Below are 55751 nucleotides of genomic sequence, written 5' to 3' on the forward strand. Positions count from 1 at the left end.
GCGTCATTACTGCCTCAATTTAGCGTCATTGCCCGTCAGGCCCTTGCACTTCATGTCATCGACCTCGTTTAGCCAGTCACTGCGTCGCCTTTGGGCGTTGGACAAGTTCAGTTATAGCGTGCGGGTGTTCATCGCCCTGACCGGCAGCATGGGGCTGTGCTGGTACCTGGACGAGATGGCGCTGCTGATTCCCCTGTTTTTGGGCATCATCGCCAGCGCCCTGGCCGAAACCGACGACAGCTGGCAAGGCCGCCTCAACGCACTCGCGGTGACGCTGGTGTGCTTCAGCGTCGCCGCGCTGTCGGTGGAATTGCTGTTCCCCTACCCCATCCTCTTCATCGTTGCCCTGGCCCTGGCGGCATTCGGCCTGACCATGCTCGGCGCCCTGGGCGAGCGGTATGGCGCCATTGCTTCGGCGACTCTGATCCTGTCGGTCTATACCATGATCGGCGTGGACCAACGCGGTGGCGCGGTCACGGATTTCTGGCATGAACCCTTGCTTCTGGTGGCGGGCGCCGCATGGTACGGCCTGCTCTCGGTGGTGTGGCACGCGCTGTTTTCGAACCAGCCGGTGCAGCAGAGCCTGGCGCGACTTTTCCGTGAACTGGGGCGTTACCTCAAGCTCAAGTCGTCGTTGCTCGAACCGGTCCGACAATTGGACGTCGAGGCACGACGCCTGGAACTGGCCCAGCAGAACGGCCGGGTGGTCGCTGCGCTCAACAGCGCGAAGGAAATCATCCTGCACCGCGTCGGCAATGGCCGGCCGGGCTCGAAAGTCAGCCGCTACCTGAAACTCTATTTCCTCGCCCAGGACATCCACGAACGCGCGAGCTCGTCCCACTACCCCTATAACGCCCTGGCCGAGGCCTTCTTCCACAGCGATGTGCTGTTCCGTTGCCAGCGTCTGCTGCGCCAGCAAGGCAAGGCCTGCCAGGCATTGGCCGAGTCGATCCAGCTACGCCAACCGTTCGTCTACGACGACAGCTTCGCCGAAGCCTTGAATGACCTGCATGCGTCCCTTGAACACCTACGCATCCAGAGCAACCCGGCCTGGCGTGGCTTGCTGCGCTCGCTGCGGGCGCTGTCGGTGAACCTGGGCACGATGGACCGCCTGCTCAGTGATGCGAGCAACCCCGACGCCCTGGCCGATGCCTCCGACAGCAGCCTCCTCGACCGCTCGCCGCGCAACCTCAAGGACGTCTGGCTGCGCCTGCGCACACAGCTCACGCCCACTTCGCTGTTGTTTCGTCACGCCCTGCGCTTGCCCCTGGCCCTGAGCGTCGGCTACGCCATGGTGCATCTGATCCACCCTTCCCAGGGCTACTGGATCATCCTCACCACGTTGTTCGTCTGCCAACCCAATTACGGTGCCACCCGGCGCAAGCTCGGCCAGCGGATCATCGGCACCGCCATCGGCCTGACGGTGGCCTGGGCGCTGTTCGACCTGTTTCCCAACCCGCTGGTGCAATCGTGCTTCGCCATCGTCGCCGGAGTGGTGTTCTTCACCAACCGCACCACCCGCTACACCCTGGCCACCGCCGCCATCACGATCATGGTGCTGTTCTGCTTCAACCAGGTCGGGGACGGCTATGGACTGCTTCTGCCACGGTTGTTCGATACCCTGCTGGGCAGCCTGATCGCCGGGCTGGCGGTTTTCCTGTTCCTGCCCGACTGGCAAGGGCGGCGGCTGAACAAAGTCCTCGCCAACACGCTGACCTGCAACAGCATCTATCTGCGCCAGATCATGCAGCAATACGCGGCCGGCAAGCGCGACGACCTGGCCTATCGCCTGGCCCGACGCAACGCCCATAACGCCGACGCCGCGCTGTCCACGACGCTGGCGAACATGCTGATGGAGCCCGGGCACTTCCGTAAGGAAGCCGATGTCGGGTTCCGCTTCCTGGTGCTCTCCCATACCCTGCTCAGCTACCTGTCGGGCCTGGGCGCACACCGGGGCACGGAGTTGCCCACGGACGTGCGCGAGTACCTGATCGACGGCGCGGGGGTGAAACTGGCCACCAGCATCGACGAAATCGCCCAAGGCCTGGCGAGCAAGCAGCCGATTGCAATCCAGAGCGACGAGGAAGAAACCCTCGCCAGCGAGCTTGAGCAGATGCCCGATGAAATCGACGAAGGCCAGCGCCTGGTGCAGACGCAACTGGCATTGATCTGCCGCCAGTTGGGGCCGTTGCGCACCTTGGCGGCGCATTTGATCAAGGACACCAGTGAGGCTTGAGTGTTGCGGTGGCCAAACCAGCCCCTTCGCGAGCCTGCTCGCGAAGGAGATCAGCCACGCTGCGGTCTCACATCCCGTGCGCCTTCAATAGCCGCTGATAACTCCCATCGGCCTTCATCGCCGCAATCTCGCGATCGAAACCGGCCACGATCCGCTCATGCTCGGGGGTCTTCAGGCTGACCAGGATGTGCAGGCTGTTCTCGCTCAGGGGCTTGGGCAGGAATTCCACGGCATTGCGCACCTTGGGGGATTCTCGAGCCAGGTAGTAACGGGCGACGTATTCGTCTTCCAGGGTCAGCTTCACCCGGTCGGCGGCCACCATGCGCACGGCCATCGCGAAGTTATGCACAGGGACCTTCTGCATCTGCCCGTCCTCGTCGAACGCCTTGGCATAGGCGTAGCCGCGCACCACGGCGACAGGAAAAGCGTAAAGCTGTTGCAGATTGTCGAATTCGATGGCCGCGTCCTTGCGCTTGATGAAGCGCACGCGATTGAGCAGGTATTCGGCCGAAAACTGGCCCACATGGGTGCGCTCTTCGGCATACCAGGCGTTGATCAACACGTCGTAGCGCCCTTCACTGATACCCAGCATCGCCCGGGCCCAGGGCACCTGCTCGAAGTCGCTGGCATAACCGGCCCGTGCCAGTGCAGTGGTGACGATATCGGTGGCCAAGCCGCCATTGATCAACGTCGAATCGGTGAAGGGCGGCCAGGCATCCGCGACCAGGCGCAACTTCTGCGCGCAGGCGTGGTGGCTCAGCAACAGCAGTCCGACCAAAGCAAGAGCTCGATGCAATCGCGGCATGCCAAACATCCTTGACGGGTTCAAAGCCCGGTTTGTTTTTAGCCGAAACTCAAGGGAAGTCCTGAGACATCCGGTCCTAACGTTAGCTCATCGAAACCGCTGCGCAGTGCTCGAATAAAGATTACACAAAGAAGACGGGACCGCGACACATCCATGATGGCATTTTGGCCTTTATCACAGTTTTTTCGTCTGATCGCAGAAGAGACTTCCGACGCAAGGGCGCCTAATATCGGCATCAGGTTCTCAAGGAAATTCAAAAAATGGATATCGACTGGGTCTGCAAACATCACAACGACCTGAACAAGGAACAGCTGTACGCCATCCTAAAATTGCGCGCTGAGGTGTTCGTCGTAGAGCAGAACTGTGCCTATCCGGATGTCGACGGACTGGACCTTGAGGGCGACACGTGCCACCTGATGGCTTGGCGCGACAACCATCTGGTCGCCTACCTGCGCTTGCTCGATCCACATTCGCAAAACAGCGATGTGGTGATTGGTCGGGTGGTCATCGCGCCCGAAGCACGAGGCCAGGGGTTGGGACACGCGCTGATGGAACACGCCCTCAAGCAGGCGGAAAAACACTGGCCAGATACGTCGATTTCATTGTCGGCCCAGGCGCATCTGCAAGGTTATTACGGGCGATATGGGTTTGAGGCGGTGGGCGTGGAGTACCTGGAAGATGGGATTCCACATATCGGTATGCATCGTCCCTGAGGTCCGCTTCGCGAGCAGGCTCGCTTCCACCAAGGTTGCATTCAAATACGGGAGCGAGCTAGCTCCGGGCGGCGGTCCGACGATGGGGCCAGTAAAACTTCAGGGATACCCAAGCACCGCCTTGATCCGCTCGAGGTTCTGCTCGATCCACCGCCGATCAATCGCCCCCCAATCACGAATTCGATACTGCCCGGCATGGTTGCGCGCGCCTTGCTGCTGTTCGAACTCACAGATGATGTCCAGGTCCGCCAATGCCGCGACAGTATCCTGCGCGGTACGCCGTGGCATGCCGGTGGCCTCGGTGAGCGCGGGAATGTTGCTGGCCAGGTCGCTGTCGATCAGGTAAGCCACATACAGGCGACGATAGAAGCTGCTCTTGGTCTTGCTGACGTCCATCCACTCATTCCTTGTCTTGTTGCAGGTCGCGCCAGGTCAGGTACACGCGCAGATCGAATTCCAGCTGGTGGTAGCCCGGCAGCATGTGTTCGCAAAGGTTATAGAACGCCTTGTTGTGGTCCGACTCCTTGAAGTGGGCGAGCTCGTGGACCACGATCATCTTCAGAAACTCAGGCGCCGCGTCCTTGAACAACGAGGCAATGCGGATTTCCTTCTTGGCCTTGAGCTTGCCGCCCTGCACCCGCGAGACCGCCGTGTGCAGGCCGAGCGCGCGGTGGGTCAGGTCGAGACGGTTGTCGAACAGCACCTTGTCGATCGCCGGTGCGTTGCGCAGGTATTGCTGCTTGATTTGCAGCGCATAACCATACAACGCCTTGTCGCTCTGGATCGGATGGCGGCCGGGATAGCGCTGGTGCAGGTAGTCGCCCAGCCGATCCTGGGCAATCAATTGCTGCACCTGGGCTTGCAGGGCGGCGGGGTACGCCTGGAGGTACTTGAGCGTGGTCATCGGCCGGCAACAAATCACAAAAAGGTTGCCAGTGTAGCGAATTCAGGCCTGCACCGCGCTCCAGTCGAAGGGCCGGGCAAAGGCATCGGTATCCTCGGCCATCAAGGGCCGGGCCACCAGGAAACCTTGTACATATTCACAACCGTGATCCCTGAGCCACTGGTACTGCGCCGCGGTTTCAACCCCCTCGGCGATCACCCGCAACCCCAATTGACCGCACAGATCGATCACCGAGGCGGCCAACGCGGCGTCCCGTGGCGAGTCCGGCAAGCGGGCAATCAAATGCCGATCAAGCTTGAGGGTATCGAGCTCAAGATCGCGCAGATGCGCCAGCGAGCAAGGGCCCGAACCGAAATCGTCCAATGCCACCCGCACGCCCAGGTGACGCAGCAGCCGCAACTGCTTATGGGTTTCGTCGGGGTTGCGCATCAACGCATCTTCCGTCACTTCAACCTCCAGTTGCCGGGGCTTCAAGGCATGGCGCTCCAGCACCTGGCGTAATTCGGTGACCAGGTTCGGCATGCCGAACTGCGTACTGCTAAGGCTCACACCCAGCACCAGGTCATCCGCGAACATGCGTTCCCAGACTTTGCGCTGGGCCGCGCTGCGATGATAAATCCAGCTGCCCAGCCGGCTGATCAACCGTACCTCCTCAAGCAACGGCAGGAACAAGCCTGGCGGCACGTCGCCGACGCTCGGATGCTGCCAGCGCAACAGCGCTTCGAAGCCGCGAGTGCGCCCATCGCGAATGCTGACCTGCGGCTGATAGACCATGTTGAAATCACGGTTCTCGATTGCCGAACGCACGCTCTCTTCGAGCATGAGCCGTGAACGGGCTCGACCGTTCATTTCATGGTCGTAGAAACGGTATTGCTGGCGGCCGGCACGCTTGGCTTCGTACATGGCGATGTCGGAGGCGCGCAGCAAACCGTCGAGGTTGGAGCCGCAGTCCGGATAGGTCGCGATACCAATGCTCGCCCCCAGCGTCACGTCCATGCCGTCGATCTGCTGGCAGACCGAGACCCGCTCGATGAGCTTTTCGGCAATCTTCGCCGCCTGCTCAGGCAGTTCCAGATCCAGCAGCGCGGTGAATTCGTCGCCCCCCAGGCGCGCCAGGATGTCGAACGGACGCAGGCACGTCTTCAATTGCTCCGAGACCCAGCGCAGCACCCGGTCACCGGCATCGTGGCCCAGGGAATCGTTGACCCGCTTGAATCCATCCAGATCCAGGTACAGCAACACCCAGTTGCTTTCCAGCCGCTCGCTGCGCATCAGCAGGTTTTCCGCCGTCTGATAGAACCCCCTGCGGTTGAGCAGGCCGGTCAAGGGGTCGGTGACAGCCTGGAATTCGAGTTGCTGATGCAGATGACGAACCACCGACATGTCCTGAAGCGTGACCACCATCGCCCTCTGCTCCGCAGGCAATGGCGCGCAGGACAAGGCTACCGACACCTGCTGGCCAGGCGCGGTACGCAACACGGCATCGTGCAAGCGCCAGGTTTCGCCGCGCATGTAGGCGGTATGGATGTCGGAATCAAGCCATTCGGGAATGTGGGGTTTTTGCAGGAAATCGAGGAACGCCATGCCCTGCAACCGGTCGGCGGTGGCGTTGAGCAAGCGGCAGGTGGAAGGGTTGGCGAACCGAATGCATCCGTTCTCATCCACCACGAGGATTCCCTCGGCGGCGTTGTCCAGCACCGAGGCATTGAAGGCCCGGGCAGCCTCGAGATCCTGGCTCAGACGCTGCAACGCGCGCCGGTTGCGCTGGTGCTCCAGCAAGGCATGCACCTTGGGCTTGAGGATCTGCGGATCGAATGGCTTGAACAAGTAATCCACCGCGCCACTGGCGTATCCCTTGATGACCGCGTCCTGGGATTGCTCATTGGCCGTCAGGAAGATGATGGGCGTAAGCCGCGTGCGCTGGCTGCCACGCATTAGGCGCGCCACTTCGAAGCCGTCCATGTCCGGCATCTGCACATCCAGCAGCACCAGGTCGATGTCGTGTTCCAGGAGCATGTTGAGCGCCTCGACACCAGAGGCGGCGGTCATCACCCGCCAATCCGGACGCTGCAACAACGCTCGCATGCTGAGCAGGTTTTCAGGGTAGTCATCAACGATCAAAAGGACGGAGCTGTCTTCGCCAAACGGGGGTTGCGCGCATTCCATGCTGCTTCTCTTATCGGGGCGCCATGTCCGTCTTATGGAACAAGGCGGACAACATACAGTGATCTCACTCTAGACCGGGATTTTGAAAAGCAGTAGGTGTCATCGCGCCATCATCCAGACAAAGCCCGAAATAGCCGACTAACGGTCACCCTCTCCAGGCACAGAAACTGCAATGACCTACTCGACGAACAATTGACGTCAAACATTCGCCGACCGGTCAACAACAAAAAGCCCCATCCAGCGTTTCGAGACGCTTCAAAGGGCGGTTTAAAGCCTCCCGACACGGCGTGCACCTTTTACATCAGATACGTAGGAACCTGGACATGATCGATCTCGCAACCTGGAACTTGAGCATCCCCGAAGGCAGCCCGGCGATGACCATCGACACCCCTCGCCTGGCCCAAGGGTTCAAGGACCAATATTTCAACGCCGAAACCGGCACCGTATTCTTTTGGGCGCCAGTGACCGGCACCAAAACGGCCAACGCGAGTTACCCGCGCAGCGAGCTGCGGGAAACCTTTCCCGACGGACGATTGCGCAACTGGCTCTACCCTGCGGCAGATAACACCTTACGCGCGACCGTGGCGGTCAACCAGGTGCCCAGCACCGGCAAGATCGTGATCGGCCAGATTCACACAAAGGACAGCAACAGCCCGATGGTGAAGCTGGAATACCAATACAAGACTAAAAGTTCGACCGGCAACATCGTCGCCAAAGTGCGCATGCGCCCGGATGACAAGGAGGGCCAGGTCATCACCGTCGCTACCGGTGTGACGCTCAACCGCAACTTTTCCTACATGATCCACCTGAGCCCCAAGGGCGCGTTGGGCATTTCCGCGGCGGGTTACAACTGGCGCACCACCGTTGACCCAAGCTGGAAAGTCAAACCGCTCTACTTCAAGGCAGGCGCGTACGTGCAAGACAACACCGGTTATGTCACTGAAGGCGGGAAAGTGACGTTCAGCAAGTTGGAAATCAAGCACACCACGCTTTGATCGCCGACCCGCTCCGCCGCCATTGCAGCAGGGACGCTGCGATGGGTTCCCGCCTTCATCCCTCGGTTTCAACAGGCCCATGATGTCTTCACGCAACAAGCGTCAAAAGGCCATCGTGTAATCGTTCCCTCGAAAATCCAATTTCTCGACCAGCGGTCCCTTCTCTCGGGCACAAAACCGCAAAACGCCACTCTGACGGTCTGCTGACGCCAACCCTTCGCCGGACGAACGTGCCAATTTTTCGTCCGCGCCTGCGTCTGGCCTCAGCAAAAGCACGTCTTAGAGCCTCCGGCTGTGGCGTAAATCATTTCTTTTTCTCAGAAAGGATCCGAACATGGTCGATCTTGCAACCTGGAACCTGAGCATTCCCGAAGGCAGCCCGCCGAAAACCATCGAAACGCCGCGCCTGGTGGACGGGTTCAAGGATAAGTATTTCAATTCCCAAGGCAGCACGGTGTATTTCTGGTCGCCGGTGACGGGCTCCAAGACTGAAAATGCGATCTACCCGCGCAGTGAACTGCGCGAAACCTATAAAGACGGAAGGTTGCGCAATTGGGTCTACCCAGACGCCGACAACTTCCTGAGGGCAACGCTCGCCGTCAATCAAGTACCTAGCAGCGGCAAGATCGTCATCGGTCAGATCCATGCCAAGGACAGCAGCAAACCCATGGTCAAGCTGGAATACCAATACAAGGACGACAGCGACACCGGGAACATCGTCGCCAAGGTCCGCATGCGCCCCGATGACAGCGAAGGCAGGGTTATCACCGTCGCCACGGGGGTGAAGCTCAATCGGTCCTTCTCCTACCGGATTCACCTCGATCGTACCGGTGACCTGGGCATCACCGCGGCCGGCAACAGTTGGTACACCACCGTCGGCCGCGCCTGGCGCGACAAGCCGTTGTACTTCAAGGCCGGGGTATATGTGCAGGACAACTCGGGCTACACCAGCGAAGGCGGGAAGGTGACGTTCAGCGTGCTGGATATCGATCACAACACCTGAGTTTTCACGTCCTAAAATCTCGTAGGAATTTACACCATGTGGCGAGGGAGCTTGCTCCCGCTGGGCTGCGAAGCGGCCCCTTCTTTCCGCCAGCCCCATCTCATGCACCGGTTTTGCGGGGGCTGCGCCCCCGAGCGGGAGCAAGCTCCCTCGCCACAGGGGGCCGGTGCGTCCTACAGGGCCGATTTTGGCCTTGGGAATCTGCTCTATAGTTCGGTGGGTCTGCTGGCTTTGGTTGGTGGACAAGGGTTTCGCAGCCCGTGTGAGTTAGAATCACGACCGTCAGAAATCGACATAGGCACTCCTGTCTATGCTCGGCTTTTCATGGCGGCTGTGTGTGGGAGATCTTCGGGTCTGCCGGGTTTCTCTAACTCCTCGGTCTGCGAACCCGCACATGGCTGCCACCAAATTTGTTTCGCAGCGAACGGTGGCAAATACCTATTTGAGTTAGAGGTTTGTCATGAAAGCCGAACAATTGCCCACTCGCTTCACTCCGCTCACCCCGATCGCCACCACCCAGCCCGTCCTGTTCATCGATAAAACCGTCCCACTGACCGAGCTCCACGCCTGCGCCAGCGAACGCTTGCATGCCACGCTCGACTACCTGACGCTCATGGCCTGCGCCACCTTGCGCGACTCGGCTGCTGGCGACTTCAACACCCTAACGAACGTCGCCCGGATCCTCGACCAAGACGTGACGGACGTGTTCGGTGTCATTGAACAGCGCGGCCTCGAAGACCAATAGAGGTCCCCTGTGTGCGAGCCTGTTCGCGAATCGGCAAAGCAGTGATATCCACTGACACACCGCGAGCGCGAGCAAGCTCACCTAATCCGCAGGCAAAGTCATCGGACGATAGGAGGTCATGTGCATATTCTTTTGAGCAGAGTAGGATTAAATCCCATCTTACCCAGGAGGCTCATCATGCGTAGCACTCAACAGTTCAGCATCACGCTGCCTAACCAGATGGCTGACGTAGTGAAAGCCAAGGTGGCTGCCGGTGAGTACGCCACTGAAAGCGAAGTCATTCGGGATGGCCTCCGAGCACTGCTAGCTCGTGATCGTGCGTTGGAAAACTGGCTCGTAGGCCAAGTGGCCCCAGCTTATGACGCGTTGAAAACCGATCCCTCGCGAGCATTGAACGTGGACCAGGTGCGCTCCCGATTGGCGGCAGAGCACGAAAGTTCCACTGTGAAACCGTGAATGGCTTACACCGTCGAGTTTGCACCGGAAGCCCTTGAGCAATTAGCTGCCCTCTACCGCTACATTGCCACAGCGGCTTCGCCGGAAATGGCCCGTCGGTATACCGACGCCATCGTGACCTACTGTGAAGAACTACAGACGTTCCCGCACCGAGGGAACCAAAGGCACGAGATACGCCCGGGTTTGCATATCACAAACTACCGTAAACGGACCGTGATCGCCTTTGCTGTTGAAGCCGAGCTGGTTTCCATTCTGGGCGTGTTTTATGGCGGACAAGACTTTGAGGGCGCTTTGCAGAGTGGACTGGACGATTAAAACCAGCTCACTCTCGAAGCGGCCAACCCAAGCACCGGCTATACACACAAATCCGCCCCATTAAAAAACCCGCATCACTGCGGGTTTTTCTCACAACGTTGAAGCCTCAGTTGACCTTAGCGTTCAACTCACCCTTCAAATACCGCTGATACATGGCTTCCAACGAGATCGGCTTAATCTTCGAAGCATTACCCGCAGTACCAAACGCCTCATAACGCGCGATACACACATCCCGCATAGCGGTCACGGTCGCGCCAAAGAATTTACGCGGGTCGAACTCGCTCGGATTGGTCGCCATCAACCGACGCATGGCACCGGTAGAAGCCAGGCGCAAATCGGTATCGATGTTGACCTTGCGCACGCCGTACTTGATGCCTTCGACGATTTCTTCAACCGGCACGCCGTAGGTTTCCTTGATGTCGCCGCCGTACTGGTTGATGATCGCCAGCCACTCTTGCGGTACCGAGGACGAGCCGTGCATCACCAGGTGGGTGTTGGGGATGCGCTTGTGGATTTCCTTGATGCGGTCGATCGCCAGTACATCGCCGGTAGGCGGCTTGGTGAACTTGTAGGCGCCGTGGCTGGTGCCGATGGCGATGGCCAGGGCATCGACCTGGGTTTTCTTGACGAAGTCCGCGGCTTCTTCCGGGTCGGTCAGCATCTGGCTGTGATCCAGCACGCCTTCGGCGCCGATGCCGTCTTCTTCGCCGGCCATGCCGGTTTCCAGCGAGCCCAGGCAACCCAGTTCGCCTTCCACCGAAACGCCGCAGGCGTGAGCCATGGCGACGGTCTGCTGGGTGACCCGCACGTTGTATTCGTAGTCGGTCGGGGTCTTGCCGTCTTCGCCGAGGGAGCCGTCCATCATCACCGAGCTGAAGCCCAGTTGGATGGAGCGCTGGCAGACGTCAGGGCTGGTGCCGTGGTCCTGGTGCATGCACACCGGGATGTGCGGGAATTCTTCGATCGCTGCCAGGATCAGGTGGCGCAGGAACGGCGCGCCGGCGTATTTGCGGGCACCGGCCGAGGCCTGGACGATTACCGGGGAGTCAGTCTTGTCAGCGGCTTCCATGATGGCGCGCATCTGCTCAAGGTTGTTGACGTTAAAGGCTGGGACGCCGTAGCCGAACTCGGCTGCGTGGTCCAGCATCTGACGCATGCTGATAAGTGCCATTGTGTGTATCTCTCCCGGTCGAGGGTCGTTAATCGTGCCAGCCTGCCGGAGCGGCGGCGGCTATTCAAGTCATTGCGGATCGGGGGTTGACCCGATCTGCGTGTCCAATGAAACAAAATCTCACTACAAACAAGAAACCCTGTGGGAGCGAGCCTGCTCGCGATGAGGGCCTAGCAGTCAACATCTCTGTTGCCTGAGGCATCGCTTTCGCGAGCATCCTCGCTCCCACATTGGGTTTCGGCAGATCAGTCAGCCTTGCAGCCACGCCCAATCAAGTCATTGGTGGCGACCCAATACGCCAGGCCTTCCTCACCCTTGACGTGCAGCGCCAGCATGTCATCGCTGTACAGCGATCCTTCAGCGCCCGGCTCAAGCTTGAGACGGTAGACCTTGTCTGCGCCGCCCAGGCGAACATCCACTTCCTTGCGCGTTGCATCGGTATAACGCCAGAGCACCTTGGCCCCGCTATCACATGTCCAACTCGTCCAGCCTTCTGCAACGGGCTCGGACGATTGTAGAAAACCCAGTTGCGAGCAACCGGCCAACAATGCCAACGCCACAACGGCGACAAAGCCTTTCATCCGTGTTCCTCGGCTGACGGCCGAGCCGCCCGCCATGAGCTAATGAGTCTGACCCGTCAAGGGCAACCATGTTCCTTGACCGGCGCTTGCGTCTCGTATTTATCCAGGCCGTCCGGTCCTGAGCGCTTGTTCAGCACCGGATTGGTCTCGGCCTGCCAGTCAGCCTGGTAACAGCCTTTTTCGGGCGCCGGCACCGTATTATCTGGCGCCGTGCCTTGCGGGCTGCTGGAACAGGCTACCAGCAACGTCGCGGCCATCAGCGCCATGAACGTCTTGACCATCGGAACACTCCTTTGCCTGGTCAACGTCGCCTCAGGCCTTGGCCCGGCTTTCCAGGACTTCCACGGCAGGCAGCACTTTGCCCTCGACGAACTCGAGGAACGCGCCACCGCCGGTAGAAATGTAGGAGATCTGCTCGGCGACGCCATATTTATCGATGGCGGCCAGGGTGTCGCCGCCGCCCGCGATGGAAAACGCAGCGCTTTCGGCAATGGCCTGGGCCAGTACCTTGGTGCCGTTGCCGAACTGATCGAATTCGAATACGCCAACCGGGCCGTTCCACAGGATGGTCTGGGAGGATTTCAGCAGTTCGGCGAAATTGGCTGCGGTTTGCGGGCCAATGTCGAGGATCATGTCGTCTTCGGCCACATCAGCGATCAGCTTCACCGTCGCGGCGGCGCTCTCGGCGAACTCCTTGGCGACCACCACGTCCACCGGCAGCGGCACGCTGACCTTGGCGGCGATTTCACGGGCGGTTTCCAGCAGGTCCGGCTCGTACAGCGACTTGCCGACGGGATGTCCAGCGGCGGCGAGGAAGGTGTTGGCAATGCCGCCACCGACGATCAATTGGTTGCAGACCTGGCTCAGGCTGTTGAGTACATCCAGCTTGGTCGACACCTTGGAGCCAGCAACGATAGCGGCCATCGGTTGAGCTGGAGAGCCCAGGGCCTTGCCCAGCGCATCAAGCTCGGCAGCCAGCAACGGGCCAGCAGCGGCGACCTTGGCGAATTTCGCCACGCCGTGCGTCGAGCCCTCGGCGCGGTGCGCGGTGCCGAAGGCGTCCATCACGAACACGTCGCACAGGGCGGCATATTGCTGGGCCAGCTCATCGGCGTTCTTTTTCTCGCCTTTGTTGAAGCGCACGTTTTCGAACAACACGACGTCGCCAGCCTTGACGTCGACACCACCCAGGTAATCAGCCACCAGGGGCACGTCACGGCCCAGGGCCTTGCTCAGGTAGTCGGCGACAGGCTTGAGGCTGTTTTCCGCCGAGAACTCGCCTTCGGTCGGACGGCCCAGGTGCGAGCAGACCATCACCGCAGCGCCTTTTTCCAGGGCCAGCTTGATGGTCGGCAGCGAGGCCAGGATGCGCGCGTCGCTGGTGACGACACCGTCCTTGACGGGGACGTTGAGGTCTTCGCGGATCAGTACGCGCTTACCTTGCAGATCGAGGTCGGACATCTTCAACACGGTCATGGGTCGCAATTCCTGGGTAACTGTTTAGAGAGCAGGTTTATTGGAAGCTGTTTGCAGGTAGTGCTCGGCAACGTCCAGCATTCGATTGGCAAAACCCCATTCGTTGTCGAACCACGCCAGGATGTTCACAAGCCTCGGCCCGGAAACACGTGTCTGGCTGGCATCGACGATGGCCGAATGCGGGTCGTGGTTAAAATCACAGCTGGCATGAGGCAACTCGGTATAGGCCAGAAGGCCTTTGAGCGGGCCGCGGGTGGCGGCTTCGCGCAGGATCCGGTTGACCTCGGTGGCGTCGGTATCGCTCACGGTCTGCATCGTGATGTCGAGGCAGGACACGTTGACCGTCGGCACCCGCACGGCTTTGGCCTGAATTCGTCCGGCAAGTTCCGGCAACAGCCGTTCGATGCCGCGCGCCAGACCAGTGGACACGGGGATCACCGACTGGAAGGCCGAGCGGGTACGGCGCAGGTCCTCGTGGTGATAGGCGTCGATCACCGGCTGATCGTTCATTGCCGAGTGGATCGTAGTGATGGACACGTATTCCAGGCCAATGGCCTGGTCCAGCAGGCGCAACAGCGGCACGCCGCAGTTGGTGGTGCATGAGGCGTTGGACACCAGCAACTCTTCGCCGGTCAGGCAATCCTGGTTGACGCCAAAGACGATGGTGGCGTCGACGTCCGCCTCGCTGGCCATCGGCTGAGAAAACAGCACCCTTGGCGCGCCCGCAGCGATGAAACGCTGGCCATCGTCGCGAGTGTTGTAGGCGCCGGAGCATTCAAGCACCAGGTCGACACCCAGGGACGCCCAATCGATGCCTTCGGGGGTGGCACTGCGCAGGACCTTCACGCAATCGCCATTGATATGCAGACAGTCGCCCTCGACCCGCACTTCGCCGGGGAACCGGCCATGGGTGGAGTCAAAGCGTGTCAGGTATTCGATGCTGGCCATGTCGGCCAGATCGTTGATGGCCACGATCTCGAACCCAGCCTTCGCTCCTCGCTCGAACAACGCACGCAAGACGCAACGACCAATGCGGCCGTAGCCGTTGAGTGCAACTTTGTAGGGACGAGGTTGGGGCATGGGGGTTCTCTGATCGGGTGAGCCTGTTAAGACTGCATTGCCTGAACCACCGCTTTCGCGAGCAGGCTCGCTCCCACATTAGAAACGCAATCTCATGTGGGAGCGAGCCTGCTCGCGAAAGCGATAGCCCAGGCGACACAATTAGTGGATCAGTCTTCCAGCAGCTCTTCAGCCTGCCCCAGGATATTGTCCAGGGTGAAGCCGAATTCCTCGAACAGCGCCGAGGCAGGCGCCGATTCGCCATAGGTGGTCATGCCGATCACGCGACCTTCCAGGCCCACGTACTTGTACCAGTAATCAGCGTGAGCGGCTTCGATGGCAATCCGCGCGCTGACTTGCAGTGGCAACACCGCTTGCTTGTAGCCGGCGTCCTGGGCATCGAACACGCTGGTGCATGGCATGGAAACCACGCGCACGTTGCGGCCCTGCTCGGTCAGCTTGTCGTAGGCCTGGACGGCCAGGCCAACTTCCGAACCGGTGGCGATCAGGATCAGCTCAGGCTCGCCGATACAGTCCTTGAGCACATAGCCGCCACGGCTGATATCGCCGATCTGGCCGGCATCGCGGACCTGGTGTTGCAGGTTCTGGCGAGAGAAGATCAACGCCGACGGGCCGTCGTTGCGCTCGATGGCGTGTTTCCAGGCCACGGCCGACTCCACGGCGTCGCATGGGCGCCAGGTGTCCAGGTTCGGCGTGCAGCGCAGGCTCGCCAGTTGCTCGATCGGCTGGTGGGTCGGGCCGTCTTCGCCCAGGCCGATGGAGTCGTGGGTGAACACATACAGCACCCGCTTTTTCATCAGTGCCGACATGCGCACGGCGTTGCGAGCGTATTCCATGAACATCAGGAAGGTCGCGCCGTAAGGCACCAGGCCGCCATGCAAGGCAACACCGTTCATGATCGCGCTCATGCCGAATTCACGAACGCCGTAGTACATGTAGTTGCCGCTGGCGTCCTCAGCCGTCACGCCTTTGCAGCCTTTCCACAGGGTCAGGTTGGAACCAGCCAGGTCGGCCGAACCGCCCAGCAACTCCGGCAACAGCGGGCCGAAGGCATTCAGGGTGTTCTGGCTGGCCTTGCGGCTGGCGACGGTTTCGCCCTTGGCCGCGATTTCGGCGATGTACGCCGAAGCTTTTTCGGCGAAATCGGCCGGCAGCTCGCCGCTGAGGCGACGCACCAGTTCGTTGGCGAGTTCAGGGAATTCGGCGGAATAGGCCGCAAAACGCTGGTCCCACTCGGCTTCGGCCGCGCGGCCTTTTTCCTTGGCGTCCCATTCGGCATAGATGTCGGCCGGGATTTCGAACGGGCCGTGTTCCCACTTCAGCGCGGCACGGGTCAAGGCGATTTCCTCGGCCCCCAATGGCGCGCCGTGGCAGTCTTCCTTGCCCTGCTTGTTCGGCGAACCGAAACCGATGGTGGTCTTGCAGCAGATCAGGGTTGGCTGAGCGCTCTTGCGGGCCGTCTCGATGGCGATCTTGATTTCTTCCGGGTCGTGACCGTCGACGTTACGGATCACCAACCAGTTGTAGGCTTCGAAACGCTTGGGCGTGTCATCGGTGAACCAGCCTTCGACTTCGCCGTCGATGGAGATGCCGTTGTCGTCGTAGAAAGCGATCAGCTTGTCCAGGCCGAGAGTGCCGGCCAGGGAAGCGACTTCGTGGGAAATGCCTTCCATCATGCAGCCATCACCCAGGAATACGTAGGTGTGATGGTCGACGACGTTGTGGCCGGGACGGTTGAACTGCGCCGCCAGGACTTTTTCCGCCAGGGCGAAGCCCACGGCGTTGGCCAGGCCTTGGCCCAGTGGACCGGTGGTGGTTTCCACGCCTGGCGTGTAGCCGTATTCCGGGTGGCCCGGGGTGCGGCTGTGCAGTTGGCGGAAGTTCTTCAGGTCATCGATCGACAGGTCATAACCGGTCAGGTGCAGCAACGAGTAAATCAACATCGAGCCGTGGCCGTTGGACAGCACGAAGCGGTCACGGTCAGCGAACGAAGGGTTGCTCGGGCTGTGCTTGAGGTAATCGCGCCAAAGCACCTCGGCGATATCCGCCATACCCATGGGGGCGCCGGGATGGCCGCTGTTGGCTTTTTGCACGGCATCCATGCTGAGGGCACGAATGGCATTGGCACGCTCACGACGGCTGGGCATCGCTGATCTCCTGGGTTTTGAATAACGAAACTGAAAAAGGCGAGCATTTTCCCTCACCCACCCGCCCCGGGGCAATCAGATACTCGTCCAAAGGCGATATTTGCGGCGGATAAAGTCGCATCGGCCAGGTGAAACCTTTCCGCTGATGGTGGGTAGAGTCAAGCACACGCAAGGAAGTGCCATTTATCGAGCAATATCAAAACTTTTTGATATTGGCCTTGCGATGGACCAGGCCCGTCACTAGACTGCCGCCCATGAACTTACGCGTGCCTTCCATTCGCCATGATGACAGCGATGAGCTGGCGGCCCTTTGCAAGGCCGGCGGCGATCCGTTGCGGCTCAATGTATTGCGCGCCCTGGCGAACGACTCGTTCGGTGTATTGGAGCTGGCGCAGATCTTCGGCATTGGCCAGTCCGGCATGAGCCATCACCTCAAGGTCCTGGCCCAGGCCGACCTGGTGGCGACGCGGCGCGAAGGCAATGCGATCTTCTATCGGCGCGCCCTGCCCCACACCGAGCTGCTGGGTGGCAAGCTGCACGCCGCGCTGCTCGAAGAAGTGGACGAGCTGGACCTGCCGATGGAGGTACAGGACCGCATTGCCCAGGTCCATGGGCAACGCGCCGCCGCCAGCCAGGATTTTTTCGCACGAGTAGCAGAGAAATTTCGCGCCCAGCAGGATCTGATCGCCGGGCTGCCGCAATACCGTGACAGCGTCGTGGCACTGCTCGACAAGCTGAGCTTCGGCCCCTGTGCCACGGCGATGGAAGTCGGCCCCGGCGACGGCGCTTTCCTGCCGGAACTGGCGCGTCGCTTCAGCCAGGTGACAGCGTTGGACAACAGCCCGGCGATGCTCGAACTGGCCCGCCAGGTATGTGAGCGCGAGTCCCTGGCTAATGTCAGCCTGCAATTGGCCGATGCCCTGAACGGCGTGAGCCTGCGGGCCGATTGCGTTGTATTGAACATGGTGCTCCACCACTTTGCCGCACCGGCCGACGCGCTCAAGCACATGGCCAACCTGCTGCAACCGGGCGGTAGCCTGTTGGTGACAGAGTTATGCAGCCACAACCAGAGTTGGGCCAAGGAGGCCTGCGGTGATCTCTGGCTGGGGTTTGAACAGGACGATCTGGCCCGTTGGGCCACCGCTGCGGGCCTCGTGCCCGGGGAAAGCCTCTATGTAGGCTTACGTAATGGTTTCCAGATACAGGTCCGCCATTTTCAGCGGCCGGCTGGCGACACTCACCATCGGTAACTTGTAGGAAAACATCGAGATGAGCGAATACTCCCTTTTCACCTCCGAGTCCGTGTCTGAAGGGCATCCGGACAAAATCGCCGACCAGATTTCTGATGCGGTGCTGGACGCCATCATTGCTGAAGACAAGTTCGCCCGCGTGGCGTGCGAGACTCTGGTGAAAACGGGCGTGGCGATCATCGCCGGCGAAGTCACCACCTCGGCCTGGGTCGACCTGGAACAGATCGTTCGCGACGTGATCCTCGGCATTGGCTACAACAGCTCCGACGTCGGCTTCGACGGCGCGACCTGCGGCGTGATGAACATCATCGGCAAGCAGTCCCCGGACATCAACCAGGGCGTTGACCGCGCCAAGCCAGAAGACCAGGGCGCCGGCGACCAGGGCCTGATGTTCGGCTACGCCAGCAACGAAACCGACGTGTTGATGCCGGCTCCGATCACCTTCTCGCACCAGTTGGTCCAGCGTCAGGCCGAAGCCCGCAAATCCGGCCTGCTGCCTTGGCTGCGCCCGGATGCCAAGTCGCAAGTGACCTGCCGCTACGAAGGCGGCAAGGTCGTCGGCATCGATGCCGTCGTGCTGTCGACCCAGCACAACCCGGAAGTGTCCTACAAGGACCTGCGCGAAGGCGTGATGGAACTGATCGTCAAGCACGTGCTGCCTGCCGAACTGCTGTCCAAGGACACCCAGTTCCATATCAACCCGACCGGCCAGTTCATCATTGGCGGCCCGGTGGGCGACTGCGGCCTGACCGGTCGCAAGATCATCGTCGACAGCTACGGCGGCATGGCGCGTCACGGCGGTGGCGCGTTCTCCGGCAAGGACCCATCCAAGGTTGACCGTTCGGCGGCGTACGCCGGTCGTTATGTCGCCAAGAACATCGTCGCCGCCGGCCTGGCCGAGCGTTGCGAGATTCAGGTTTCCTACGCCATCGGCGTAGCCCAACCTACGTCCATCTCGCTGAATACCTTCGGCACCGGCAAGATCGGCGACGACAAGATCATCCAGCTGGTGCGTGAAGTGTTCGACCTGCGTCCATACGCGATCACCACTATGCTCGACCTGCTGCACCCGATGTACCAGGACACCGCAGCCTACGGCCACTTCGGTCGCACGCCGCAGACCAAGACCGTGGGCGACGACACCTTCACCACGTTCACCTGGGAAAAAACCGACCGCGCCGACGCCCTGCGCGCCGCTGCTGGCCTGTAATACGCGCTGCAATGAAAAAGCCCCTGGCGACTCGGTCGCCAGGGGCTTTTTTTGCGTTTTGACAAAGGGGTATTGCTACGTCCGCCGCGCCACCAGCAAGAACGAAGCAGCACTCGCCAGCAACGCCGCACACATCCGGTTGAACAAGCGCTTGCCGCTAGGCCGGGCAAACAATCGCCGCGCATAAATGCCCATGTAGCAATACAAGCCGATCGCCACGCATTCCAGGGCGAGGAACAGCCCGCCCAATACGGCGAACTGTTGAGTGACAGTGCCAGTACGATCAACGAACTGCGGCAGGAAAGCGGTAAATAAAAGAATCGCCTTGGGATTGCCGATTGCCACCAGAAATTCCTGGCGCGCCAGGCTGGCCATGCTCATCAAGTTGGTCGCCGCCTCGCTGCCGGCGTCAGGCTGCGCGCGCCATAACTGCACGGCGAGGTAAAAAAGATAGCCGGCGCCGACAAGCTTGATGCCCAGGAACAACAATTCCGAGGTGTGCAACACAGCCGTCAGCCCCACCGCCGCCAGGGCAATCATGATGGCAAAGGCCACCAATCGACCCACTCCGCCGCTGCACGCTCGGACGAAACCATAACGCGAGGCGTTACTGATCGATAGCAGGTTGTTCGGGCCCGGCGCCATGTTCAGCGCGAAGCAGGCAGGGATGAAGACAGCGAGCGTCGTCAGGTCCATCGTTTGCACTCCTGGCAGATCGGATCGAGCGCCCATTCTGCACCGGCCACCGACGGGTTCAAGGGACAGTTGCGCAGCCAGATCGACCCGGACTGTACCGTCGGCGATTCGCCTTCATTTCTTCGTAAAACCCCGTAACGCTCCAGGCCTCGCGCCTTTCACGGCAGCGGCTAGCCTTCGAGTACCTCATTTAGCAAGGATGCTTCGATGCTGCCGTTATTGCGCGTCTTCGCCTGTTATCTATCACTCGTGGCCCCGGCCATTGCTGCGCCGTGCCCCGATTGGCCCAAGGAGCGCGCCCAGGCGCAGGTCGACATCCTCCAGCGACAGGTCGACGCCTGGGACGATGCCTATCATCGCCTCGGCCGCGCCCTGGTGGCCGACGAGCTGTACGACCAGTCCCGCATGCAGCTGGAGCAATGGCGCCGTTGCCAGGGCCTAGCCCCCCTAGCCTCGTCCTTGCGAACGGCGGGCGGAAAAGTACCGCACCCTGTCGCTCATACGGGCCTGGATAAACTCCAGGATGCCAAAGCCGTGGGGAACTGGCTTGAAGGGCGATCGGACGTCTGGGTCCAGCCAAAGGTCGATGGTGTCGCGGTGACCCTTATCTATCACGGTGGGCACCTGCAACAGGCAATCAGCCGCGGCGATGGCAACCACGGGCACGACTGGACTTCGAACGCCCACAAGATCGAGGCCATTCCCCGCCAGTTGCGTCAACCCACGGACCTGCTCGTTCAGGGCGAGTTGTATTGGCGGCTCGACGATCATGTACAAGCCACTCGTGGCGGACTCAATGCCCGATCGGCGGTGGCCGGGTTGATGGCCCGCAAAGACCTGCCCCCCGGCCAGGCATCAGGAATCGGCCTGTTTGTTTGGGACTGGCCCGAGGGCCCGGCGACCCTGCCCGAACGGATCGCCGCGCTGAACGAGCTGGGCTTTGCCGATACGACCGGCTACAGCCAGCCTGTCGAGGCATTGGCCGATGCCGAACACTGGCGCAACCACTGGTATCGCACGCCCCTGCCATTTGCCAGCGATGGAATCGTGCTGCGCCAGAGCCACCGCCCACCGGCCGACCGCTGGCAGGCCCGGGCGCCGTTCTGGAGCGTGGCCTGGAAGTACCCGTACGCCCAGGCCCTGGCGCAGGTACGCAAGGTGCGTTTCAAGATCGGCCGTACCGGGCGCATCACACCCGTGCTGGAGCTTGAGCCCGTGACGCTCGATGATCGCCAGATCCAGCGGGTAAGCGTCAGCTCGCTCAAGCGTTGGGAGCAGATGGACATCCGCCCCGGCGACCAGGTGGCCATCAGCCTGGCCGGGTTGACCATTCCACGGCTCGACAGCGTTGTACTGCGCAGCGTCGAGCGCCCGGACCTCGAGGTACCGATCGCCGCCAACTACCACTTCCTGAGTTGCTGGCAGCCGACGCCCGGTTGCGAAAGCCAGTTCCTTGCGCGCTTGAACTGGCTCAGTGGCAAACATGGGCTCGGCCTGCCCCATGTCGGCCCCGGCACCTGGGAAAAGCTGCTGGCCGCGGGTCGACTCGACGGATTACTGGATTGGTTGACCCTCGATGCCACGGAGCTTGCTAACATTGCCGGTTTCGGCGAGCGCAGCAGCGCCCGCCTGCTGGCCAGCCTGCACAGCGCACGGCAGCAGCCTTTTCGGCGATGGCTCAAGGCCCTTGGCCTGCCGACCACTGCTGAGGCCAAGCTGGACGGATCGTGGCAGGCGCTGGCTGGGCGCAGCATTGAACAATGGCAAGCCGAAGCCGGTATCGGGCCGGGACGCGCCGCGCAACTGAGCGCTTTTTTTCGCGACCCGCAGGTGCTGGCCTTGAGAGAAACACTACACACCGCTGGCGTCGACGGTTTCTGATTCGACCCGGCGCGGTTGAACCCAAGGGGCGGACATGCGTTCCAACAGCGCATCTACACCGACCGCCCGAGAGCCTTTATACGGAGTTGCTATGAATTTCCTGTCCCCCGTTGCCCTGCTCGCCCTGTGCGGTGCCATGGCTTCGCCTTTGATGGCAACTGAGCAACCCCCGGAGCTGACCGGGTGCGCGGCAAAGCGCCAGGGCATCATCAACCAGATCGAACTGGCCAAGTCCCGAGGCAATTCGGCCCAGCAAGCCGGGCTCGAAACAGCGCTGAACGAAGTGACCACTCATTGCACGGACGCATCCTTGCGCAAGGAGCGGGAAAACAAGGTCCTCGAGGCCAAGCACGAGGTGAGTCGTCGCCAGGCCGACCTGGAAAAAGCCATGAAGAAAGGCGACGCGGAGCGAATCAACAAGCGTAAAGACAAACTGGCGGCTTCCCGCAAGGAATTGCAGGAAGCGGTGGATGAGTTGGATAAATAAGCGGCAAGCTGCAAGTTTCAAGCGGCAAGCTCAAAGCGCCATGCTTTGAAACTGCCCATTGCTTCACGATCAGTGATTGCGAAACTCTTTATGGCAGGCACTGCACGCATCTTCGACTTTCTGCACCGCCGGCCCCAGGTTGCTGGCCCTGTAAGGCTGGACCTTGCTGGCCGTCACCAATTCACCGGTGGCCGCCTCAAGATTGCGGGCCAGTTCCTGAAAGCGCGCCTGCTTTTGCCAAACCTCATCCGTGGCGCTGGTGTGGTCTTCTTCACGAACCGGCGGGAAGTGCTTCCAAGGTTCGTGAGACAGTTGGTCCAGCTTTACCGCGCCGTCGGCAAAACGCACGCCGTCGAACGGAACTCGGCCGCGCAGCATGCCGCCCAGTTCTTCACTGGTCTTGAGCATCTGTTTGAAAATCGCCTTGCGCTGGCCCAGGGGAGAGTTGGGATCGACGCCACCGCAGCCGGATAACATCAGGCAGGCCAGCACAGCCATGGAAAATCGTCTTACAAACATCTTTGCCTCGGGACAGGAAACGGCCGTTAGTATCCCCGGGTCGCCAGAAAAGACCAATGGCCCTATCAACAATACGGGTTGTCGAGTGCGCGAAGGCACCCGACGATTGCAAAGGAAACCTTCATGAATAGCCGCTTCAAGTCATGGCACAAAAACCTGGCGCTGACACTGCCGTTGATCGTGCTGCTGGCCGGCTGCAATCGCGGCGAAAAGGTCGAAGAACCCAAGACCCACGCCCTTGCCACTTACGTCAACGCACCTTGGGAAGCGTTGCCGCCGGTGTCCGATGAGGACCTGCTGGCCGGCTTCGGCTCCTGGCGCAGCGCGTGCGTCCGGCTCAAGGCGGACGCGAGCTGGGGCCCAACCTGCGCGGCAGCGGTGAATGTGCCGCAGACCCCACAGGATGTTCGCAACTTCCTCAAGCAGACCCTGGATGTCTATGGTCTGCGTTCGGGGGACAACAGCCCCAACGGCCTGATTACCGGCTACTACGAACCGGTCTATCCCGGCAGCCTCACCCAGACTGCCACCGCCAACGTGCCAGTCTACGGTGTACCGGAGGACATGATCATTGTGTCGCTGGACAGCATTTATCCCGAGCTCAAGGGCAAACGCCTGCGCGGCCGTCTCGAAGGCCGGGTGCTCAAGCCGTATGACGACGCCGCCACCATCGAGAACAGCGGGGTGAAGGCGCCTGTCATCGCCTGGCTGACAGATCCGATGAACCTGCAATTCCTGCAAATCCAGGGCTCGGGGCGCATCCGTCTCGATGATGGCCGCCAACTGCGCATCGGTTATGCCGACCAGAACGGCCACCCGTATCGCCCCATTGGCCGCTGGCTGGTTGAGCAGGGCGAGCTGAAAAAAGAAGACGTGACCATGGGCACCATCAGTGCCTGGGCCAAGGCCCACCCGAACCGTATTCCCGAATTGCTGGCCAGCAATCCGAGCTACGTATTCTTCAACCGCAACCCCGACAGCAATGAAGGCCCGCGAGGCTCGCTGAACGTCCCTTTGACCGCGGGCTACAGCGTGGCCGTGGACCGCAAGGTAATTCCCTTGGGCAGTCTGTTGTGGCTGTCCACGACTCGACCCGACGGCAGCGCTTTGAACCGCCCCGTTGCAGCACAGGACACGGGAGGTGCGATTACCGGCGAAGTGCGTGCGGACCTGTTCTGGGGCACGGGCGAGGCCGCCGGGCAATTGGCGGGGGATATGAAGCAACAAGGCCAGATCTGGATGCTGTGGCCCAAGGGGATGGCGTTGCCTCAGGTGCCGCAGGTGGCGAATGCGGTCAGCGCCAATCCTTGAAGGACGTGTTTATTGTCCTGGCCCCATCGCGAGCTTGCTCGCGAGAGGCCGGCAAAAACACCGAAACGCCAAAGCCGGGTTCAAGCCGAAACGAAGAAGAAACTCGCCACCAACCCTACCCCCACGAACCATACCAGCGAACGCAAGACTGCCCAGTCGGCCAAATAGCAAATGATGTAGAGCAGGCGGCTGGTGATGAACAACACAGCCAGGACGTTGATGGTCACCAGTTCGGCATTGCCGGCCAGGTGCGCAACGATCACGGCGGCGGCAAAGAACGGAGCGATTTCGAAACTGTTCAGTTGCGCGGCGTAGGCGCGCCGGGGAGCACCTTCGAGTGAGTCGAGAAAGTCCCGGGGATCGTGGTTATCTTGCAGCCTATATTTCCCGCCTGCCTTGGCGATGCCGATACACAGGTAAGGCAGGAGAAAAGCGATCAAAACACACCACAGGGCAACTGTCATACCGCATTTTCCTTTTTTAGTTTTAGAGATTCGAAGGCAAGCATCTCAGGATTTCATCACCAGCATGCCAACCTGCACCAGCCCGCAGGCTAAGAGTCGCTGCCAGCCGAAAGGTTCTTTCAGGCAGTGCATGCCTAAGAACACGCGCTCCATTACGCCTGCAGAATAGACTCGCGATCCGTTAGCAGCCGTTTATACTGCACTCGACCACGCCGCACTCAGTTGCGCATAGACCAATTCCAATAATTCTGCCGCCGCCTCGTTCGTCCGAACCAAGGCGTCGGCATGCGTATGCCTGATCCGAGCGTCAAGACTACAGACAGAGACCTTGCGCATGCCACTCGCCTTGCTTGCTTTGGCCGTTGCCGCTTTTGGCATCGGCACGACCGAATTCGTCATCATGGGCTTGCTGCCCGACGTCGCCCGAGACCTGGCCGTGAGTATTCCTCACGCCGGGTTGCTGATTACCGGTTATGCCCTGGGGGTTGTGTTCGGCGCGCCGATCCTGGCGATCGGCACCGCGAACATGCCGCGCAAGGCCACGCTGCTGGGAATGACCCTGATGTTCATTCTGGGCAACGTGCTCTGCGCCCTGGCGCCGAACTACACCACCCTCATGGCCGCCCGGGTCATCACTGCGTTATGCCACGGGGCGTTTTTTGGTATCGGCTCGGTGGTGGCGGCCGGGTTGGTGGCGCCGAACAAACGAGCCCAGGCGATCGCGATGATGTTCACCGGCCTGACCTTGGCGAATGTCCTGGGCGTGCCGCTGGGTACGGCCTTGGGCCAATATGCCGGCTGGCGGTCGACGTTCTGGGCTGTGTCGGTGATCGGTGTGATCGCGGCCATCGCCCAGTGGGTCTGGCTGCCAAAGGAAATCCCGATGGACAAGGCCAACCTCGCCAGCGAATTCAAGGTATTGGGCAAGGCCAACGTGTTATTGGCCCTGGGCATGAGCGTGCTGGCCTCCACCAGCCTGTTCAGCGTATTCACCTACATCGCGCCGATCCTGCAGGACATCACCGGCGTCAGCCCTCACGGTGTCACCGTCATGCTGTTGCTATTCGGGGTCGGCCTGACGGCGGGGAGTTTCCTCGGTGGACGCCTGGCCGACCGGCGCTTGCTGCCATCCCTGGTGGGCATGGCGCTGGCCGTGGTGCTGGTGCTCGCCGCCTTCAGCCAGACCAGCCGATCGGTGATCCCGGCGGCGATTACCCTGGTGCTGTGGGGCGTCTTTGCCTTCGCCCTTTGTCCGATCCTGCAACTGCTGATCATTGACCAGGCCCATGAGGCCCCGAACCTCGGCTCGACCCTGAACCAGAGCGCGTTCAACCTTGGCAATGCCGCCGGCGCGTGGATCGGCGGCCTGGTCGTCGCCAGCGGGGCCGACCTTGCGGATCTGCCGTGGACCGGCGCCCTGGTTGGCGGGCTGACCGTACTGGCCGCGCTTTACTTTATTTTTCGGCAGCGTCGCTTGGGCGCCGTGGCACGCCTTGCCGACTGAGGGGCGTATTGGTCTCGCTGCGCACTTGGGCGTGGCTGATCAGCGCGAAGATGAAACTGCCGCCAATAATGTTCCCCGCCAACGTCGGTGCGGCGAACACCATCCAGAAGTCTTCCCACGACAGCTGGCCGGCAAACACCAGGTAAGACACCTCGGCCGAGCCGACGACGATGTGGGTGAAATCCCCAAGCGCCATGAGGTAAGTGATCAGCACGATGATCCACATCTTGGCGCTTTCCATGGACGGGATCATCCAGACCATGGTGGCGATCATCCAGCCGGAGATGATGCCCTTGGCGAACATCTGGCCCGTGTCGTTTTCCATGACCTTGCGACCGATATCGAGAAAGGCCAGGTCGGTGCGCTGGTCGAAAATCGGTAGATGCAGCATCACGTAGGCCACCAGCAGCGTGCCGCAGAGGTTACCCACCAGCACCACGCTCCATAGCCGGAACAACCGGCCGAAGTTGCCCAGTGTCGGCTTGCTCATGATCGGCAGCACAGCGGTCAGGGTATTTTCGGTAAACAATTGCTGGCGCGCGAGGATCACCGCCAGGAAGCCCGCGCAATAGCCGAGGCTGGCGATCACCTTGAAACCTTCATGATCCGGCAACCGCGAGTTGAGCAGCCCCATCGCCATCAGCGACAGCCCCATGGTCAACCCGGCCGCAAGGGCCGACCACCACAGCGCCGCCACGCTGCGCTCCAATTCCTGGTCACCCTGGGTGCGGATGATTTCATGCAACACCGCGGCGCGAGGCGGCTGGTTGCGGTCGACTTCGTGCTGCTCCTCTGCCGAGAGATCAGGGGTCTTGCCGTCTTTATGAGTGTCCATACAGCTCCTGAACCGGTGGCGTGATGTAGCTACGACACGCGGCGTACGGAGCTGTTCAGTGGTGCCCGCAAATGAGAGGCATATCGCCATCCTATTCGATGGCATCGTCCTGGAATTGATCCTTGACGTACTTGATCTCGGTCCGGCCATGGGGGGCGGGCAAGCCGTCTTCGCCAAGATTGACGAAGACCATTTTTTCCACCGTCAGGATGCTTTTGCGGGTGATCTTGTTGCGCACTTCGCAGGTGAGGGTGATGGAGGTACGACCAAACTCCGTGGCGGTGATACCCAGTTCGATGATGTCGCCCTGGCGCGAAGCGCTGACAAAATTGATTTCGGAGATGTACTTGGTGACCACGCGCTGGTTGCCCAGCTGGACGATGGCATAGATGGCCGCCTCTTCGTCGATCCAGCGCAACAGGCTGCCACCGAACAGCGTGCCATTGGGATTGAGGTCTTCGGGCTTGACCCATTTGCGGGTGTGGAAATTCATGATCACTCCTGGACGTCTGGCCGATGAATGCCCGCATCATGGCAGACCGTGCAGATCCGCTCTACGCCGCGGCGCCTATAACGATCATCGGCAATTTTGATTTGCCGACAGAAACCCTTTGGAAGATCCGCTTAGCCCGTTATAATCGCCCCGCTTTACCCGGCCCACCCTTTGGTCCGGTCCCGCCACCTGTCCGAGGGGCGCTGCAGCAGGCTCGACCTGTCAGGCTCGGATGGGGCGTTGCTTGTACGGGGCTCCCCGCACAGGCACTAAACGCACAACGGCGCCCATTCGCATACATTACGAATGGAGGCTCTTGATGAGCGCTGTTATCACGCCTGCTGCTTTTACCGACTACAAAGTCGCCGACATGTCCCTGGCTGACTGGGGCCGTCGCGAAATCATCATCGCCGAATCCGAAATGCCAGCCCTGATGGGCCTGCGTCGCAAATACTCTGGCGAACAGCCATTGAAGGGCGCGAAGATCCTCGGCTGCATCCATATGACCATCCAGACCGCCGTGCTGATCGAGACCCTGGTTGCACTGGGTGCCGAAGTGCGCTGGTCCTCCTGCAACATCTTCTCGACCCAGGACCAGGCTGCCGCCGCCATTGCCGCTGCCGGCATCCCGGTCTTCGCCTGGAAAGGCGAGACCGAGCAAGAGTACGAGTGGTGCCTGGAGCAGACCATCCTCAAGGATGGCCAGCCATGGGACACCAACATGATTCTTGACGACGGTGGCGACCTGACCGAGCTGCTGCACAAGAAGTACCCGGCCGTGCTGGACAAGGTCCATGGCGTGACCGAAGAAACCACCACTGGCGTACACCGCCTGCTGGACATGCTGGCCAAGGGCGAGCTGAAAATCCCGGCCATCAACGTCAACGACTCGGTGACCAAGAGCAAGAACGACAACAAGTACGGCTGCCGCCACAGCCTCAACGACGCCATCAAGCGCGGCACCGACCACTTGCTGTCCGGCAAGCAGGCCCTGGTGATCGGCTACGGTGACGTGGGCAAGGGCTCGGCCCAGTCCCTGCGTCAGGAAGGCATGATCGTCAAGGTGTCCGAAGTCGACCCAATCTGCGCCATGCAAGCCTGCATGGACGGCTTCGAACTGGTTTCGCCGTTCATCGACGGGATCAACGACGGCACCGAAGCCAGCATCGACAAAGCCCTGCTGGGCAAGATCGACCTGATCGTGACCACCACCGGCAACGTCAATGTCTGCGATGCCAACATGCTCAAGGCTTTGAAGAAGCGCGCCGTGGTCTGCAACATCGGCCACTTCGACAATGAGATCGACACCGCTTTCATGCGCAAGAACTGGGCATGGGAAGAAGTGAAGCCACAGGTCCACAAGGTTCACCGCACCGGCACTGGCAGCTTCGATCCGCAGAACGATGACTACCTGATCCTGCTGGCCGAAGGCCGCCTGGTCAACCTGGGCAACGCCACAGGCCACCCAAGCCGCATCATGGATGGCTCGTTCGCCAACCAGGTCCTGGCCCAGATCTTCCTGTTCGGCCAGAAATACGCCGACCTGCCACCGGCCCAGAAAGCCGAGCGCCTGACTGTGGAAGTACTGCCGAAAAAACTCGACGAAGAAGTGGCCCTGGAAATGGTCCGCGGTTTCGGCGGCGTGGTCACCAAGCTGACCAAGCAACAGGCTGACTACATCGGCGTTACCGTCGAAGGCCCGTTCAAGCCGCACGCTTACCGTTACTGATCGGCGCCCCCCTTCCGGGGGGATGCACTTTTGTAGGAGCGAGCCTGCTCGCGATCGACGTCGCCTCGGTCTGACACTCCGATCGAGGTGCCTGCATCGCGAGCAGGCTCGCTCCCACACTGGCCCGCCTCCACAGGGCTCTGCAAGCCTCACGGCCTACGAGTTTCCAAGGATATGACCATGTCCCAAGACCGTCGCTACAGCTTCGAATTCTTCCCGACGAAGACCGATGCTGGGCATGAAAAGCTGATCGCCACTGCCCGCCAGCTGGCAAGCTACAACCCTGATTTTTTCTCCTGCACCTACGGCGCTGGCGGTTCGACCCGCGACCGCACGATGAACACCGTGTTGCAGCTCGAAAGCGAAGTCAAAGTCCCCGCCGCGCCACACCTTTCTTGCGTGGGCGACAGCAAGGACGACCTGCGCAGCCTGCTGACCCAATACAAGGCAGCCGGCATCAAGCGCATCGTTGCCCTGCGCGGCGACCTTCCGTCGGGCATGGGCATGGCCAGCGGAGAGCTGCGCCACGCCAATGAACTGGTTGAATTCATTCGCGAGGAAACCGGCGAGCACTTCCACATCGAAATCGCCGCTTATCCGGAGATGCACCCGCAGGCGCGCAATTTTGAGGATGACCTGCACAACTTCGTGCGCAAGGCCAACGCCGGCGCCAACAGCGCGATCACCCAGTATTTCTTCAATGCCGACAGCTATTTCTACTTTGTCGAGCGTGTTCGCCAGATGGGTGTGGACATTCCCGTGGTTCCGGGAATCATGCCAATCACCAACTACAGCAAGCTGGCGCGTTTCTCGGACGCCTGCGGCGCGGAAATCCCGCGCTGGATCCGCAAGCAGCTGGAAGCCTATGGTGACGACACCGCCAGCATCCAGCGCTTCGGCGAAGAGGTCATCACGCAAATGTGTGAGCGTTTGTTACAAGGCGGCGCACCGGGGCTGCATTTCTATACCCTGAACCAGGCCGAGCCTAGCCTAGCGGTATGGAACAATCTCAAACTGCCGCGTTAATGACTTAATGCAGTGGTACAAAAGGGCCCTGGCAAAAACCAGGGCCTTTTTCTTTAAAAAAAGGACATCAGGAGCAACTCGATGCCGAATGGTCAAAGGTCGACGACCCCACAACTTATCTATTTGGTCTATGGGGCCGAGACCTATCACCAGGAAGCGGTGTTCAGTATCGCCAGCGCCTTGGCGGGCCTGCGGGAGACCCCCGATGAGGCATTGGACATCCAAGTGTTCACCGACAATGCCGCGCCCTACGTGGATTTGCCCGTTCGAGTGCGCCACCTGGACAACGAAACGCGCCAAGGGTGGATCGCTCCCCACGGCTATCATTTCCGCGCCAAGCACGTGGTCATGCGGAAGGTGCTCGAAGAAAGCGACCTGGCATTGCTGATCGACACGGACACCTTCTTCCATTGCTCGCCGATCGAGCTGTTCAAGCGGATCGAGCCGGGCACACTGTTGTGCAATGCCGTCGGCATGAACTATGGCGCCAACAAGGATGCCGGGCTTTACCTGACCCTCGCCCAGCCCTTGGCTCAACGAGAACTGGCCGACGACAACATGCCGCTACTCAATTCCGGCGTGATTGGCCTGTACGCAGTCGATGCGGCAATCCTCGATCACTCCATTGCGCTGATGGACGAATTTTATCCGTTGGCCCAAGGAGCCTATACCCTGGAAGAGTTCTGCCTTTCGGTGGCGGCCTATCGCAAGGTCAAGGTGCGTGAATGTCCAGACCTGATCCACCACTACTGGAGCCGCAAGCAGCTGTTTCGGGCCAAGACCAAGGCCTGGTATGACAAACACCGCGCAGCCCCCGTGGGCCAACATGCCCTGGATGAAACGCGGCAAGTCACTGCCATACTACCGCGCCCACCTACCTTCCAGCGCCTGGCCTACAAATTCATTACCGTGGCGTTGCCCGGTCACAAACGTCAGTTCATGCGCGAGATCCTGTACGGCTGCTATCGCCATACCAATCCATTCGACCAGGCGTGCGGCCCGGTCTGGTGGGAAAAGGCCCTGGAGAACGTCGAGCACCGGTTGAAGAAGCCTTTGGAAGACCATGAGCTCAAACATTGGCTCAGCCATCCCGTGATTCGCCTGGTGCTGGGTAAACGCCGAGAAGCCATCTACCGACACCTGATGCAGACAAAGAGCAACTGAGCCACGTGCTAGAGCGCTCTAGCTATTTAATGAGTTCTCGTCGTAACCTCCGGTCATGCCCGTAATCCTCCCGTTGCTGACAGCCCTCCTTCTCTCGTGCCTGAGCGTTGCCGCCCAGGCCGAGAAGTTGCGCATTGTCACCGAACCCTGGGCACCTTATGTCTACGAGGAAAACGGCAAGACCCTTGGCCTGGACTATGAAACCACGGCCATTGTGTTCAAACGCCTGGGCATCGATGTGGAATGGCAACTGCTGCCGTGGAAGCGCTGCCTGGCCATGCTGGAGCAAGGTTTGGCAGACGGCGCGCTCGACATATTCCACAGCGACGAGCGCGATGCCCTTCTGCTATACCCCAGCGAACCGCTGTCGGAGGTTGAATTCGTCATGTTCTATGCCAACGCCCGCCCCCACCCTTTTCGCACGCTCGACGACCTGGACGGGCTGACCGTCGGCACGTCGCCCGGTTATCTGTATAGCCAGGCGTTCAGGGAATCGAGCCGATTCAAACGGGAAGCGGCTCCGACCCACGAAGCCAACTTCGGCAAGTTACAGCTGGGCCGCATCGACCTGCTCATCACCGACCGTCGTGTAGGCCGACACGCCGTCAAGGCGCTTCAACTGGACAACCAGATCACAGAGAATCCCACCGTGGTGAGCCGCCAGAGCCAATACCTGGCGGTACGACGCAAGGCGGGCATGGACTTGCTCGTGCAACGCTTCGGCGCCGAGCTCAAGCGTTTCAAGCATGAACCGGCCTATGCCGAGCTGAGTGCTCGTTATGGCGCTGCTCCGGCGGCCAAGGCGGCTGGGCACAACGCGGTGTCACGCTGAAATGCACCGTTGAGCAGCAGGAAAGCAGCGCAGGGCGATTGCTCTGTTATACTCCGGCCTTCCCGCCAGGCTCACGCCCGGACGCCCGGTCTTGCAAAAGGCATCCCGACACCGCTACAGCGCAGCTTCCAGCCCGCGCGAGCCCTGTCCGGACGTGTCTTCCAGACCCGGCGGGACCGGACGGGATGAGGTCTCCAATCGACCGCATTCGCGCCAGGCAAGACTATCCCATTGGGCCAGGCCCTCACTAAAAACAGGATTACTCATGTCCTTTGCTTCCCTCGGTCTCTCCGAGGCTTTAGTCGGCGCCATCGAAGCCGCCGGCTACACCCAGCCTACCCCGGTGCAACAGCGGGCCATCCCCGCCGTGTTGCAAGGTCGCGACCTGATGGTCGCCGCACAGACAGGTACTGGCAAGACCGGCGGTTTCGCCCTTCCGATCCTGGAGCGGCTGTTCCCTAACGGTCACCCAGACAAATCCCAGCGCCACGGCCCGCGCCAACCGCGCGTCCTGGTCTTGACCCCGACCCGCGAACTGGCCGCCCAGGTGCACGAGAGCTTCAAGGTCTATGCGCGCGACCTGAAATTTGTCAGTGCCTGCATCTTTGGCGGTGTCGGCATGAACCCGCAGGTCCAGGCCATGGCGCGCGGCGTCGACGTGCTGGTGGCCTGCCCCGGTCGCCTGCTGGACCTCGCCGGCCAGGGCAGCGTCGATCTGTCCCACGTGGAAATCCTCGTGCTGGACGAAGCCGACCGCATGCTCGACATGGGTTTTGTCCATGACGTGAAGAAAGTGCTGGCACGCCTGCCGGCCAAGCGCCAGAACCTGTTGTTCTCGGCGACCTTCTCCAAGGACATCACCGACCTGGCCGGCAAGCTGTTGCACAACCCGGAACGCATCGAAGTCACGCCGCCGAACACCACGGTCGAGCGCATCGAACAGCGCGTGTTCCGCCTGCCGGCCAGCCACAAGCGTGCCCTGCTGGCGCATTTGATCACCACAGGCGCCTGGGAACAGGTCCTGGTGTTCACCCGCACCAAGCACGGCGCCAACCGCCTGGCTGAATACCTCGACAAACATGGCCTGCCGGCCGTGGCGATCCATGGCAACAAGAGCCAGAACGCTCGCACCAAGGCCCTGGCTGACTTCAAGGCCGGCGAAGTGCGCATCCTGGTCGCCACCGACATCGCCGCCCGTGGCCTGGATATCGACCAGTTGCCCCATGTGGTCAACTTCGAACTGCCGAACGTCGATGAAGACTACGTGCACCGTATCGGCCGTACCGGCCGGGCCGGTCGTTCGGGCGAAGCGATTTCCCTGGTCGCGCCGGACGAAGAAAAACTGCTCAAGAGCATTGAGCGCATGACCAAGCAGAAAATCCCCGACGGCGACCTGATGGGCTTCGATGCCAGCACGATCGAGGCCGAAAAGCCTGAAGTGCGCGAGCGTCCGGATGTGCGCAACCCGCGCAACCCACGTGGCCCGCGGGGCGACGGCCCGAATGGCAGTGGCGGCGGTCGCAAGGACAAGGGCAAGGACAAGGGCAAGGGCAAGGACAAATCGGCCAGCAACGGTCGCGGCGAGCGCCCGGCCCGCGAGCAGAAACCACGCGAAGGTACGCCGGCCCGCGAACAGCAGCGCCCTGCCCCTCGCGCCGCAGCCGATCGCGGCCCGGCCGATCGCGGCCCGGCCGATCGCGCCCCGGACGAGTTCCTCGACGACGATATCGATAACTTCGGTAACCGTGTCGACTACGTGCCACAGCAGAAACCGGCCCAGGGTCGCGGTCGCCGTCCTGGCGCCCCGGCACAAGGCGCAGGTTCGGGCGCACCGCGCGGTGGCCAGTCACAAGGTCGCCAGAACGGCCCGCGCAACAGCAACGGTTCTTCCACCGGCACCCCGCCGGCCAAGCGCAACGGCCCGCGCAGCGGCGCCCCACGTGACGGCCAGGCCCGGCGCGAAGACTCCCGACCTCGCCGCCAGGCCCGTGGTGACGACCAGCCTCGCCAGGAACCCGCCGTGCAGAACCCGCGAGGCAACCAGCCGAAAATCATCCACAAGGAATCGAAAACCGATCGTTTCCCGACGCCTGAGCAGCTGGACCAATTACCAAGCCGTCCGCGTGGCGAAAAACCGGCCTTGCTGACACGCAATCGCTGAGTTTCTCCAAGCCATGAAAAATGCCCCGGGTCTCACGACCCGGGGCATTTTTTTTGTGAACTCTTCCAGCTGTGGGAGCGAGCTTGCTCGCGATGGCGGCAGGCCTGCCACATTGATGTTGGCTGAAGCGCCGCTATCGCGAGCAAGCTCGCTCCCCCCAGCATCCTTTGTATCGCCGAAATCCAGAGCAATAAAAAACGCCCCTGGCCGCAAGACCAGGGGCGTTTTTCGTCAGGGGCTAACGTTACTTCGCCTTGACGCCTTCAAACGAGACATACAACTCGACCGCGTCGGATTTCGGACCCAGGTCTTTCTGCTTGCCGAAGTCGGAACGCTTGATGGTGGTAGTGCCTTCGAAGCCGGCACGGTAGCCACCCCATGGGTCTTTGCCTTCGCCCAGGAAGGTCGCCTTGACCACAACCGGCTTGGTCACGCCCATCAGCGTCAGGTCACCGGTCACGTCGGCGGTGTTTTCGCCGGTGGACTTGACGCTGGTGGACACGAACGTGGCCTTGCCGAATTTGCTGGCGTTTAGGAAGTCAGCGCTGGCGATGTGTTTGTCGCGCTCGGCGTGGTTGGTGAACACGCTGGCGGTGTTGACGTTGAACTCGATCTTGCTGTCTTCAGGCTTGGCGGCGTCGAAGCTGAACTTGCCGTCAATATCCTTGAAGGTACCGGTGATGAAGCTATAGCCCAGGTGGCTGATCTTGAAATCAACGAAGGCATGCTGGCCTTCCTTGTCGACCACGTAGTCTGCGGCCATGGCCTGGCCGGCGGACAGCAGGGCAGAACCGATTGCCAGGGCGGCGAGCGTCTTTTTCAACATGCTTTCTATTCCTTTGGAGTCGAGGTTGAACATCAGGCTTGGCGCCCCAGCATGCGCTTGAGGGTCGCGTCACGGTCGATAAAGTGGTGTTTCAATGCTGCCAACGCATGAAGGCCGGAAAAAATTACCAACGCCCATGCCAGGTAAAAGTGGATCTGGCCGGCGACATCTGCCTGATCGGGCAGTCCGGACACCAGCGCGGGTACTTCAAACAGACCAAACACCGAGATCCCGACACCGTCTGCGGTGGAAATCAGGTAACCGGCAATCATCACGGCGAACAGCCCGAGATACAGCGCGCTGTGGCCAAGCTTGGCGCCTACGCGGGTCAGTCGCCCGTAGGTTTCCAGGGTCGGTGGCGGCGGGCTGACAAAACGCCAGAGCACCCGCAACACCATCACCGCCAACAGCACCAGGCCGATACTCTTGTGCAGCTCCGGCGCGTCTTTGCGCCAGGTGCTGTAGTAGTCCAAACCGACCATCCACAAGCCCAGCGCAAACAGCCCATACACCGCCAAGGCAACGGCCCAATGGGAAACGATGCTGACCCAGCCATAACGAGAAGAGGAGTTGCGAAGCTGCATTGCTCATATCCTGTAAAAACTGCGATCAAGACTAGCGACTTATCGATCGATTTAAAGCGGAAAATTTCGCTTTGAAATATCGAGAAATACGATGATCAGTCTGCAGAGGGTGGGTTAAGGAAAGATTAAAGCGGATGCGTTGCGTGGTGGCGAGGGGAAGCGGGCATGGATCCCGCAAGATGGAAGGGGCTCATCGTGAGCAGGCTCGCTCCACGAAAGGCCGTGCTGGGTGATATTCCCTGTCTCCTCAAGCCCCGGGGAAGCGCTCGTATCGATATTTTCCGTGGCTTCGTCCCGGGACGGATGTCCAAGCCAAAGCGGGTCAAAAGTTTATTTGAGGACGTGGAAATTAAAAACTTGGTCGTTTTCGCTACTGCCTCTCTAGAGTTATCTGTTGACGCACTCAGGCCTGTAAGGATCCATATCGCATCTATACGACAATTGAGGATCGTGTTTTTTAAGTATCATACGGCCATCTGTACAGCCGCTGCCGAAGAGCATGATCAATAATATTAATGCCGCCACCGGTTTCATATGTTGCTCCAGTTCTACGCGTCTAACGCTTTGAATCAATTAACCGAGCACTCAGGCTTATATGGATCAAAGGTGCATTTGTACGCCAACTGAGGGTCCCGTTCTGGAATCATCGGAATAATCAGGGGATCCCGACATTCACCATACACACACCCGTACAGCGAAACCGATACGACCATTGCCATTAGTATTTTCATACGCGCTCCTGTTTTTCGAGGAGCCTAGACTTTTGGCTTGGTGCGCTATATCGCCTGCTTCCGGTTAAAGGGTGGGAAGTTTCCGATATCTCGTCTAGCCCTGTAGGACGTCGGCGTAATGATCCACCCGTGGCGAGGGAGCTTTCTCCCGCTCGGCTGCGAAGCAGTTGTAAACCGGCGGGTGCGGTGTGCCTGATGCTCGCATTCGGCAGGACTGGGGCCGCTTCGCGGCCCAGCGGGAGCAAGCTCCCTCGCCACGGGTTTATTGATTGCCTTAAGTGAACGGCAGCGTTCTTTGCACCTGACCTTACTGAGCCTTGATCTCAGTAGTCGCTGCCGGCTTGGCGGCGGGTTTCTTCACTGGCTCAGCCTTTTTCACTGGAGCCTTGGCCGGGGCCTTTTTAGCCGGGGTCTTGGCCGCCGGCTTCTTCGCCGCTGGCTTGGCCGTGACTTTCTTGGCTGGCTCGGTCTTCGCCGGCGCCGGCGCGGGTGGCTCCACCGGCGCAGGGGCTGGGACGGGGGCCGGTGCCGGCGCTGGAGGCGGCGCTACCGGCTCGGGAGCCTTGGCCGGTTCCGGCTTTTTGTCGTCATCCGAGCCACCGAACAGGTTGGTGAAGAAGTTGCCCTTCTTCGCAGCCACCGCACCCGCTGCCGCCGCCGCCACCGGAGCCACCTTAGCCGGTTCGAATGATTTGCCGGCGGCCAAGTCTTGCACCTGGCTGGCGGCACGTTGGCCACTGCGTAGCGCGCCTTCCAACGTGCCTGGATACATGGCGTCGGTGTGTTCACCGGCAAAAGCTACGCGCTGCAAAGGCTTTTCCCACAGGCGCCAGTATTTGCTGATCTGACCCGGACCAAACGCCAGGTACGCGCCGCCCATGGAAGGGTCGGTGCTGTAGCGACGGATTTCATAACCGGTGAACGCACCGCGCGCTTGGGGATAAAACGCATGCAGGCGGATCAGCACTTGGTCGACCATCTGCTTGTCGCCAAAAGCCTGCATCACCCGGGCATTGTCGCCGGACAGGTTGATGACCACATTCGCCCCGCCCTTCAAAGCCGGCTCGATCCACATCATGCCCAGGCCGGCGTTGCTGTAGATCTCGCCCGACATGCGCGCCTTGCTGTCCCAGACCGGGGTCTTGAACTTGAGCATGATCTGGTCGCGCCAGCCGTAATTGGTGCCTTTGATCGCGCCCTGGTGCTGGGCATCGAGGGCCGGGGTCAGCTGGATCTTGTTCAACGCCCGCAGCGGCACCGCGAGCACGACGTAGTCCGCCTGGTAACCCACGCTGCCGACCTTGACGGTGACGCCGTCCTTGTCCTGGGAGATGGCCGAGACCGGGGAGCCGGTCTTGATAGTTTTCAGTTGCTTGACGAACGCCTGGGCCAATACCGGGCTGCCACCGAGCAGGCGCGAGGCGCGCAGGTCACGGTCGGATACGCCGCGATAGACGCGGTTCTGCTGTGCGAAATACAGCAGCGACAGGCGGGACGGCTCGTCATAGCGCGTGCGAATTTCCTGATTGACCAACTGCCGCGCGGTAGCGGGCAGCTGCAAGCGGTCGAGCCAGTTGGACACGGTGATCTGGTCGAGGGCGTGCAGCGTGTTGGTGGCCGTCGGGTTCAGCGGATCGTCGATGGACCGCGCCAGCTCGTCCAGGGTGGTTTCATAGCGCTTGAGCGCTTCGGCGGTGGCGGGCTGCTTGGTCGCCAGGTCGGCGGCGGTGAAATAAGCACCGTCGATCAGGTAACTCGGGGTGCGCACGAATTCCGGCGCCGGCGTGGTGCTCAGCTTGAAGGTGGAGACGTATTTGTTCAGCACCGGCTGGGTCTTTTCGTTGCCGATCCACTCACTGGTGGCCATGCCCGAGCGACCGCCCAGGCTCGGCTTGGCTTCCAGCAGCGTCACGGCCCAGCCTTTGTTCTGCAATTCGTAGGCCGCCGTCAGCCCGGCCAATCCACCGCCGATGACGATGGCCGTCGGTTGCTTGTCCTTGGCCAGCGCCGAAACGCTGAACAGCCCTATCATCACCAGCGCACAGGCGCGCAGCCAACCAGCAGACATTCAACGAACTCCGGAACAAAGCGTAAGAATTTTCGGTTTTTTGAGCCAGTCGGCTCTCGGTTTTTCGAGCCAGTCGGCTCAGGGAACGGCGAAGAATACGTCAGCCATCAAAGCGCCGCCAGCGACGTCTATCGCCTGGCCCAAAGTCGCGTGAATGACACAATGGGTTGTCCGCGGGGCCGCCATTGCATAGGCTTGCGCGATTGTTTTGCCCGCGCCCGCCGCGAGCCGCCTCGAGGAGACTGTACATGGGCCTGAATAACCAGTGGATGCAACGCGATCTCGCGGTGCTGTGGCACCCCTGCACGCAGATGAAAGATCACGAACAGTTGCCGCTGATCCCCATCAAGCGCGGCGAAGGCGTGTGGCTGGAAGACTTCGAAGGCAAGCGCTACCTCGACGCGGTGAGTTCCTGGTGGGTCAACGTCTTCGGCCACGCCAACCCGCGCATCAACCAGCGCATCAAGGATCAGGTCGATCAACTGGAGCACGTGATTCTCGCCGGTTTCAGCCACCAGCCGGTGATCGAGCTGTCCGAGCGTCTCGTGAAGATGACGCCTGAAGGACTGACCCGGTGCTTCTACGCCGATAACGGTTCGTCCTGCATCGAAGTGGCGATGAAGATGAGCTTTCACTACTGGATCAATCGCGGCCGGCCGGACAAAAAACGCTTCGTCACCCTGAGCAACAGTTACCACGGCGAAACCATCGCGGCGATGTCGGTGGGCGACGTACCGCTGTTCACCGAAACCTACAAGGCGTTGCTGCTGGACACGATCAAGGTACCCAGCCCCGACTGCTACCACCGCCCCGAGGGCATGGGCTGGGAAGAGCACTCGCGAAACCTGTTCGCGGCCATGGAACAGACCCTCGCCGAACACCACGACAGCGTCGCCGCCGTGATTGTCGAACCGCTGATCCAGGGCGCCGGCGGCATGCGCATGTATCACCCGGTGTACCTGAAGCTGTTACGCGAAGCCTGCGACCGCTACGGCGTACACCTGATCCACGATGAAATCGCTGTCGGCTTCGGTCGCACCGGGACGATGTTTGCCTGTGAGCAGGCCGGCATCACCCCGGATTTCCTTTGCCTGTCCAAGGCACTGACCGGCGGCTACCTGCCGCTGGCGGCATGCATGACCACCGACGAGGTGTACAGCGCGTTCTACGACGACTACCCGACTCTGCGCGCCTTCCTGCATTCCCACAGCTACACGGGTAACCCGCTGGCCTGCGCCGCAGCCCTGGCAACGCTGGATATCTTCGAAGAAGACAACGTCATCGAAACCAACAAGGCCCTGGCCCAACGCATGGCGAGCGCCACCGCGCACCTGGCCGATCACCCGAACGTGGCCGAAGTGCGCCAGACCGGCATGGTGCTGGCCATCGAGATGGTCAAGGACAAGGCCAGCAAAACCGCCTATCCGTGGCAGGAACGGCGTGGGCTGGCGGTGTTCCAGCATGCCCTGGAGCGCGGTGCGCTGTTGCGGCCGCTGGGCAGCGTGGTGTATTTCCTGCCGCCCTATGTCATCACGCCGGAGCAGATCGATTTCCTGGCGCAAGTGGCCAGCGAAGGCATCGACGTTGCCACACGGGAAAAGGTTAGCGTGGCAGTGCCGAAGGACTTCCATCCGGGTTATCGCGATCCGGGCTGAATCCCGGCCTCCTGTTGAAACACTGTTGTGGTGAGGGGATTTAGCGAAACGTCGCCTCGCCACAGATTTAACTTTTCAGAGACTCCACATGAGACTGTCCCGCTTCTTCATCGACACCCCCCTGAGCCTTGGCGATCACGAGTTGCCTGAAGCCCAGGCCCATTACATCGGCCGGGTGCTGCGCATGGCCGAGGGCGATGCGGTGCAGGTGTTCGATGGCTCGGGCCAGGAGTTTCGTGGCACCCTGGCCGAGGTCGGCAAGAAACGCGTGCGCGTGCAGCTCGACGAGCAATTTGCCGGGCAAGCCGAGTCGCCGTTGCGCATTCACTTGGGCCAGGGCCTGTCCCGGGGCGAGCGCATGGATTGGGCGATCCAGAAGGCCACCGAGCTGGGAGTCACCGAGATCACGCCGATCTTCACCGAGCGGTGCGAAGTGCGCCTCAAGGACGAGCGCGCCGACAAGCGCCTGCTGCATTGGCGCCAGGTGGCGATCAGCGCCTGCGAGCAATGCGGGCGCTCCACCGTGCCGGTGATCCACCCTCCACTGCTGCTGGCCGACTGGCTGAAGCAGACCGACGCCGAATTGAAACTGGTGTTGCACCCGGTGGCCGATCCGCTGACCAGCCATGCCAAGCCCTCGTCCCTGGCGTTCTTGATCGGCCCCGAGGGCGGGTTGTCGGATGGCGAGGTCGAGCAGGCCAAGGCCGCCGGCTACCACGCCGCCCGCCTCGGCCCCCGCGTGCTGCGCACCGAAACCGCTCCGGTGGTGGCGCTGGCGGTGGCGCAGCAGTTGTGGGGGGATTTCTGAAGCCGAATGTAGATCCCTGTGGGAGCGAGCTTGCTCGCGATGGCGGTGGGCCAGTCAACATCGATGCTGACTGATCCGGCGCTATCGCGAGCAAGGGCTCACCGGCACATGACAGCTACTGCACCGGATCGCTCGTCGGCTTGGCAATGATCGCCTTCAACTCGCTGGTCATCGGGAACTCCAGGTTCAGCCCCTTCGGCGGGATCGGCTTCTGGAACCAACGGTCGTAGATGGTGTTGATTTCTCCTGATTTGTACAGGTCCGCCAGGGTCGCGTTGACCAGCGCCAGGAATTGCGGATCGTCCTTGCGCACCATGCAGCTGTAGATTTCCCGCGACTGTTCTTCCCCGACCACGACCCATTTGTGTGGATCGCGCGCCTTCGCCCGTTCGCCATAGAGCAGCGCGTCGTCCATGTAGAACGCCGCCGCCCGACCGGTCTCGAGCATCTGGAAGGCTTCACCGTGGTCCTTGGCGCTGATGACGAACATCTCGACCTTGTTGTCCAGGTTGTAGCTTTTGAGGAACCGCTCGTTGGTGGTGCCGGCGGTGGTCACCACGTTCTTGCCCCGCAGGTCGGCGAAGCTGTGAATGCCGCTGTCCTTGGCCGTCAGCAACTGGCCCTTCACGTAAATGAAACCGTAGGAAAACGCCACTTGCTTCTGCCGCTCGGCCGTTACGCCAGTGGAGCCGCATTCCAGGTCCACGGTGCCGTTCTGCACCAGTGGGATGCGGGTCTGGGAAGTGACGAGGTTGTATTTCACGTTCAGTTGCGGCAGCGCCAGTTGCTGCTTGATCCGCTCGACGATCTTGCTCGCCAGCTCCACGGAGTAGCCCATCGGTTTGCCGCTGTTGTCCCCCACATAGGAAAACGGCACCGAGGCGTCGCGATAACCCAGCGTGATGCTCTTGCTGCTGGCGATCTTGTCCAGCGTGCCGGCCGGCGGCGCTTCGTTGGCGAATGCCGGGGCGCTCAACAGCAGGCTCAGGGTGCAGCCGATCAACGTGATTCTTTGCATTGTTATTCTCCGTTGCGGGTGGGTCAGGCGGCGCGGGGCGCGAGGCCTCGCATGTCGATGGAAGGTGTACGTTGGCGGATCAGTTCACTGAGCAAGCGGCCGCTGCCACAGGCCAGGGTAAAGCCCAAGGCGCCATGGCCCAGGTTGAGCCACAGGTTGCGATAGCCGGTGGCGCCAATCAGGGGCACGCCGCTGGGCGTGGCCGGACGCATGCCCGCCCACTCGACGGCGCGTTCGTAGTCCCCGGCCTGTGGAAAGGTTTCCATGGCCTGGCGGCGGATCAAGGCCAGGCGCCTGGGGTCCGGTGCCGGGTCAAAACCGACAATGTCCACCATCGCCGCCACTCGCAATTGTTCGCCGATGCGAGCGTAGACGACCTTGCGGTCATAGTCGGTGATGCTCAGGTCCGGCGCTCGGTGCCGCGCCTCGATGGGGACCGTCAGGCTGTAGCCCTTGAGCGGGTATAACGGCATTCGTACGCCAGGCAACGCCAGCGCTGCGCTGCGGTGGCCAGCGGCGACCACCAAGGCGTCCACGTCCAGGCGATGGCCGCCCAGGTCGATAGCCTGCACCTCACCGTTGGCATGATGGATAGCAGTCACCGCACGCCCCAACAGGAACTCGCAACGCCCCGAAGCCCGCAACCGCGCCGCCAATTGCTGGCAGAAGCCATGGCAATCGCCAACCTCCTCGTCCGGCGTATAGATCCCGCCCGCGAACGGCACGTCGGCCAATGCGGGTTCCAGGCTCGCGCAATCGGCGTGGCCCAGTACGTGCTGAGCAGGATCCGTTACCCGCCGCCGAGCGTGTTCGAAATGGCTGGCATTGCGAAACGTCACCAATTTGCCGTTGCGCCGCCAGTCAAAGCCGTCGAGGCGATCCTCTTCACGCCAGGTCTGCAATGTCGCTTGGCTCAGCAGTGCCAGACGCAACAGGTGTTCACCGTTGCGGCGGTTGACCGAGGTCCGGCACGCGGCGATAAACGCCGCCATCCAGCGCCATTGGGCCGGGTCGAGGCGTGGGCGCAGCTTGAGTGGCGAGTCCGCGCGCAACATCCAGCCAAGGGCCTGCCACGGCACCCCGGCATCCGCCAGCGGCGTGACGTAGCGATAGGACAACTGCCCACCATTGGCGAAGCTGGTTTCGCTGCCCAACGCGTCGCGGGCTTCCACCAGTGTGACATCGACGCCTTCGCGGACCAGCGCGTAAGCCGTCGCCAACCCGATCACGCCTCCACCGATGATGCAAACCCGCTGAGCCATGTTCATCCCACACCTGTTTTGAATGGGTCAAGGTTAGGATCGGATGACAGCGTTCGAACAATGAATAAAGATGGGCCTCCTATAAACAAAGGTTATGGACTCGCCATGCGCCTTCGTCATATCGAGATTTTCCAGGCCATCCGCCAGACCGGCTCCATCAGCGGGGCGGCGCAGTTGTTGCACGTCTCCCAGCCGGCCGTGACCAAGGTGTTGCAGCATGCCGAACAGCAACTGGGGTTTGCGCTGTTCCTGCGGGTGCGCGGCAAGCTGCAGGCCACGCCCGAAGCGCTGGAACTGGAACGCGAGGTCGACAAGGTCAGCGAAAGCCTGCAAGGCGTTCGGCGCCTGGCCCAGAGCCTGCGCCGCGAGCCCGGCCACAGCCTGCGGATCGGCGCCACGCCAGCCTTGGCCTTGTCGCTGATGCCGGCGGCGATCCATCACTGGACCCGACTGTATCCAGACATCGTGTGCGAATTATCCAGCGCCCACAGCCGCGAATTGACGCAAAACCTGCTGATGCGTGAGATCGACGTCGCCCTGACTTTGCAACCGCCCGATCACCCCGGCCTCAAGGCCCAGCCCCTCGCCAGCGGCGTGCTGGTGGCCCTGGCGCCCAGCGGGCACTGGCCCGAAATGGCCATCGGCACGCCCATGCCATTGCAGGCCCTGGCCGATGCGCCGTTGATCGGCCTGTCCAGCACCGACCCGCTATCGGCCAGGCTGGACGGCTATCTCAAGTCAGTGGAACCGCCGCCGCGCATCAACATCGCCGTGCAGACGTACTCACTGGCCCGGGCCATGGTCGAGTCCGGTGCCGGGCTGGCGGTGATCGACCCGTTCACGGCCTTGGGCGCTTCGAGCACCCGCACGGCCATCCGCCCGTTGTCACCTGCGCTGCCCATTTCCCTGTACGCCGTGACCCGGGCCAACGAGGCCCCAGCCCATACAATGGGTGCCCTGCTGGAGATTTTCGCCAGCCAGGCCCAGGCGCAACTGGATCGTCTGTTTACAAGTGCTCAAAGCACGTAGAACAGAATCGCCACGAAATGCAGCAGGCTGCCGGCAATGACGAACAAATGCCAGATGCCATGGGCATGGCGCAGGCGTTGGTCGAGCGCGAAAAAAACGATGCCCACGGTGTAGAGCACGCCGCCCGAGGCCAGCCAGGCGAACCCGGTGCTACCCAGCGCCGCCAACAACGGCTTGACCGCCACCAGGACGATCCAACCCATCACCGCGTAGATGACGATCGAGAGGACCCGCGCTTCGGAGCGTGGCTTGATCTCCTGCAGGATGCCGATCAGGGCCAGTCCCCAGACAATCCCGAATAACGTCCAGCCCCACGGCCCGCGCAGGGTCACCAGGCAGAACGGCGTGTAGCTGCCAGCAATCAACAGGTAGATCGAAAAATGATCGACCTTCTGCATGATTTCTTTTTTGCGTCCGCGCACGCTGTGATAAACCGTCGAGGCGCTGTAGAGCGCCAGCAAGGTGAACCCGTAGATTGCCACGCTGACAATCTTCCAGGGATCGCCGGCCATCCCGGCAATCACCAACAACCACACCGCGCCGATAAACGCCGCGACAGCCCCCACCAGGTGCGTCCAGGCGTTGAGTCGTTCTCCGTGATACATCCAATCCCACCCCACATTCCGAAACTGGCGCCAAGGCTCAGGCCTGGCGCCTGAAACTGCAATGAATTGCTTTTCAAATTGCGATACAGCACGTGTGGCGAGGGGATAAATCCCCTCGCCACAAAGGCAGGTTCGGGCACAATCAGCCCATACGAATAAGAGTCTGCCTCCCATGCTGATCGACGAAGAATTGACCCTGAAAAAACTCGAGGTGTTCCTGGCTTTCATGCGCACCGGCAACCTGGCGCGGGCGGCGGCCGATCTGCAAACCAGCAACGTCAGCGTGCACCGGGCCATTCACTCCTTGGAGAGCGCCCTGCGTTGTCCATTGTTCAAGCATGAGGGCCGCAACCTCACGCCGCTGGAAAGCGCCTATGTATTGGAAGAGCGTGCGCAGAAATTGATCCAGGACGTGATCGAAAGCGTGCGCCTGACCCGTGAGGCGGCTGGTTTTTCCGCCGAGCGTTTCAAGCTGGGATCGTTGTATTCATTGACGGTCAAGACCGTGCCGCAGCTGATCATGGGCCTGAAGATCCGCCGCAGCGAGCTCAATATCGACTTGATCATGGGCTCCAACATCGACCTGTTGTACAAGCTCAAGAACATGGAAGTCGATGCGATCCTGGTGTCGCTGGACGACAGCGTCAACGACCCGGACTGCGAGCAGATCCAGCTGTTTTCCGATGACATCTTCCTCGCCACGCCGGCCGACTCCCCCTTCGCCCAGCGCAGCGAAGTGGACCTGGCCGAAGTGCGCGACGAGACCTTCATCACCCTGACCCAAGGCTTCGCCACGCATCAGGACGGCGTTCGGGTATTCAAGCAGGCGGGGTTCGAGCCGAAGGTGGCGATGCAGGTCAACGACATCTTCACCCTGCTGAGCATGGTCAGCTCCGGGGTAGGCTATGCCTTGCTGCCGGGCAGGATCGCGGCGGTGTACGAAAACCGGGTGAAACTGATCCCGTTGCAGGAAAAGTACCGTTTGCAGCAGCACATCGGCGTAGTCTTTTTGAAAGCCAAGGAGCGCGACCCGAACCTCCTGGCGCTGTTGGCGGAGTGCCGGATGTATGCCAATCGCCTGGCTTGAAACCGAGCCGCGCCCATCGCGAGCAGGCTCGCACCCACAGGGGATCTGTGAACACCGATCCAAAGTGGGAGCGAGCCTGCTCGCGATGGCGCCAGCGTAGTTAGCGAAGAGCCTAAGCCCTACCCCATCAACCCGCGCATGATCAGAAACAACAGCGAAGGCCCGAGCAAGCAGCCAAGCGCCGTATAGAACGCCGCCGTCAGGCAGCCATACGGCACCAGCTTCGGATCGGTCGCCGCCAGGCCGCCGGCCACGCCACTGGAAGTACCCATCAGCCCACCGAAGATCACCGCGCTGCGCGGATTGTTGAGGCCGATGAAGGGCGCCACGAACGGCGTCGCCACCATCACCAGGATCGCCTTGATCAACCCGGCGGCAATGGACAGCGCCATCACCTCGGAACTGGCGCCAATCGCTGCCCCGGTCACCGGCCCGACAATATAGGTCACCGCCCCGGCGCCAATGGTGGTCAGGCTCACCACATCGGTGTAACCGAAGGCCATCGCCACCCCAACACCGGCGATGAATGAAGTCCCGACCCCGACGAACAAGGCCAGTATCCCCACGAAGCCGGCGCGCTTGAGCTCCTCGACGCTGACACCGAACGCCGTGGCGACAATCGCAAAATCACGCAGCATCGCGCCACCCAGCAAGCCGATCCCGGACAGCAGCGGGATGTCCACTACGCCCTTCTGCCCGCCGGTCATGGCCCCGCCGATGTATGAAAGCACCAGGCCCAGCAGGATCGCGATGGCCGAGCCATGCAGGCGACCTTTGGTGAACGTGTTACTCATCCAGTAGGACACCCACATGGTGATCCCGACAATCGCAAAACCACTGATCAGGCCGTAGCCGGTGATGACTTTCATCATGGATTCGTACATGGCGATCACCCGACCGTTTTCACGGACACGTTGGATTGAGGGTCCTTGTTACCAATGCGCACCAGCACCGGTACCAACGCAAAGGCAATCGCCACGGCCAGGGTCCCGGCCAGGATCGCCATCGGCCCGCCTTTCAGCGCGCCATAGACGTTTTGCTGCGCCGCCATCGCCACCACGATCGGGATATAGATGGCACTCCAGAATTCCACGCCAGCTTCAGACTTGCCCTTGAACAGGCCGCGCTTGTTCAGATAGCTGCCCAGGCCGATCAATAGCAGCATCGCAATGCCGACACCGCCGACATTGGCCGGCACGCCGATCAATTTGCCCAGCAGCTCACCGATGAAAATACCCGCCAGGGTACAAAAGGCCAGAAACGCCACACCGTAGATAATCATTGTCGTAATCCTCAAAATGCATCGTCGAAGTTGTTGTTTTTGTGCTTCGCCAGCTTGAGTCGGTGTCTAGGGTTGGCGGCGTCCCTCCTCATGCAGTAGCGCTTGCAGCGTATCCAGCCGCGCGCCATCAAACGCCATGACAGTGCCTTGCTCGAACACCCGGCGCGCCAGCCCGGTGAGCACCGCGCCGGGCGGCAATTCGATTTGCAGGCGCACGCCACGCTCATAGGCGCTCTGCACCGTGCCGCGCCAATCGACGACACGGCACATGTTGAACGCCAGATCGTCGCGCAACGCATCGGTCTTGAACATCGGCCGGGCGCGGCTGCCACTGAGATAGCCCAATGTTGGCGCCTTCAACGGCACGTCGGCGAATGCCTGGGCCAACGTCCGGGCCGGTGCCTCCAGCAACGGGCAATGGGACGGCACGCTGACCGCCAGCCGGCAAGCCTTGCCCGCGCCTTGACGCCGGGCCTTTTCGGCGACGAGGCCCATGGCTTCGTCGCTGCCGGCGATGACTACCTGGTTATCGGCATTGATATTGGCGAGGTAGACCGGCGCTGTTTCGCTGTGTACCTGGGCAAGCAAGGTCTCCACCACCGCGAGGTCCAGGCCGATGATCGCCGTCATGCCGTAGCCTCGTGGATACGCCTGCTGCATCAGCTCGCCCCGCAGGCTGACCAGGCGCAGCGCATCCGCAAAATCCAGCGCCCCAGCCACGACCGCCGCCGGATAAGCACCGATGGACAGCCCCGCGACGTAATCCGGAGCGCGAGCCTGCTCAAGCAACCGACGAGCCGCCGCCACGCCTGCGATCAGCAGGCACAGCTGCACGGCGCGAGTCGATTGCAAAGCCTGGGCACTGTCCAATCGCAATACATCTTCACCCAGCACATCCCCCGCCTCTTCGAGGATCAGCGGTGCCAACCCATGGAGCATGCCCACGCGCTGCGCACCCTGGCCGGGAAAGACGAAAAGGCTGCTCACGCGACCTGCTCCACTGGAGATTGCCAAGGGTCGCTCACCAGGCGCGCCTGGACATCATCCTTGAGCAAGACCCGACGCGACGAGCCCGCCCACTCGCGTAGGGCGACGGCGCCGCAAGGCGTTTGCAACTGCATGTCCACGGCGCAGACCGAGGCATCCAACAGCGCCAGCAGTTCCTTGGCCTGGAGACGATTCAGACGACGCGGCGCGCGCAGAATCAAATCCAAGTCACTGCGTTCATGCAGCGCCTCGACACCCGTGGCCAATTCGAACCCGGCGCTGCCGCTCACGCCCCAGATCCAACCACTGGCGTCGAGCAAGGAGCGGAGCTGCGCCAGGGCGATCAGCGCAGGCAGGTCACGACGGCATTCGACATGACAAAGATCTTCCGGGCGTACCCGGCGCTGGACCGCAACCACAGGCATCGACGCGGCGTAACGCTGTTCCCGGGAGGGGCCGCGCAGGCCCACCGCGACGTGCCCGGGCAAGGTGAGCGCCCGACGCACCACCACCGGCTGCCCGAGGTCGAGCGATTCGACAGCCCAACCCGGCGCATCCGCAGGCAACTGCAAGGCAGTCATCCCCCAGAGCAGGTCATGGGCCAGGAACGTGCTCACCACTGCGCCCTCAACAACTGGCGAACTTGGCTGGAAGCTGCGCGATGGGCCGCCCCCAAACGCCCGCTCAGATCCCGAGGCGCACCCGCCACGTCGTTGATCGCCTGTTGCAGGCAATCAGACACCCGCCCCAGATCCGCTGCCGTCGGTTGCTCGATCTGCTCAACCGACAAGGTTTCCCAGAGCAAACCCAGGCTGGCGTAGCTGTCGATGTCATAGGCCATTGGCGGCACGCTGGCAGCCAGGGCTTCAAGTTCTTCGACACTGCGCAAGGTCACCCGCGCCGCCGAGGCCTTGCCCATGGCATGGACCATCACCCCCGGGTCGCGCAGGGCAATCAGCCGGTTGGCCTGGTAGCCGTGGGCCAGGAACGCGCCGGACATCGCCTTGCCCACCAGCAAGCCAATCACCGGGTGCCCGGCCAATCGGGCGCGGACATAACTGTCTGCCGCGCCAGCCAGTGCTTGGTGAATGCCGAGGGCTTCTTCGCGACGGCCGTATGCCTGGCTGGGCACATCGACGATGGCGATCAGCGCACGTTTGCGGGGCGCGTTGCGGTCGGCTTCGATGGCATCGTCCACCGCCTTGGCCAAGCCCCAACCTTCGAGCAACCCGACTTCGCCATTGCGCGCCCGAGGAAAACGGTTGTCGGGATCGGCCACCACGGCGATCAACCGCGCGGTTTGTTCGCCCAGTTGGACGTCGGCCACTTGCAGCGAAGCCGGCAAGCCATCCAACGGCTTGGCGCCGCCGCTCAAGGCCTCGAACCAGCGCGCGCCTCTCATTGAATACGAACTCATGGGCGTTCTCCCTGATACAGCTGGCGAACCGCTGACGGTTCGATTTGCACGTCGGTGTCCAGGCGGGCCAGGCGTTGCAGGAACAAATCGGCCTGACCGCTGCGGTGTTCGTCGGGCACACCCAGGTGCAACAGTTCGCCGACCTGCCGACGGATCTGCGCGACGTCATCGGCAACGTATCGGTCCACCAGCCCGGTCGCGTAGCGCTGCTCGCCGCCGGTCAGGCTCCAGATGAACGGACGATCGCGGGAGTCGTACTCGTCGATGCCGGCCTCCTGCTCGATCACTTGCGGGCCGTTCAACCCCAGCCGCGCTTCCTGGGTCACCAACAGGTAACTGCACAACCCGGCGGCAATCGACATGCCGCCAAAGCAGCCAACGCTGCCCGCTACCACGCCGATCACCGGTTGGAATTGGCGCAGGTCGACGATCGCCGAGTGGATCTCGGCGATCGCCGCGAGCCCGAGGTTGGCCTCCTGCAACCGCACGCCGCCGGTTTCCAGCAGCAGCACGACGCGGGTCGCGATGCCTTTGCGGTTGTCTTCAGCCGCCAGTTCCAGCGCACCGGCAATTTTTGCCCCGCCGACTTCGCCGAGGCTGCCGCCCTGGAACGCACCTTCGATGGCGGCGATCACCACCGGTAGGCCATCGAGCGTGCCCTTGGCGATCACCACGCCATCGTCGCTCTGCGGCACCACGCCTTGGCGCAGCAGCCATGGCGACATGACGCGCTGGAAGGGGTCGAGCAGTTCACGGAATGTTCCCTCGTCGAGCAAGGCCTTGGCCCGTTGCCGGGCACCGAGTTCGACGAAGCTGTGCTTGTTGAGCAGCGTTGCGCTGTCAGTCATGGCCGATCTCCTCGAAGCCTTGTTCCAGGCGCAGACGCACCACGCCTGGGGTGGCGCCGAAATCATGGATGTCGATGTTCATCGCCGGGGGCGTCTGGCCGTCGAACATGCGGGCGAACAAATGCTGCCAGCGTTGCTCGCTGCCATTGACCGAGGTCTGCACCTGAATGGTCAATTTCCCCGCCAGCCCCGGTTCGATCAGCACCTCCAGATCGCCGGAGCCGACGCAGCCCACCAGCGCCCGGCCTCGTGGCGGCTGTCCGGCGGAAAATTCAAAGGACAAGGTTTCCATCAGCACACTCCTGGAAAGAGGTCATCGCCGCGCTCGATACGGTCGAGAAAGAGGCAGGCGGCAAGCAGGTCGGCAGCGCCGCCGGGCGAGGCGTTCAAGGCAATCAATTGTTGGTCCAGCGCATGGAGTTGGCGGCGACCCACCAGGCTCGCGCTGCCACCGGCGTCGAGCACCGCTTTGGCGCCCTGTTGCATGGCTTGCAGCCCCGCTTCGCCGGCGCGGTAGAGCACGCAGGTGTCGGCCAGGGTGGTCATGATCGCCAGCAAGGCATCGAGCCGGGCGTTCTGTTCGCCCGCTCCAGCCGCGCGGCTGCGCTTGAGTTGCGGCAGGCCCAGGCCGGTGACGGCCGGGAACGCCAGCTGCGCTTCTTCCCGGGCACCGCGTACGCCGTAACGCTGGGCGACCTGGACGCCATGGCTCAAGGATTGGGGCGCATAACGGTCGTTGAGCAAGGCCAGACGAGCGGCGCGTAGGGTGACGGCGCCCGCGACGTTGGATTCAGGCTTCAGCGCCGCCGCAGCGATCAACAGGCCCAAGGCCCAGATCGCGCCACGATGAGTATTCACCCCACCCGTGGTGGCGAGCATCGCGGCTTCACCGTCACGGCCGATGCGGCCCAGGGCTTCGCGCAATGGCAGGCCGATCTCGCCACAGTCGAGGGCGGCTTCGGCCATTTCCTTGAAGGCCGGCCACAATGACAACGCCGAAGCGTGCATCAGACCCAAGTGCAGATCGGTATGGGCACCGCTGCCGCGCCGATCCACCAGCGCCGGTTTCGGCGAGAGGTCGGCCTCATCGATCAACGCGTCCACCGCCAGGTCGGCCAGACGTTCAGCCAGGGAAATTGGCTTGGGTTGCAGATTCAAGGCGCGCATTTACCAGCTCCTGAACTTGGCGGGCGGGTTGTAGAGGCCACCGGACCACTCCACCAGATCGGCCACGCTCTTGGCCGCGAGCAGCTCGCGGGTGGCGTCGGTGCGGCGGATACCGAGGTCTTCGGGCAAGGCAATCAACCCTTCGCGGCGCATGCGCGCGGTGTCTTTCGGGTCATGGCGCAAGCCGACGGCCGTCACCCCGGCCACGGCGGCGATCATCGCCTGGCGCTCTTCGAGGGAGCGGGCCTTGTACAGGTAGGCGATGCCTTCTTCGGTGAGCAGGTGGGTAACGTCGTCGCCGTAGATCATGATCGGCGCCAGGGGCATGCCGGCCTGCTTCGCCACGTCCACCGCGTCGAGGGTGTCGACGAAGGTCGGTTTGCCGCCCTCCTGGAACGTCTCGACCATCTGCACCACCAGCTTCTTGCCGCGCTCGAGCAGCGGCGCTTCGCCGTCGCCGTGGCGCATGTCGAGCCAGGCCGGGGTGCCATGACGACGGCCGCGCGGGTCGTGGCCCATGTTCGGCGCGCCGCCAAAACCGGCGAGTCGGCCACGGGTCACGGTTGAGGAATGACCGTCGCCGTCCACTTGCAGGGTAGCGCCGATGAACAGGTCCACCGCGTATTGCCCGGCCAGTTGGCAGACCATGCGATTTGAACGCAGCGAGCCGTCATGGCCGGTGAAGAACACGTCGGGCCGGGCGGCGATGTAGTTCTCCATGCCCAGTTCGGTGCCGAAGCAATGCACGCTTTCGACCCAGCCACTTTCGATGGCCGGGATCAGGGTCGGGTGCGGGTTGAGGGTCCAGTTGCGGCAGATCTTGCCTTTGAGGCCGAGGGATTCGCCGTAGGTCGGCAGGATCAATTCGATGGCGGCCGTGTTGAACCCAATGCCGTGGTTCAAGGATTGGACGTTGTGTTTTTCGTAGATCCCACGGATGGCCATCATCGCCATCAGCACATGCACAGGCTTGATGTGGCGCGGGTCGCGGGTGAACAGCGGCTCGATGTAGAACGGCTTGTCGGCCACCACCACGAAATCCACCCAGGACGCCGGGATGTCCACACGGGGCAGGTCGCTGACGTCGTCCACCAATTGGTTGACCTGGACAATGACGATGCCATCGCTGAAAGCCGCCGGTTCGATCAGCGCGGGGGTGTCTTCAGTGCTGGGGCCGGTGTAGATATTGCCGGCGCGGTCGGCCATGAAACCGGCCGAGAGCACAACGTTGGGAATCAAATCCACCACCAGCCGGGCATAGAGTTCGATGTAGGTGTGGATCGCGCCGATTTCCAGCAGGCCGTCTTCCAGCAATTGGCTGATGCGCAGGCTTTGGGTGCCGGCAAAGGAAAAATCCAGCTTGCGAGCGATGCCACGCTCGAAGAGGTCCAGGTGCTCGGAACGGCCGACGCTGGGCATGATCATGTGCAGGTCGTGCAGCTTCGATGGGTCGGCCTTGGCAAGGGAGCGCGAAAGAAAATCCGCCTGCTTCTGGTTATTGCCCTCCAGCACCACACGGTCGCCGGGCAAGATCAATGCCTCCAACGCCGCAACGATGTTATCGGTGGGCAACACCACGCCATCGGCAAGGTCCTTGACCAACGCCAGGCGCCGCTGCTTTTCGCTGCGCCGCCGCGTCCATCGCGAGTCGGGGGATATTGTTGTTGTCATGTCCACTCCACGGGTTCGCTTTCGTGGGGCTTACCTTAGGAGTGTTGTGGCGAGGGCATCAATCAAGCTCGATGGTGGATCGTTACGGTGGGAGTAATGGTTGAGTGCGGCGCGATGGACAGCGCTTTTCGTGGCGAGAAAGCTAGCTCCCTCGCCACGGATATCAGCTCTGGGACAGCCCCGCGGCAATCACCAGCTCCTCCAACGCCAACAGATCCGGTACTTTCGCCACATGTTCCCCGACCTGCACGGCGGCCTGCTCCAGCCCGCACAGCGGCACGTCAACGTAGCTCAACTGGCTGTCGAGCTTGTAGGAACGCGGGATGCCTTGGACCAGCAGGGCAATGAAGCGCAACTCCGGGCGGCCGCCCAGGGCGTTGAGCACGACGATGCGCGCGCGCTCGCCGATCATGGTTTTCTGGCCACAGGCCGACTCGAAACTCAGCAGTGGGATCTGGCGTTCGCGCCAGCTCACCCAGCCCAGAAACCAGGGCGGTGTGTCCATGTCGAACGCGCTGCTTTGGTAGTCGATCAGCTCCGCCACCGCGACATTGGGCAATACCAGATGCCGGTCGGCCAAGGGCAGCAATAACCCGGTGAGATGACTGGCGCGAAATTCATCCATGGTTTTTGCTCCAGTAGGCGATGCTGTCGAGCAGCACCGATTCCTGGTACGGCTTGCCCAGGTAATCGTTGACACCGATGGTCATCGCGCGGTCGCGATGCTTCTGGCCGGTGCGGGAGGTGATCATGATGATCGGCAAGTGCGCCAGGCTTGGGTCGTTGCGCACTTGGGTGGCGACTTCGAAGCCATCCATGCGCGGCATTTCGATGTCCAACAGCATCAGGTCAGGCGTGTGTTCGCTCAACAGGGCCATGGCGTCAACTCCGTCCTTGGCCGTGAGGACATGCATGCCATGGCGCTCCAGCAAGCGGCTGGTAACCTTGCGCACCGTCACCGAGTCGTCCACCACCAAAATCAGCAGCGGTCGCTGGGGTTCGCTCTCACTTTGGGTAGACAACTGGCGGCGCGGCACCTGGTGCGGCAAGGCGCGGATCGGCGCCAGCAGGTCGAGGATCAGCACCACCCGGCCGTCTCCCAGGATTGTCGCCCCGGACAGGCCCCGTACCGCTGAGAACTGCGAGCCGAGACTCTTGACCACGATCTCCCGGGTCCCAGCGGTGGCGTCCACCTGCACCGCGACGTGCCGTTCGTTGCACTGCACCAGCAGCACCGGCAAGGGCTGGCTTTGCCCCAGTAATTTCGGGCGGGCCGCGGTTTTCAGCAGCTCCCCCAGGTAACACAGCTCGTAGCGCTGCCCGGCGTAGGTGTAGGTGGGCGGATCGAGCTGGTAATAGCCGTCCAGTTCAGCGGGCAATACCCGGACGATGCTATCGATGGTGTTCAACGGAATTGCGTACTGGTCTTCATGGCACTGCACCATCAACGCCCGGTTCACCGACACCGTGAACGGCAGGCGAATGCGAAAGTGCACACCCTGCCCCGGCGTCGAGTCGATGGACATGGTGCCGCCCAACTGCCGCACCTCTTCGTGGACCACGTCCATGCCGACGCCACGCCCGGAAATCTGGGTAATTTTTTCCGCCGTGGAAAAGCCTGGCTGGAGAATGAACTGCAGCACATCACGGTCACTGATGTCGCTGTCGGGCGCCAGCAAGCCACGCTTGATCGCCTTGCGCCGCACCGCGTCCAGTGGCACTCCCGCACCGTCGTCGCGAATGTCGAAGATGATGTCGCCCCCCTCCCGGGACAAGTCGAGGCTGATGCGCCCCTTGGCCGGCTTTCCGGCGGCGATACGCACATCGGCGGGTTCAAGGCCATGGTCGACGGCGTTGCGCAACATATGCTCCAAAGGCGCCGCCATGCGTTCGAGCACGTTGCGGTCCATCTCGCCCTCGGCATTGTCGACCACGAACTCGACGTCCTTGCCCAGTTCTTGGGCGACTTGCCGGACGATGCGCTTGAGTCTCGGCACCATGCGCTCGAACGGCACCATGCGCGTACGCATCAGGCCTTCCTGGAGCTCGGTATTGATGCGCCCTTGCTGTTGCAGCAGGTTTTCCGCGTCGTGATTGCTGCGGTCAAGGGTTTCCTTGAGATCGAGCAAGTCCGAAGCGGACTCGAACAGCGCCCGGGACAATTGCTGCAACTGGGAATGGCGGTCCATCTCCAAGGGGTCGAATTCTTCGTAGCCCAACCGCTCGGCTTCCGCTTGCTGGCGGCTGAGAATGCGCCCCTGGGTTTCGGTATCCAGGCGACGCAACTGATCGCGCATGCGCTCGATGGTGGTTTCCATCTCGCCCAGGGCAATACGCGCGTCGTTGACTTG

The 55751-nt window shown here is 61.6% G+C and carries 53 protein-coding genes, 2 pseudogenes and 1 riboswitch (1 of these 56 only partly in view); of the genes and pseudogenes, 22 read left to right on the top strand and 33 right to left on the bottom strand.

Annotation, left to right across the window (positions count from 1 at the left end; all coding sequences use genetic code 11):
- The first annotated feature begins 52 nt into the window (after positions 1–52).
- Positions 53–2236: a YccS family putative transporter gene (gene yccS / locus J3Q04_RS23495; RefSeq protein ID WP_434609096.1), complete on the top strand. Its 2184-nt coding sequence runs from the start codon at positions 53–55 to the stop codon at positions 2234–2236.
- Between the two features lie 67 nt (positions 2237–2303).
- Here the strand turns inward: yccS and J3Q04_RS23500 are convergent, their stop codons facing one another.
- Positions 2304–3041, bottom strand: coding sequence for a substrate-binding periplasmic protein (locus J3Q04_RS23500; RefSeq protein WP_434561875.1), 738 nt, complete (start codon positions 3039–3041; stop codon positions 2304–2306).
- A 260-nt stretch (positions 3042–3301) separates the two neighbouring features.
- Between J3Q04_RS23500 and J3Q04_RS23505 the strand changes: the two genes are divergently transcribed.
- Positions 3302–3754, top strand: coding sequence for a GNAT family N-acetyltransferase (locus tag J3Q04_RS23505; protein ID WP_434609094.1), 453 nt, complete (start codon positions 3302–3304; stop codon positions 3752–3754).
- A gap of 99 nt (positions 3755–3853) precedes the next feature.
- Here J3Q04_RS23505 and J3Q04_RS23510 read toward each other — a convergent pair whose 3' ends face one another.
- Genes J3Q04_RS23510 through J3Q04_RS23520 form a run of 3 tightly spaced genes read right to left on the bottom strand, consistent with a single transcriptional unit; the run spans position 3854 to position 6824 of the window.
- Complete coding sequence (locus J3Q04_RS23510) at positions 3854–4150, bottom strand: winged helix-turn-helix domain-containing protein (protein ID WP_420764972.1); 297 nt, start codon at positions 4148–4150, stop codon at positions 3854–3856.
- 4 nt (positions 4151–4154) lie between these two features.
- A complete protein-coding gene (locus J3Q04_RS23515) occupies positions 4155–4658 on the bottom strand; it encodes a M48 metallopeptidase family protein (protein ID WP_420764973.1) in 504 nt (167 codons plus the stop codon).
- A 42-nt stretch (positions 4659–4700) separates the two neighbouring features.
- A complete protein-coding gene (locus tag J3Q04_RS23520) occupies positions 4701–6824 on the bottom strand; it encodes a putative bifunctional diguanylate cyclase/phosphodiesterase (RefSeq protein WP_420764974.1) in 2124 nt (707 codons plus the stop codon).
- Positions 6825–7147: 323 nt separating this feature from the next.
- Between J3Q04_RS23520 and J3Q04_RS23525 the strand changes: the two genes are divergently transcribed.
- The 5 genes from J3Q04_RS23525 (at position 7148) to J3Q04_RS23545 (ending at position 10338) form a co-directional block, all read left to right on the top strand.
- Positions 7148–7819, top strand: coding sequence for a polysaccharide lyase family 7 protein (locus J3Q04_RS23525; RefSeq protein WP_434561871.1), 672 nt, complete (start codon positions 7148–7150; stop codon positions 7817–7819).
- A 334-nt stretch (positions 7820–8153) separates the two neighbouring features.
- The gene (locus J3Q04_RS23530; RefSeq protein WP_420764976.1) at positions 8154–8822 is read left to right on the top strand and encodes a polysaccharide lyase family 7 protein; all 669 of its coding nucleotides are present in this window, start codon (positions 8154–8156) and stop codon (positions 8820–8822) included.
- Between the two features lie 460 nt (positions 8823–9282).
- Positions 9283–9567, top strand: a complete 285-nt coding sequence (locus J3Q04_RS23535; RefSeq protein WP_434609089.1) for a fructose-bisphosphate aldolase — start codon at positions 9283–9285, stop codon at positions 9565–9567.
- 177 nt (positions 9568–9744) lie between these two features.
- Positions 9745–10023, top strand: coding sequence for a ribbon-helix-helix domain-containing protein (locus tag J3Q04_RS23540; RefSeq protein ID WP_434609087.1), 279 nt, complete (start codon positions 9745–9747; stop codon positions 10021–10023).
- A complete protein-coding gene (locus tag J3Q04_RS23545; RefSeq protein WP_434609084.1) occupies positions 10024–10338 on the top strand; it encodes a type II toxin-antitoxin system RelE/ParE family toxin in 315 nt (104 codons plus the stop codon). It begins immediately after the preceding gene.
- A 106-nt stretch (positions 10339–10444) separates the two neighbouring features.
- On the opposite strand, the gene fba is transcribed toward J3Q04_RS23545, so the two are convergent.
- The 6 genes from fba to tkt all read right to left on the bottom strand — a co-directional run bounded on the left by fba (position 10445) and on the right by tkt (position 16793).
- The gene (gene fba / locus J3Q04_RS23550) at positions 10445–11509 is read right to left on the bottom strand and encodes a class II fructose-bisphosphate aldolase (RefSeq protein ID WP_003177554.1); all 1065 of its coding nucleotides are present in this window, start codon (positions 11507–11509) and stop codon (positions 10445–10447) included.
- Positions 11510–11754: 245 nt separating this feature from the next.
- Positions 11755–12090 (bottom strand): MliC family protein, encoded by a 336-nt coding sequence (locus J3Q04_RS23555; RefSeq protein ID WP_434609082.1) that lies wholly within the window; start codon positions 12088–12090, stop codon positions 11755–11757.
- Positions 12091–12146: 56 nt separating this feature from the next.
- On the bottom strand, positions 12147–12371 hold the full coding sequence (locus J3Q04_RS23560; protein WP_420764981.1) for a hypothetical protein: 225 nt from the start codon (positions 12369–12371) through the stop codon (positions 12147–12149).
- A 31-nt stretch (positions 12372–12402) separates the two neighbouring features.
- The gene (locus J3Q04_RS23565) at positions 12403–13566 is read right to left on the bottom strand and encodes a phosphoglycerate kinase (protein ID WP_420764982.1); all 1164 of its coding nucleotides are present in this window, start codon (positions 13564–13566) and stop codon (positions 12403–12405) included.
- Between the two features lie 24 nt (positions 13567–13590).
- Positions 13591–14646 carry an erythrose-4-phosphate dehydrogenase gene (epd, locus tag J3Q04_RS23570; RefSeq protein WP_420764983.1) on the bottom strand — a complete coding sequence of 352 codons (1056 nt, stop codon included), beginning with the start codon at positions 14644–14646 and terminating at the stop codon, positions 13591–13593.
- A gap of 149 nt (positions 14647–14795) precedes the next feature.
- Complete coding sequence (tkt, locus tag J3Q04_RS23575; RefSeq protein WP_420764984.1) at positions 14796–16793, bottom strand: transketolase; 1998 nt, start codon at positions 16791–16793, stop codon at positions 14796–14798.
- A gap of 254 nt (positions 16794–17047) precedes the next feature.
- Between tkt and J3Q04_RS23580 the strand changes: the two genes are divergently transcribed.
- The gene (locus tag J3Q04_RS23580) at positions 17048–18043 is read left to right on the top strand and encodes an ArsR/SmtB family transcription factor (RefSeq protein ID WP_420764985.1); all 996 of its coding nucleotides are present in this window, start codon (positions 17048–17050) and stop codon (positions 18041–18043) included.
- A 19-nt stretch (positions 18044–18062) separates the two neighbouring features.
- Positions 18063–19253: a methionine adenosyltransferase gene (metK, locus tag J3Q04_RS23585; protein ID WP_030137860.1), complete on the top strand. Its 1191-nt coding sequence runs from the start codon at positions 18063–18065 to the stop codon at positions 19251–19253.
- A gap of 75 nt (positions 19254–19328) precedes the next feature.
- Here the strand turns inward: metK and J3Q04_RS23590 are convergent, their stop codons facing one another.
- Positions 19329–19949: a LysE family translocator gene (locus J3Q04_RS23590; protein ID WP_434561859.1), complete on the bottom strand. Its 621-nt coding sequence runs from the start codon at positions 19947–19949 to the stop codon at positions 19329–19331.
- Positions 19950–20156: 207 nt separating this feature from the next.
- On the opposite strand from J3Q04_RS23590, the gene ligB reads away from it, so the two are divergent.
- Positions 20157–21830: an NAD-dependent DNA ligase LigB gene (ligB, locus tag J3Q04_RS23595; protein ID WP_434609078.1), complete on the top strand. Its 1674-nt coding sequence runs from the start codon at positions 20157–20159 to the stop codon at positions 21828–21830.
- A 91-nt stretch (positions 21831–21921) separates the two neighbouring features.
- Positions 21922–22317, top strand: a complete 396-nt coding sequence (locus tag J3Q04_RS23600) for a DUF1090 domain-containing protein (RefSeq protein ID WP_420764988.1) — start codon at positions 21922–21924, stop codon at positions 22315–22317.
- A 69-nt stretch (positions 22318–22386) separates the two neighbouring features.
- On the opposite strand, the gene J3Q04_RS23605 is transcribed toward J3Q04_RS23600, so the two are convergent.
- Entirely contained in the window at positions 22387–22836 is a 450-nt protein-coding gene (locus J3Q04_RS23605; RefSeq protein WP_420764989.1) for a c-type cytochrome, read from the bottom strand.
- Between the two features lie 123 nt (positions 22837–22959).
- Here J3Q04_RS23605 and mltA point away from each other — a divergent pair, with 123 nt between their 5' ends.
- Entirely contained in the window at positions 22960–24147 is a 1188-nt protein-coding gene (gene mltA / locus J3Q04_RS23610) for a murein transglycosylase A (RefSeq protein ID WP_434561853.1), read from the top strand.
- A gap of 80 nt (positions 24148–24227) precedes the next feature.
- Here the strand turns inward: mltA and J3Q04_RS23615 are convergent, their stop codons facing one another.
- The gene (locus tag J3Q04_RS23615; protein ID WP_420764991.1) at positions 24228–24611 is read right to left on the bottom strand and encodes an MAPEG family protein; all 384 of its coding nucleotides are present in this window, start codon (positions 24609–24611) and stop codon (positions 24228–24230) included.
- 45 nt (positions 24612–24656) lie between these two features.
- A pseudogene (locus J3Q04_RS23620) lies at positions 24657–24755 on the bottom strand (EamA family transporter); the annotation flags it as partial.
- A 190-nt stretch (positions 24756–24945) separates the two neighbouring features.
- On the opposite strand from J3Q04_RS23620, the gene J3Q04_RS23625 reads away from it, so the two are divergent.
- Positions 24946–26115 carry an MFS transporter gene (locus J3Q04_RS23625; RefSeq protein WP_434561849.1) on the top strand — a complete coding sequence of 390 codons (1170 nt, stop codon included), beginning with the start codon at positions 24946–24948 and terminating at the stop codon, positions 26113–26115.
- On the opposite strand, the gene J3Q04_RS23630 is transcribed toward J3Q04_RS23625, so the two are convergent.
- Together J3Q04_RS23630 and J3Q04_RS23635 are read right to left on the bottom strand one after the other, a co-directional pair.
- Positions 26066–26950: a formate/nitrite transporter family protein gene (locus J3Q04_RS23630; protein ID WP_434561847.1), complete on the bottom strand. Its 885-nt coding sequence runs from the start codon at positions 26948–26950 to the stop codon at positions 26066–26068. The two genes, J3Q04_RS23625 and J3Q04_RS23630, sit on opposite strands and share 50 nt — an antisense overlap.
- Before the next feature lie 91 nt (positions 26951–27041).
- On the bottom strand, positions 27042–27443 hold the full coding sequence (locus tag J3Q04_RS23635; RefSeq protein ID WP_420764994.1) for an acyl-CoA thioesterase: 402 nt from the start codon (positions 27441–27443) through the stop codon (positions 27042–27044).
- Positions 27444–27632: 189 nt separating this feature from the next.
- Positions 27633–27739, top strand: a riboswitch (S-adenosyl-L-homocysteine riboswitch).
- A gap of 23 nt (positions 27740–27762) precedes the next feature.
- On the opposite strand from J3Q04_RS23635, the gene ahcY reads away from it, so the two are divergent.
- The 5 genes and pseudogenes from ahcY (at position 27763) to J3Q04_RS23660 (ending at position 34355) form a co-directional block, all read left to right on the top strand.
- Positions 27763–29172 carry an adenosylhomocysteinase gene (gene ahcY, locus J3Q04_RS23640; RefSeq protein WP_420764995.1) on the top strand — a complete coding sequence of 470 codons (1410 nt, stop codon included), beginning with the start codon at positions 27763–27765 and terminating at the stop codon, positions 29170–29172.
- Between the two features lie 180 nt (positions 29173–29352).
- Positions 29353–30198, top strand: a complete 846-nt coding sequence (gene metF, locus J3Q04_RS23645) for a methylenetetrahydrofolate reductase [NAD(P)H] (RefSeq protein ID WP_420764996.1) — start codon at positions 29353–29355, stop codon at positions 30196–30198.
- A gap of 81 nt (positions 30199–30279) precedes the next feature.
- Positions 30280–31362, top strand: coding sequence for a hypothetical protein (locus J3Q04_RS23650; RefSeq protein WP_434561845.1), 1083 nt, complete (start codon positions 30280–30282; stop codon positions 31360–31362).
- Positions 31363–31417: 55 nt separating this feature from the next.
- A pseudogene (locus tag J3Q04_RS23655) lies at positions 31418–32226 on the top strand (substrate-binding periplasmic protein); the annotation flags it as partial.
- Positions 32227–32459: 233 nt separating this feature from the next.
- Positions 32460–34355, top strand: a complete 1896-nt coding sequence (locus tag J3Q04_RS23660; RefSeq protein ID WP_434609073.1) for a DEAD/DEAH box helicase — start codon at positions 32460–32462, stop codon at positions 34353–34355.
- 244 nt (positions 34356–34599) lie between these two features.
- On the opposite strand, the gene J3Q04_RS23665 is transcribed toward J3Q04_RS23660, so the two are convergent.
- The 3 genes from J3Q04_RS23665 to J3Q04_RS23675 form a co-directional block, all read right to left on the bottom strand.
- Positions 34600–35181, bottom strand: a complete 582-nt coding sequence (locus tag J3Q04_RS23665; protein ID WP_420764999.1) for a YceI family protein — start codon at positions 35179–35181, stop codon at positions 34600–34602.
- A gap of 32 nt (positions 35182–35213) precedes the next feature.
- Positions 35214–35765, bottom strand: a complete 552-nt coding sequence (locus J3Q04_RS23670) for a cytochrome b (RefSeq protein ID WP_434609071.1) — start codon at positions 35763–35765, stop codon at positions 35214–35216.
- 1038 nt (positions 35766–36803) lie between these two features.
- On the bottom strand, positions 36804–38564 hold the full coding sequence (locus J3Q04_RS23675) for a flavin monoamine oxidase family protein (RefSeq protein ID WP_434609070.1): 1761 nt from the start codon (positions 38562–38564) through the stop codon (positions 36804–36806).
- Between the two features lie 248 nt (positions 38565–38812).
- Here J3Q04_RS23675 and J3Q04_RS23680 point away from each other — a divergent pair, with 248 nt between their 5' ends.
- Together J3Q04_RS23680 and J3Q04_RS23685 are read left to right on the top strand one after the other, a co-directional pair.
- Complete coding sequence (locus J3Q04_RS23680; RefSeq protein ID WP_434609068.1) at positions 38813–40219, top strand: adenosylmethionine--8-amino-7-oxononanoate transaminase; 1407 nt, start codon at positions 38813–38815, stop codon at positions 40217–40219.
- 88 nt (positions 40220–40307) lie between these two features.
- Positions 40308–41027 (top strand): 16S rRNA (uracil(1498)-N(3))-methyltransferase, encoded by a 720-nt coding sequence (locus J3Q04_RS23685; RefSeq protein ID WP_434561837.1) that lies wholly within the window; start codon positions 40308–40310, stop codon positions 41025–41027.
- A gap of 115 nt (positions 41028–41142) precedes the next feature.
- On the opposite strand, the gene J3Q04_RS23690 is transcribed toward J3Q04_RS23685, so the two are convergent.
- Positions 41143–42045: a transporter substrate-binding domain-containing protein gene (locus J3Q04_RS23690; RefSeq protein ID WP_434609066.1), complete on the bottom strand. Its 903-nt coding sequence runs from the start codon at positions 42043–42045 to the stop codon at positions 41143–41145.
- A gap of 23 nt (positions 42046–42068) precedes the next feature.
- A complete protein-coding gene (locus J3Q04_RS23695) occupies positions 42069–43307 on the bottom strand; it encodes a D-amino acid dehydrogenase (RefSeq protein ID WP_434611497.1) in 1239 nt (412 codons plus the stop codon).
- A 105-nt stretch (positions 43308–43412) separates the two neighbouring features.
- Between J3Q04_RS23695 and J3Q04_RS23700 the strand changes: the two genes are divergently transcribed.
- On the top strand, positions 43413–44336 hold the full coding sequence (locus tag J3Q04_RS23700; protein WP_434561833.1) for a LysR family transcriptional regulator: 924 nt from the start codon (positions 43413–43415) through the stop codon (positions 44334–44336).
- Here J3Q04_RS23700 and trhA read toward each other — a convergent pair.
- Positions 44324–44941: a PAQR family membrane homeostasis protein TrhA gene (gene trhA, locus J3Q04_RS23705; protein ID WP_420765005.1), complete on the bottom strand. Its 618-nt coding sequence runs from the start codon at positions 44939–44941 to the stop codon at positions 44324–44326. The genes J3Q04_RS23700 and trhA overlap by 13 nt on opposite strands.
- 172 nt (positions 44942–45113) lie before the next feature.
- Here trhA and J3Q04_RS23710 point away from each other — a divergent pair, with 172 nt between their 5' ends.
- The gene (locus J3Q04_RS23710; protein WP_420765006.1) at positions 45114–46028 is read left to right on the top strand and encodes a LysR family transcriptional regulator; all 915 of its coding nucleotides are present in this window, start codon (positions 45114–45116) and stop codon (positions 46026–46028) included.
- Positions 46029–46147: 119 nt separating this feature from the next.
- Here the strand turns inward: J3Q04_RS23710 and madM are convergent, their stop codons facing one another.
- The 11 genes from madM to J3Q04_RS23765 all read right to left on the bottom strand — a co-directional run.
- Positions 46148–46912 carry a malonate transporter subunit MadM gene (gene madM, locus J3Q04_RS23715; protein WP_420765007.1) on the bottom strand — a complete coding sequence of 255 codons (765 nt, stop codon included), beginning with the start codon at positions 46910–46912 and terminating at the stop codon, positions 46148–46150.
- Positions 46913–46917: 5 nt separating this feature from the next.
- Positions 46918–47310: a malonate transporter subunit MadL gene (gene madL, locus J3Q04_RS23720; RefSeq protein WP_420765008.1), complete on the bottom strand. Its 393-nt coding sequence runs from the start codon at positions 47308–47310 to the stop codon at positions 46918–46920.
- Positions 47311–47376: 66 nt separating this feature from the next.
- Complete coding sequence (mdcH, locus tag J3Q04_RS23725; RefSeq protein WP_434561829.1) at positions 47377–48297, bottom strand: malonate decarboxylase subunit epsilon; 921 nt, start codon at positions 48295–48297, stop codon at positions 47377–47379.
- Positions 48294–48917 carry a malonate decarboxylase holo-ACP synthase gene (locus J3Q04_RS23730; protein WP_434609062.1) on the bottom strand — a complete coding sequence of 208 codons (624 nt, stop codon included), beginning with the start codon at positions 48915–48917 and terminating at the stop codon, positions 48294–48296. Before J3Q04_RS23730 ends, mdcH begins: the two co-directional genes overlap by 4 nt.
- Positions 48911–49714, bottom strand: coding sequence for a biotin-independent malonate decarboxylase subunit gamma (mdcE, locus tag J3Q04_RS23735; RefSeq protein ID WP_434609060.1), 804 nt, complete (start codon positions 49712–49714; stop codon positions 48911–48913). The genes J3Q04_RS23730 and mdcE overlap by 7 nt, the downstream gene beginning before the upstream one ends.
- Positions 49711–50562 carry a biotin-independent malonate decarboxylase subunit beta gene (locus tag J3Q04_RS23740; protein ID WP_434609058.1) on the bottom strand — a complete coding sequence of 284 codons (852 nt, stop codon included), beginning with the start codon at positions 50560–50562 and terminating at the stop codon, positions 49711–49713. The genes mdcE and J3Q04_RS23740 overlap by 4 nt, the downstream gene beginning before the upstream one ends.
- Positions 50555–50854 carry a malonate decarboxylase subunit delta gene (locus tag J3Q04_RS23745; RefSeq protein WP_420765013.1) on the bottom strand — a complete coding sequence of 100 codons (300 nt, stop codon included), beginning with the start codon at positions 50852–50854 and terminating at the stop codon, positions 50555–50557. Before J3Q04_RS23745 ends, J3Q04_RS23740 begins: the two co-directional genes overlap by 8 nt.
- Positions 50854–51729 carry a triphosphoribosyl-dephospho-CoA synthase gene (locus tag J3Q04_RS23750; protein WP_434609056.1) on the bottom strand — a complete coding sequence of 292 codons (876 nt, stop codon included), beginning with the start codon at positions 51727–51729 and terminating at the stop codon, positions 50854–50856. The genes J3Q04_RS23745 and J3Q04_RS23750 overlap by 1 nt, the downstream gene beginning before the upstream one ends.
- The gene (gene mdcA / locus J3Q04_RS23755; RefSeq protein ID WP_434609054.1) at positions 51730–53400 is read right to left on the bottom strand and encodes a malonate decarboxylase subunit alpha; all 1671 of its coding nucleotides are present in this window, start codon (positions 53398–53400) and stop codon (positions 51730–51732) included.
- A gap of 163 nt (positions 53401–53563) precedes the next feature.
- The gene (locus tag J3Q04_RS23760; RefSeq protein WP_434609052.1) at positions 53564–54025 is read right to left on the bottom strand and encodes a chemotaxis protein CheW; all 462 of its coding nucleotides are present in this window, start codon (positions 54023–54025) and stop codon (positions 53564–53566) included.
- Positions 54018–55751 carry the final stretch of an Hpt domain-containing protein gene (locus J3Q04_RS23765; RefSeq protein ID WP_434609050.1) on the bottom strand. It continues 4194 nt past the right edge of the window, so only the last 1734 of its 5928 coding nucleotides appear in the window; its start codon lies beyond the right edge, outside the window; it ends in the stop codon at positions 54018–54020. Before J3Q04_RS23765 ends, J3Q04_RS23760 begins: the two co-directional genes overlap by 8 nt.

Origin of the sequence: Pseudomonas sp. D4-21, from assembly GCF_051132125.1 — a bacterium.
Classification (GTDB): domain Bacteria; phylum Pseudomonadota; class Gammaproteobacteria; order Pseudomonadales; family Pseudomonadaceae; genus Aquipseudomonas.

Bases quoted from the DNA above. Each gene is read 5' to 3' on its own strand.
- yccS (WP_434609096.1), top strand. From the start codon at position 53: ATGTCATCGACCTCGTTTAGCCAGTCACTGCGTCGCCTTTGGGCGTTG.
- J3Q04_RS23500 (WP_434561875.1), bottom strand. From the start codon at position 3,041: ATGCCGCGATTGCATCGAGCTCTTGCTTTGGTCGGACTGCTGTTGCTG.
- J3Q04_RS23505 (WP_434609094.1), top strand. From the start codon at position 3,302: ATGGATATCGACTGGGTCTGCAAACATCACAACGACCTGAACAAGGAA.
- J3Q04_RS23510 (WP_420764972.1), bottom strand. From the start codon at position 4,150: ATGGACGTCAGCAAGACCAAGAGCAGCTTCTATCGTCGCCTGTATGTG.
- J3Q04_RS23515 (WP_420764973.1), bottom strand. From the start codon at position 4,658: ATGACCACGCTCAAGTACCTCCAGGCGTACCCCGCCGCCCTGCAAGCC.
- J3Q04_RS23520 (WP_420764974.1), bottom strand. From the start codon at position 6,824: ATGGAATGCGCGCAACCCCCGTTTGGCGAAGACAGCTCCGTCCTTTTG.
- J3Q04_RS23525 (WP_434561871.1), top strand. From the start codon at position 7,148: ATGATCGATCTCGCAACCTGGAACTTGAGCATCCCCGAAGGCAGCCCG.
- J3Q04_RS23530 (WP_420764976.1), top strand. From the start codon at position 8,154: ATGGTCGATCTTGCAACCTGGAACCTGAGCATTCCCGAAGGCAGCCCG.
- J3Q04_RS23535 (WP_434609089.1), top strand. From the start codon at position 9,283: ATGAAAGCCGAACAATTGCCCACTCGCTTCACTCCGCTCACCCCGATC.
- J3Q04_RS23540 (WP_434609087.1), top strand. From the start codon at position 9,745: ATGCGTAGCACTCAACAGTTCAGCATCACGCTGCCTAACCAGATGGCT.
- J3Q04_RS23545 (WP_434609084.1), top strand. From the start codon at position 10,024: ATGGCTTACACCGTCGAGTTTGCACCGGAAGCCCTTGAGCAATTAGCT.
- fba (WP_003177554.1), bottom strand. From the start codon at position 11,509: ATGGCACTTATCAGCATGCGTCAGATGCTGGACCACGCAGCCGAGTTC.
- J3Q04_RS23555 (WP_434609082.1), bottom strand. From the start codon at position 12,090: ATGAAAGGCTTTGTCGCCGTTGTGGCGTTGGCATTGTTGGCCGGTTGC.
- J3Q04_RS23560 (WP_420764981.1), bottom strand. From the start codon at position 12,371: ATGGTCAAGACGTTCATGGCGCTGATGGCCGCGACGTTGCTGGTAGCC.
- J3Q04_RS23565 (WP_420764982.1), bottom strand. From the start codon at position 13,566: ATGACCGTGTTGAAGATGTCCGACCTCGATCTGCAAGGTAAGCGCGTA.
- epd (WP_420764983.1), bottom strand. From the start codon at position 14,646: ATGCCCCAACCTCGTCCCTACAAAGTTGCACTCAACGGCTACGGCCGC.
- tkt (WP_420764984.1), bottom strand. From the start codon at position 16,793: ATGCCCAGCCGTCGTGAGCGTGCCAATGCCATTCGTGCCCTCAGCATG.
- J3Q04_RS23580 (WP_420764985.1), top strand. From the start codon at position 17,048: ATGAACTTACGCGTGCCTTCCATTCGCCATGATGACAGCGATGAGCTG.
- metK (WP_030137860.1), top strand. From the start codon at position 18,063: ATGAGCGAATACTCCCTTTTCACCTCCGAGTCCGTGTCTGAAGGGCAT.
- J3Q04_RS23590 (WP_434561859.1), bottom strand. From the start codon at position 19,949: ATGGACCTGACGACGCTCGCTGTCTTCATCCCTGCCTGCTTCGCGCTG.
- ligB (WP_434609078.1), top strand. From the start codon at position 20,157: ATGCTGCCGTTATTGCGCGTCTTCGCCTGTTATCTATCACTCGTGGCC.
- J3Q04_RS23600 (WP_420764988.1), top strand. From the start codon at position 21,922: ATGAATTTCCTGTCCCCCGTTGCCCTGCTCGCCCTGTGCGGTGCCATG.
- J3Q04_RS23605 (WP_420764989.1), bottom strand. From the start codon at position 22,836: ATGTTTGTAAGACGATTTTCCATGGCTGTGCTGGCCTGCCTGATGTTA.
- mltA (WP_434561853.1), top strand. From the start codon at position 22,960: ATGAATAGCCGCTTCAAGTCATGGCACAAAAACCTGGCGCTGACACTG.
- J3Q04_RS23615 (WP_420764991.1), bottom strand. From the start codon at position 24,611: ATGACAGTTGCCCTGTGGTGTGTTTTGATCGCTTTTCTCCTGCCTTAC.
- J3Q04_RS23625 (WP_434561849.1), top strand. From the start codon at position 24,946: ATGCCACTCGCCTTGCTTGCTTTGGCCGTTGCCGCTTTTGGCATCGGC.
- J3Q04_RS23630 (WP_434561847.1), bottom strand. From the start codon at position 26,950: ATGGACACTCATAAAGACGGCAAGACCCCTGATCTCTCGGCAGAGGAG.
- J3Q04_RS23635 (WP_420764994.1), bottom strand. From the start codon at position 27,443: ATGAATTTCCACACCCGCAAATGGGTCAAGCCCGAAGACCTCAATCCC.
- ahcY (WP_420764995.1), top strand. From the start codon at position 27,763: ATGAGCGCTGTTATCACGCCTGCTGCTTTTACCGACTACAAAGTCGCC.
- metF (WP_420764996.1), top strand. From the start codon at position 29,353: ATGTCCCAAGACCGTCGCTACAGCTTCGAATTCTTCCCGACGAAGACC.
- J3Q04_RS23650 (WP_434561845.1), top strand. From the start codon at position 30,280: ATGCCGAATGGTCAAAGGTCGACGACCCCACAACTTATCTATTTGGTC.
- J3Q04_RS23660 (WP_434609073.1), top strand. From the start codon at position 32,460: ATGTCCTTTGCTTCCCTCGGTCTCTCCGAGGCTTTAGTCGGCGCCATC.
- J3Q04_RS23665 (WP_420764999.1), bottom strand. From the start codon at position 35,181: ATGTTGAAAAAGACGCTCGCCGCCCTGGCAATCGGTTCTGCCCTGCTG.
- J3Q04_RS23670 (WP_434609071.1), bottom strand. From the start codon at position 35,765: ATGCAGCTTCGCAACTCCTCTTCTCGTTATGGCTGGGTCAGCATCGTT.
- J3Q04_RS23675 (WP_434609070.1), bottom strand. From the start codon at position 38,564: ATGTCTGCTGGTTGGCTGCGCGCCTGTGCGCTGGTGATGATAGGGCTG.
- J3Q04_RS23680 (WP_434609068.1), top strand. From the start codon at position 38,813: ATGGGCCTGAATAACCAGTGGATGCAACGCGATCTCGCGGTGCTGTGG.
- J3Q04_RS23685 (WP_434561837.1), top strand. From the start codon at position 40,308: ATGAGACTGTCCCGCTTCTTCATCGACACCCCCCTGAGCCTTGGCGAT.
- J3Q04_RS23690 (WP_434609066.1), bottom strand. From the start codon at position 42,045: ATGCAAAGAATCACGTTGATCGGCTGCACCCTGAGCCTGCTGTTGAGC.
- J3Q04_RS23695 (WP_434611497.1), bottom strand. From the start codon at position 43,307: ATGGCTCAGCGGGTTTGCATCATCGGTGGAGGCGTGATCGGGTTGGCG.
- J3Q04_RS23700 (WP_434561833.1), top strand. From the start codon at position 43,413: ATGCGCCTTCGTCATATCGAGATTTTCCAGGCCATCCGCCAGACCGGC.
- trhA (WP_420765005.1), bottom strand. From the start codon at position 44,941: ATGTATCACGGAGAACGACTCAACGCCTGGACGCACCTGGTGGGGGCT.
- J3Q04_RS23710 (WP_420765006.1), top strand. From the start codon at position 45,114: ATGCTGATCGACGAAGAATTGACCCTGAAAAAACTCGAGGTGTTCCTG.
- madM (WP_420765007.1), bottom strand. From the start codon at position 46,912: ATGTACGAATCCATGATGAAAGTCATCACCGGCTACGGCCTGATCAGT.
- madL (WP_420765008.1), bottom strand. From the start codon at position 47,310: ATGATTATCTACGGTGTGGCGTTTCTGGCCTTTTGTACCCTGGCGGGT.
- mdcE (WP_434609060.1), bottom strand. From the start codon at position 49,714: ATGAGTTCGTATTCAATGAGAGGCGCGCGCTGGTTCGAGGCCTTGAGC.
- J3Q04_RS23740 (WP_434609058.1), bottom strand. From the start codon at position 50,562: ATGACTGACAGCGCAACGCTGCTCAACAAGCACAGCTTCGTCGAACTC.
- J3Q04_RS23745 (WP_420765013.1), bottom strand. From the start codon at position 50,854: ATGGAAACCTTGTCCTTTGAATTTTCCGCCGGACAGCCGCCACGAGGC.
- J3Q04_RS23750 (WP_434609056.1), bottom strand. From the start codon at position 51,729: ATGCGCGCCTTGAATCTGCAACCCAAGCCAATTTCCCTGGCTGAACGT.
- mdcA (WP_434609054.1), bottom strand. From the start codon at position 53,400: ATGACAACAACAATATCCCCCGACTCGCGATGGACGCGGCGGCGCAGC.
- J3Q04_RS23760 (WP_434609052.1), bottom strand. From the start codon at position 54,025: ATGGATGAATTTCGCGCCAGTCATCTCACCGGGTTATTGCTGCCCTTG.